This window comes from Listeria grandensis FSL F6-0971, assembly GCF_000525835.1.
GTDB lineage: Bacteria > Bacillota > Bacilli > Lactobacillales > Listeriaceae > Listeria_A > Listeria_A grandensis.
On the sequence record NZ_AODD01000014.1, the window covers coordinates 1 to 57671 of the forward strand.

The following is a 57671-nucleotide window of genomic DNA, read 5'->3' on the forward strand; positions in this document are numbered from 1 at the left end:
TCTACAGTTTACTCCAATTCCACAAATATGCTTCCAAAAAGAATTTATTTCGTATTCGCTTTCTGTAACACTAAAAATACGATCTATCGGCAAGCATGGTATTTTACTTCCCTTTTACGCATAATATTGCTAAAATGAAGACAGCCCGTTCTTTAGAAATGGTCGTTTTACATAGACACATTGGGGGTAAAGTGCTAGATATACGTGGAGGTGTGGAGAAGGTGGAAATAATTTTATACATTGCAGCTTTGATTGCTGCAATCGCGCTACTTGTTATTGCTGTTTATCTTGGGATGACGCTCAAATCGACATCTAAGACAATGGATGAGGTAGCTAAATCGCTTGAAGAAATGACTGGTGAGGTCAAGGGGATCACAGACCAAGCCGAGAAATTGATGGAAAAGACGAACAATCTTCTCGAAGATATCAATGGAAAAGTGGCGAAAGTGGATCCAGTATTTGATGCTGTTGGAGATATCGGCGTATCACTTCTTGGGCTCAGCCAATCGGTTCGCGAGCTAGCGACACTTGCGACCAACAAAGTACAGACGAACGAGAAAAAAATCGTGCAAGCAGTATCCTTTAGCAATTCGATTCTAGCTTTCCGTGATAAAATGAAGGCGAACAAAGCAGCCAAACAAGCAGCGAGTGAAGCAAACGAAGAAACAATCAACCTATAAAAACAAGTATGGAGGGAATATATATGTCTGAAAGAGATGGTATTAACGTAAAAGATTTTCTAATCGGTGGTTTAATCGGCGGTATCGTAGGTTCTGTAACAGCGCTACTTCTAGCTCCTAAATCAGGTAAGGAATTACGCGGTGACCTGAACGAACATGTAGACGTTCTAAAAGAAAAAGGTACACAATGGAAAGATGTTGCCTACGAAAAAGGAATCGAAATTGGCAATGTAGCCAAAGAAAAACGTGATTCTATTATGGATTCTACAGCAGGATTCGTCGATGTTGTGAAAGATAAGTCAGGTCAACTTTACGAAACAGTTTCTAAACAAACGAAGTCTGTGAAGGAAACTGCCGTTGCGGGTGTTGAAGCAACGAAACAAGCGGCGCAAAAAGCCAGTGAAACCTTCAAATCAGAAGCGAAAGACGCTGAGTCCGAGATTAAACATGCTGCTGATAAATCAAAAGAAGAAGTGAAAGATGCTTCGAAAACAGCGAAAGATAAGACAGAAAAAATTGTAGACGATGCGAAAAAAGAACTGAAAAAGTAAGAATGAATTATAAATAGCAAAGGGCTATAGATCATGTATTTCTGTACATGATTTATAGCTTTTTTGTGATTTTGGAATAAATAATTCATAAATGTCACAAAAAGTTCACAAAAACTGGTTTTTTATGAAACATTTAGAATTAAAAAGTATTTATTAATAATATTTAAGGTGGTAAACTGGATTTGTATGTGTTATCCAATAAATGCATACAAAAAAATTAAAAGGGGTTTTGAGATGAAAAAGTTAAAAATGGCGGTATTCCTAGTAATTTTATTAGCGATTACCTGTGTCAGCTTTTCCATGCAAGCAAATGCTGACGAAATCAAGACGATGAAGTTATACAAATTGGAGAATCCAACATGGCTTCATAATGCAGGAGTAAATAAAGGAATTGGGCATGACAAACAAGATTTAGGTATTATTTTGCCCGCCAATGTAGAGTTAGAAATTCGTCAGACGAATCCTAAATTTACAGGGAATCTAACAATGGAACTTTTAAATGATGATTCCCAAAAAGAAAAGAATGTTTCCATCACGTCCACATGGACAAAAGTAAGTCACACGTACACAACGGTTCCTATGATCGATACGACATTCGGTTCGGAGGCACCAATTATCGAGTTCAAATTAACGAATAACATGAAAGTCTTGCCTATCTACATGCAAGGTGATATCGAAGCTAACTTTTTTAAAGAATGGGATAATACAGATGCTGAATTCGCATTTGTCAAATCAAGATATTTTCAAATGCTAGTTCCAAAAAAAGATAAAGCCTATATGAAAAACATGAGAGACTTTAAATCGATAGATGCACTTTGCAATTATTACACAAGCATATTTGAAACGTATAATAAATTGGATGGGTTATCCTTTACACCAGAGAATCCTACTGATAAAAACATTCCCAACAAGTACTTCATAAAGGCAAATGCACATGGTGGAGGCGCGGCCTATTATGGCGGAAGTCACACAGCTCAAACTGGTGATACTCTAGCAGCGTTTTACCTATCTACAGGGTGGGGCGGTTTACATGAAATTGGGCATGGTTACCAAGGCGCCTTTATGTCAGATCCTTCCTTTGGTGTAGGCGAAGTATGGAACAATATCTACGCTGCAACTTTTGAAAGAAATTATTTCGGTGCAGATCTTGCTACAAAGGGAACACTGTATGGAAATGGTAGCAAAGAAGCGCGAGAAAAACTGTTAAATGATGAGTGGAAAGTAAAAGGAATACCAATGAACAGTTGGAATGGAGCAAGTAAAGAGAGAATCTTACTTACGTTCCAAGCAAAGGCTGGAGACAAAGCGTTCACAACCTTCAACCAAGAATATCGCAAAATTGCAAACGAACCAGGATTTGTACCAGCTAATCATTATTTGCTAGATTTAATTTCCAAATATTACGGACAAGCAAGTGGTTTTGACTTTACGCCAGTAATTGAATCAGCGAGCGGAGTGATGTCGAAAGAGCAAAAAGAAGAAAATCGTCTAAATGGTTATCAAGCAGTTGCGCCACTTGTAGACGTTGTACCAGCATCTAAGGTGAAAGAAATTCAAGCTAAATTAGGATTAGAGTCGTACCTGTCATTAGTTGATACGACACAATTGCGAGTTAGCGGCTTGTCTGGAACAGCGAAAATCCACCTAAATATTGATGATATCACACAATTAAAAGATCAGTATTTAACAATTAAAAACGGCAAAGAAGAAGTGAAAAAAGTATTGATAACTGATCAAGATGTAGCGCTTGGAACTTTACCAAATGGTATCTACACAATCGATGCTCCAACAGGAAATACCGTAAAATACTCACTTGATACGCATTACTTAAATGTAAAAGAAGCAACAAATGAATGCACTATCAATTACACACCGAAAAAGAAAGTTCTTTAGCAAGCCAGACAATCCGCTTTTTAGGAATTGCTGACTGGCAGTTTTCTTCGGCTAAAGTAGATTTAGAGAATGGTAAACTGTTTGTTAATACGAATTCTAATAAACCACATGATTATTTTGAGAGTAACGTTTATGCAAAATTAGAAGTATTAGACACCAATGGAACGATCGTTTATACGAAATCCATGACTGGGAAGAATACAGTTGTAGATAAAGCAGAGGTAGATATTAAAGAAGGCTACAAACTGCGTATTTATCATGCAGAGCCAGGGCGTTTGAAAGTAGATGATTCCAAAATTGTGGATACCAAAAACCAAACCAACGTATTTACAATCACAAGAACAGGATTAATCAATGATGCGCTTAAAAATAATCCTGATGACTTTCTTATAACGAAAATCAAGGAAGAAGCATCAAAAATCGAAGTCAATTCATTACTGAAAAATGCGGTGAATTCAGAAGTTCGAGATGATATCTGGGTTGCAATCCAACTACTATCCGAACCAGCTAAGACACAATTATTGGAGGAGTACGCAGATTTATTTCCAGAAATGGTAGCAATGGAAGAGCCGTACCTTAGCATATCAATCACAGCACCGTCTAAGCTAAGTTTGGCTAAAGATAGTTTTTCAGGGAAATATGGTGCAGATATTGTTGCTGTCAAACTTCTTGCGGAAGGAAGAATAGTACAAGTGGCTACTTTGAATCCAATCAATCATACGTATACGTTCAGTGACCTCATAAGCAAGCGAATTCGTTTTACGGATACAGTGAGCATCATTGGTTATGATGCAAGAGGTTCAGAAATGCATCAAGTAGAAATAGACATAACGAAGTAAGAATGTAAGAAGAGGATAGGACTTAAGTGGATATGAATATATCCCTAAATGTCCTATCCTTTTCATTGTATGTATAAGGTCGAAAGAAGAGCATAAGCGGAAACGGCTAATTGAAAGCGGAATACAATGTGTGAAAGCTTAATCAGGAATATAGACTAGACTCCCATTTGGGAAGAACTGAAACATCAGTGAACCTTATGTCTCGCTGTTTTTCAATTTTTACATAAATATTTTATAAATGTCACAAATTGTTCACAAAAATAGTGTATTTATGAAACTTTTTACCGAAAAAAGTATTTTTTAATAACATTTAAAGTGATAAACTGGGTTTGTATGCGCTATCCAATAAATGCATACAAAAAAAATTAAAAAGGGGTTTTGAGATGAAAAAGTTAAAAATGGCGGTATTCCTAGTAATTTTACTAGCGATTACCTGTGTCAGCTTTTCAATGCAAGCAAATGCTGACGAAATCAAGACGATGAAGTTATACAAGCTAGAGAATCCAACATGGCTGAATAATGCGGGATTGGGGAAAGGGATTGGACACGATAAACAAGATCTCGGAATTATTTTACCAGCCAATGTGGAGTTAGAGATTCGTCAAGTGAATCCAAAGTTTACAGAGAACCTAGGAATGGCACTCTTAAACGACGATTCAAGAACAGAAAAAAATGTTTCCATCACATCTTCTTGGACTAAAGTAAGCCATACGTTTACAACAGTTCCATTTATTTACACAACATTCGGGAGTGAAGCACCCATTATCGAATTTAAGCTAACGAATGCGATGAAAGCTTTGCCAAACTACATGCAAGGCGATGCTGAAGCAGACTTTTTTAAAGACTGGGATAGCACAGACGCGGAATTTGCTCTTATAAAATCAAGGTATTTCCAAATTTTGGTATCTGAAAAAGATAAGGCCTATATGAAAAAGATGCCTCATTTTAAAACGATTTCTGAGTTATGCGATTATTACACTCATGCATTTGAGAAGTATAATGAATTAGCTGGCTTATCATTCACACCAGAAAATCCTACAGATAAAAATATTCCTAACAAGTATTTCATGAAAGCTGATAAAAGTAGTGTTGGTAGTAACTATGCCTATTATGGAGGAAGTCATACAGCCGCTTCTGGTGACACTGTAGAGCCATTTTTATCAACTAGTTTGCTTGCTTTACATGAAATAGGTCACGGATATCAAGGCGCTTTTAATGATGGGTCGTTCACTACTAATGAAGTCTGGAATATGCTATACGCATGGACTTATAATAATAGTGTTTGGAAAAAGGATACATCAGAAGCAGGGATAGCTGCTGCTAAAAGTGCGCAGAAATTTAAGGATGACACAATGGATGAATGGTGGCATACTACGGATAAGAAACCAGTGAACGATTGGGGCGACTATCCTAAGCAAGAATATTTATTGTTATTCCTTGAAAAATCTGGGGATAAAGGCTTAACAACGTTTAACCAAGAATATCGTAAACTAGCTAATACAAAGGGTTTTGTAGCTAACGAGCATTATTTGCTGGATTTAGTTTCCAAATATTTTGGACAGGCTAGCGGCTTTGATTTCACACCAGTTATTCAGACATCAGGGGGAGTCATGTCAAAAGTACAGCAAGAAGAAAACCGTGCGAAGGGCTATACCGCAGTTGCACCGTTGGTAGAACTTGTGCCTGCATCTAAACTTGAGACTATTCAAAATCTTTTAGGCCTGAAATCGTATCTGAACTTTGTAGATACAGAACAATTAGCAAAAAGTGGTCTATCAGGAACAGCTACAATTCATCTAGATATTGATGATTTAGCACAAGTAAAAGGTCAATACTTAACGATCAAGAACGGGAAAAAGGAAGTTAAGAAAGTAGAAATAACAGGGAAAGATATTTCGCTTGGGACATTACCTAATGGCATATACACAATCGATGCGCCAACAGGTAAAACGGCGAAATATAGCTTAGATAATTACTATCTACGTGTAAAAGAGACGACAAATGAATGTACGATCAAATATACACCGAAAACTATGGGATCTATAGTAAATCAAACAATTCAGTTCTTAGGAATAGGGGATGGGCAGTTTTCTTCTGCTACGGTAAAGTTAGATCAAGGTAAGTTAGCTGTCACTACTAACTCTACTACACCTCATGATTATTTTGCAGATGTTGTTTATGCTAAATTAGAAGTGTTAGATACGAATGGTGCAGTTGTGTATACGAAATCAATGACTGGTAAGAATAATGTTGTTGATAAAGCTGAAATAGATATCAAAGCAGGATATAAATTACGGATCTATCATGCAGAACCAGGTCGTTTAAAAGTAAATGGCGCAAACATTGTTGATACATCAAAACAAATAAATACATTTATCATAACAAACAAGGGCTTGGTAAATGAGTCACTTAAAAATAATCCTGAAGAGAATCTCATTACAAAAATCAATGAAGAAGCAGCAAAAATCCAAGCTAATACGTCCATAGCGAATGCTGCAAATTCAGAGATGAAAGATGATGTATGGCTTGCAATCCAACAGTTATCCGAACCAACTAAGACACAATTATTGGAAAAGTATGCCGAGTTAATCCCAGAAATAGAAGTAGCAGAAGAGATGGAAGAGCCGTACCTTAGCATTTCAATCACAGCACCGTCTAAGCTAAGTTTGGCCAAAGATAGTTTTTCAGGGAAATATGGTGCAGATATTGTTGCTGTCAAACTTCTTGCGGAAGGAAGAATAGTACAAGTGGCTACTTTGAATCCAATCAATCATACGTATACATTCAGTGACCTCATAAGCAAGCGAATTCGTTTTACGGATACAGTGAGTATCATTGGCTACGATGCAAGAGGTTCAGAAATGCATCAGTTAGAACTAGAAATAACGCAATAAGAACGGGAAAACATGTAGTGGCCAAGCTGCTACATGTTTTTTGTGCTGTATAAAAATAAGCTTGCAATTAGGGGGGAGTAATGTTAGTATTATATTATTAGATTTAACGCTTAAAAGCGCTTAAGTGAGAAAGTGGCATGGTGACAAATTATTATTTTTCATCTATAATGAAAAGATATACATTACAAAGACATGCAGAGAAATTGGAGAGGTGGCAAAGAACATGGGAAACCCAAATTTAGAAGAGTTACGCGCACAAGTCGATAGCTTAAATATTGAGGTGCTAGAGGCAATTAACAAACGAGCAAACCTAGTACAAGAAATCGGCAAAATCAAAGGTATGCAAGGCGTAATTCGCTTTGACCCAGTCCGTGAGCGTCAAATGCTAAATGCGATTACAGATGCGAATAAAGGTCCTTTTGAAGATAGCACAATTGAGAAATTATTTAAAGAAATTTTTAAAGCTGGTTTAGAGTTGCAAGAAGACGACCACTCGAAGGCTTTACTTGTTTCACGCAAAAATAAGAAAGAGGATACAATCGTGAATGTGAATGGCGTTCCCATCGGAAATGGCGTTCCAACATTCGTATTTGGCCCTTGTTCCGTAGAATCCTATGAGCAAGTTGCGACAGTGGCAGGTGCTGTGCGTGATAAAGGGTTGAAACTACTGCGCGGTGGTGCGTTTAAACCGCGTACAAGCCCATACGATTTCCAAGGTCTTGGTCTGGAAGGTTTACAAATCCTAAAGCGTGTAGCAGATGAGTTCGGTCTTGGCGTTATTAGCGAAATTGTAACACCTCGCGACATTGAAGCGGCTTTAGATCATATCGATGTGATCCAAATCGGTGCGCGTAACATGCAAAACTTCGAACTTTTAAAAGCGGTCGGTCAAGTAGATAAGCCAATCCTATTAAAGCGTGGACTATCAGCAACAATTGAAGAGTTTGTTGGCGCTGCGGAATATATCATGGCGCAAGGGAACGATCAAATCATTCTTTGTGAACGTGGCATCCGCACGTACGAAAAAGCAACACGTAATACATTAGATATTTCTGCTGTACCAATTCTAAAACAAGAAACACATTTGCCAGTAATGGTTGACGTAACACATTCTACAGGTCGTAAAGATTTATTACTTCCATGTGCAAAAGCGGCGCTCGCAATTGGCGCAGATGGTGTGATGGCTGAGGTGCATCCAGATCCAGCAGTAGCGTTATCTGATTCCGCACAACAAATGGACTTGAAAGAGTTTGATGCTTTCTGGGAAGCGATTTTGAAATCAAAATTAGTTCCTGAAAATATCCAATAATCCTATTTAAAAAATGGCTAGGAAATCATTTCCTAGCCACTTTTTCATGTACATAAACTTAGAGATGACAGCGGCTATTAAAGTGGTTTAACACCTGATATCACGCGCTTTCATTTATCTTTAAACGTAGAAATTCAAATAAAACGCTTTCTTCTGAATTTTTAGTAATGTAAATAATAAGTGAAAACAATTGCATAACGAAAAAAACTATCGTATTATTAAGTGTAGGCAAGGTTGTTTCCGTTTACAATGGTTACATATGGCTAACCGTTAAAATAAATTAATTTTTGGAGAGTGAAATAAATGAATGTAACAATTTATGATGTGGCGCGTGAAGCGAATGTTTCAATGGCGACGGTTTCTCGTGTTGTCAATGGCAACCCGAATGTTAAGCCAATTACTAGAAAGAAAGTGTTAGATGTCATTAAACAGTTAGGATATCGTCCAAATGCAGTGGCTAGAGGGCTAGCGAGCAAGAAAACGACGACGGTTGGTGTGATGATTCCGGATATTTCGAATGTATTTTATGCGGAATTGGCGCGTGGGATTGAAGATATCGCGACGATGTACAAGTACAATATCATTTTGAGTAATTCAGATGAGAATGAAGATAAGGAACTACAAGTGTTGAACACTTTGCTTGGTAAACAAGTAGATGGAATTATTTACATGGGTGAACGTATTTCAGAGCAGTTGCAAGAAGAATTCGATCGTTCGCCGGCCCCAGTTGTTTTGGCAGGTTCGGTTGATGCGGCGAATAAAATTGCATCGGTGAACATTGATTATAAACAAGCAAGCTATGAGGCTGTATCTCGTTTCACGAAGAATGGTCGCAAGAAAATCGCGTTTATTAGTGGTTCATTAGATGAGCCTGTTAATAGTGAATTGAAATTAGGCGGGTACCGTGAGGCGCTAAAAGAGGCGAAGATTAAATTTAACGAAGATTACGTGTTGGAAGCCTCTTACAATTATGAATCAGGCGTGAAAGCTTGGGCGCAGCTAAATTCGCTTAAAGCAACACCGGATGCGATTTATATAGCAGATGACGAGCTTGCGATGGGTGTTCTAAATGCGGCGCTTGATGCTGGTGTGAAAGTGCCAGAAGAGCTTGAAATCGTCACGTCGAACAATACGAAATTAACATTGATGGCGCGTCCACAGTTGTCAACGGTTGTTCAGCCTCTGTACGATATTGGTGCGGTTGCTATGCGTTTATTAACGAAATTGATGGCTAATGAAGAAGTAGAAGAAAAAACAGTCATTTTACCACATAGCGAAAAAATGCGCGGAACAACGCGTTAAATTTTTTTAAAGCCGGGCGGGTCTAGGTTTAGATGTGCTCGGTTTTTTATGTGTGCCTTGACATTTTTTTGAGGCTATGTTAAAAATAGAGATACAACAACATATCGAAAAGCTATGAACGGACGAAGTAGTCGCTTATCCCTGTTTTAAAAAGAGAGCTGGTGGGAGCTGTGAACCAGTACAAATAAGTGTGATGAATTACATCCCGGAGCGTATTTGCATTTGCAAACGGTTTTTTTGCCGTTATCTTAATGAAGCGAGGAAGAAGTTTTTCCTAAGTTGGGTGGTACCACGTATATTTTGCGTCCCTTCGTCTATAGACGAAGGGGCTTTTTTAATTGAAAACGAGAAGGAGAGAATGATATGAATATTATTGATGAGCTAGAATGGCGCGGCGCGATTTATCAACAAACAGATGAGGTGGGACTTCGTGAACTGACGGAGAAGGAATCGATTTCGCTTTATTGTGGCATTGATCCGACGGGAGATTCGATGCATATTGGGCATTTGATTCCATTTATGATTTTACGCCGTTTTCAAAATAAAGGACATCGCCCAATTATTTTAGTTGGTGGCGCGACAGGATCTATTGGTGATCCGAGTGGTAAGAAGGAAGAACGCCAACTGCAGTCCATTGAGCAAGTAAATAAAAACGTGGAAAGTTTGCGCGGGCAATTGGAGACAATTTTTGATTTTGCTGGTGATAATGGCGCGATTATGGTGAATAACTATGATTGGACGAATGATCTGACGGTGCTTGATTTCTTGCGCGATTATGGGAAGAATTTCAATGTGAACACGATGCTGGCGAAGGATATTGTTGCGAATCGTTTGGAAGTCGGGATTTCGTTTACGGAGTTTGCGTACCAAATTTTGCAGGCGATGGATTACAATGAGCTATATGAGAAGCACAATTGTCGTTTGCAAATCGGTGGAAGCGACCAATGGGGCAATATTACGGCGGGGCTGGATCTGATTCGTAAAAAACAAGGAGAAGGCTCGAAAGCATTTGGTTTGACGATTCCGTTGTTGACGAAAGCGGACGGGACGAAATTTGGGAAAACAGAAGGCGGTGCAATCTGGTTAAATAAAGAGAAAACGACGCCGTATGAATTCTACCAGTTCTGGATTAACACGGATGATCGTGATGTTGTGAAATACTTGAAATACTTCACGTTTTTGGATCAAGGGGAGATCAATGACCTGGAGTCAGCGGTGAAATTAGAGCCACATCGCCGGGCTGCACAGCGTTCATTGGCTGCTGAAATGACGCGATTTATTCATGGTCAAGCAGCACTGGATCAAGCGATTAAAATTTCAGAAGCGCTTTTTAGTGGGGATGTCAAGGCACTTACAGCTGATGAGATTGAGCAAGGCTTTAAAGATGTACCAACATTTGTTGCAAGCGAGGAAGAGGCGCTGCTTGTGGATTGGCTTGTGGAACTCGGTATAGAGCCATCGAAACGCCAGTCGCGTGAAGATATTGGGAATGGCGCAATCTATATGAACGGGGAACGTGTACAAGATCTTGAAAAAATGGTGACAAGCGCAGATCGAGTGGAAGATCGCTTTACGATTGTTCGCCGTGGCAAGAAAAAGTATTTCTTGGTGCGCTATGAGTAAGTTGCGATTGGTGCCGATGAAGCAGGAGACTTTTCCAGTCTTTTCAGAGGCGCTCAGTGTGGATTATGCAAAAGATAAGGTTCAAGCCGGGATTTGGGATAAAGAAGATGCTTTGGACCAAGCGAGATTTGAGATGGTGCATCTTTTATCTAATGGAGTCATGACGAAAGATCATTTTTTATGGGATATTCTTGATAGGAAGGATGAAAAAATAGGAACGTTATGGGTCTTTGAGGAGAAGAATACGTATTTTATATATGATATTATGATTTTCGAAGCGTTCCAAAATCAAGGATATGGCAGTGAATTGTTGCGTGTGCTTGAAGAAAAAGCGCGTCAGGCTGGTATTTCAGAGATTGGCCTGCATGTTTTCGGGCATAATAAGCGAGCATTTCATGTATACGAAAAAATGGGGTTTGAAACGGTCGATATTAATATGAGAAAAGTTTTATAAGATAGGAAAGGGCTGCTACGGGAATTTCGTAGTAGTCTTTTCCTTTTGTTTCAAACAGTCCAAACAAAAAACACCGAATGCAACAAGTGCACTCGATGTTTTTAACGCGTATTAACGTGAATAGAATTCTACGATAAATGCTTCGTTGATTTCAGCATGAAGCTCTGAACGTTCTGGCAGGCGGTTTAATGTACCTGTCAATTTTTCAGCGTCGAAAGTTAGGTATTCAGGCACGAATGCCGCAACATCTAAGCTTTCAGCGATTGCTGATAATTTAAGAGATTTTTCGCGAACACTGATTACTTGACCAGCTGATACTTGGTAAGAAGGAATGTCTACGCGTTTTGAATCTACTAAAATGTGTCCGTGGTTTACTAATTGACGTGCTGCACGACGAGTGCGAGCAAGGCCTAAACGGTATACCACGTTGTCAAGGCGTTGTTCAAGTAAGATCATGAAGTTCTCACCGTGTTTACCTTGTAGTTTGCCAGCTTTTACGAACGTGTTTTTGAATTGACGTTCTGTTAAGCCGTACATGTGACGTAATTTTTGTTTCTCTGCTTGTTGTAAACCGTACTCAGAGATTTTCTTGCGTTGTGTCGGACCGTGTTGCCCTGGAGCGTACGGACGACGTTCTAATTCTTTACCTGTTCCTGAAAGTGATAACCCTAAACGACGGGAAATCTTCCAACTTGGACCTGTATAACGAGCCATGGATTGACTCCTCCTTTAAATTTGTTTTAGCATAAAACAAACAAGTGTGACCAACCAAATACGTGCAGTTTATCTTCATGTATCTTCGCCCTTGCAGCAGCAGGTTACAGGATACACCACGAAAAAATCGGGGATAAACAACGGTCATATTCATCATCACTCAAGCTGCATTTTACACGCTTTCTAGTATAGTATAGTTTCAGTGTTCTTGTCAATCTTTATTGTAGGGATGCTTTCAAAATAGTAACTACTTGTTCTAAATATTGTTGATCAACCGTGTCAAAGCGTGCTAAAGAGGGGCTATCGACATCGAGCACGCCTAAGAGTTTGCCATTATGAACGATTGGGATGACAATCTCGGAGTTTGAGGCAGCGTCACACGCGATATGTCCAGGGAAATCGTGAACGTTTTGAACGAGATAGGTTCTTTGTTCAGCAGCAGCAGAACCGCAGACGCCACGACCAAGAGGAATGCGAATGCAGGCAGGTAAACCCTGAAATGGTCCGAGAACAAGCTGATTACTCACTTCCTCATATAAATAAAAACCCACCCAGTTAATGTCGGTTAGTGCTTGATTTAGTAGAGCCGAGATATTGCTAATATTGGCAATGAAGTTTGGCTCCCCAGCGATCATGGCTTCAACCTGTTTGACGCATAATTGATAGTTTTCTGCTTTGGTTCCAGTGAATTTTGGAATTTCGATCATTTTTTTCACCACTTTTTCATTATTTTTGGTTTTAAATAAGGTAAATACAGAAGAATCGTGTTAGAATAGTTTATGTGTATAATGAGTTAGTATAGCACGGATTTTTCATTTTTACTTAATGATGTGATTAAAAAAAAATAGAGATAATGGAATAATTAGGAGGAAACGGCATGTTTGTTTGGTATTTGGTCGGCTTTGTAGTGATCGTGGTCGTGATTTTTGCAGCCGGGTACATAATGAAGAAAAAGCATTATCAGCGCATTAACGCGTTGGAGGAGCAAAAAATAGAATTGATGGAGCGTCCAGTGATCGACGAGCTTACGAAGGTGAAGAAGTTGAAGCTTACAGGACAAACGGAGGATCTATTTGAATCGTGGCGTGATTCGTGGGATGAGATTGCGACGAAATTATTTCCGAATTTAGAAGAATATATTTTAGGCGCGGAGCAACATACGGATCGGTATCAGTTCCGTCAAGCCACGCAGGTAGAAAATCAGGTGGAGCAGGTGATTCATGAAATCGATACGCAGATGAAGCAAATTTTGCGTGGATTGAAGGAATTAATTGCTAGTGAGGAACGCAATGCGCAAGATATCAGGTTGGCAAAAGATAAGTTTACGACGTTGCGACGCGATGTGCTTAGCAATGGTTATAAACTTGGTGATGCGCTACATGATGTCGAAGGCCAGCTTGATACGATTGCGGAGAACTTGAACCGCTTTGATATGCTGACCGATCAAGGGGATTACTTGGAAGCGCGTGAAACCGTCTTGAATGTACAGCACGATTTGGAGAAGTTGGCAGTACAATTGGAGAAGATTCCTGGGTTGTTGCGGGAAAGTGATATTATTTTGCCGGATGAAATGGGGAAATTGCAGGCTGGCTATGATGAAATGGTGCAGCAAGGCTATTATTTAGAGCAATTGCAGCTTGCGGCTGAGCTGGAACGGATGCGCGGTCGTGTCTCCGATTTGAAAGGGAAGATCGTTGCAGGAGAATTAGAAGCCGTCGAAAATGGTGTCGCGGAACTGCATACGGAGATTAACCTGTTTTATGATACACTGGAGCACGAGGTGGAGGCACGTCATTTTGTGAAGGAAAACCGCATTGTTGTGGAGGCGAAGTTAGAGAAGCAGATCGATGTTTCGGATGCGCTAGCGGAGCAAATCAAAGAAGTGAAGCAGACATATCACGTGTCTGAGGATGAGCTCGCAACTTATTTGAAAGTGGCGAGTCAGCTGGAAACGCAAAAAGAGCAGTTGGCAACCTTAACAGAACGCCTATCAGAGGTTAAAATTGCGTATTCAGCAGCGGAAGATACGTTGAAGGAAATGGATGCGATCGTGTCCAGTGTGGCATTGGAGCAAGATACATTTGCAGAAGAATTACGTTCGCTCAGAAAAGATGAGTTAGAGGCGCGTGAAGATGCGGATCGGATGCGTCGGGCCATTCTAAACTTAAGCCGTAGATTAGATCGTGAGCGCCTTCCTGGTAAGCCAGAGGAGTATACTGCGTTGTGTGACCATATGGAACAGTCGATTACGAAGCTGGAAGAAAAACTAGAAGAGAAGCCGCTGAACATGAAGGCTGTGAGTCATGAATGGCGTGTGGCACAGGAAGATTTAGATCATTTGACAGAGAAGGCGGATGAAATGATTGAGAATGCGCATTTAGTGGAACAAGTGATTCAGTATGCCAATCGCTACCGGTTGCAGACACCCGACCTTGCGATAGCACTGCGCAAAGCAGAAGATCATTTCTATGATGATTATCAATATAAGAAAGCACTAGAAATCGCGGTGACAGCTTTGGAAAAAGTGGAACCGAGCGCTTTCAAAAAGATTGAAAAGGCGTATGAAATGAAGATAAATGTGGATGAAGTCGAGGAATAGGGAGGTCGTCCCAAGCTCGTAAGAATCTTCGGTTTGCCTGAGTTACGTCGGGAAGCCGAAGATTTTTTATTATTTATTGGGCGAAGTTTGTTTTTATATGATAAAATGTTTAAATGAGATTAGATTCATGGGGGCTTTGGAATGATTTATTTGGATAATAGTGCGACGACAAAGCCGCTAGATGCTTGTATGGAGACGTATACGAAAGTAGCGACGAATTATTTTGCGAATCCGTCTTCGCTGCATCGGTATGGGGTGAAAGTGAACGAATTGCATGAACAAGCACGGACGCTCGTGGCAGGAATGCTTGGCGTACTGCCGGAAGAGGTTATTTTTACATCTGGTGGAACAGAAGGCAATAATATGGCGATTAAGGGCGTTGCGGGATTCTATTCTAATAGAGGAAAACATATTATTACGACGGCAATTGAGCATCCATCGGTTCAAAATACGATGGGTTATTTGGAAACACAAGGCTTTGAGGTGACTCGGCTTCCGGTGAATGCATCAGGGGTTATCTCTCTCGATGACTTGAAAAATGCATTACGGGAAGATACGATTTTAGTCTCAGTTATGCATGTAAACAACGAAGTAGGCTCGGTTCAACCCATTTCGGAAATTGCGGAAATCCTTGACGTGCGTCCGAAAACCTTTTTTCATGTGGATCATGTGCAAGGTTTGACGAAGGTAGCGCTTGATTTTACTGGCGTTGACTTGGTAACGATTTCTGGGCATAAAGTGCATGCTTTGAAGGGAACTGGGGTTTTAATTAAGAAGAAATCTGTTTCGTTAATGCCATTGCTTGATGGCGGTGGACAAGAGTTTGGGTTGCGTAGCGGGACGGAAAATACGGCGGGCGCGGTGGCTTTTGCGAAAGCGTTACGAATTGGATTGGAAGATCAAAAAGCACATGCTATCGATCTGTTGGTGATACGTAATTATTTGTTGGGGGCACTGGATGAGATGCCAGAAGTGTCCATTCATACAGATAAAAATCAGGCGGCGCCACATATTTGCTGTTTTTCAGTTGTTGGGCATCGAGGCGAAATTTTAGTGCATGCGCTCGCAGAATATGAGATTTATGTATCGACGACGAGTGCGTGTTCATCGCGCGCCAAGCTTGCTAGCAGTACATTAAAGGCAATGCATGTAACGGATGCAGAAGCTGTAGGTGCGGTTCGTGTGAGCTTGTCTTATCAGAATACGATGGCAGAGGCAGAGCGCTTTATAGAAGTAGTACAAGTGATAATTAAAAATTTGAATGAAGTGGTGAAATGATGAAATATGATCGTATAGTCGTTCGGTACGGCGAATTATCAACAAAAGGTCGAAATCGAAAACAATTTATAAAAAAAATTAGCGCATAATGTGAAGCGTGCTATTGGTGATTTTCCAGAGGTAAAGGTGTTCGGCGAGCGAGATCGGATGTATTTACTTCTCAATGGTGCGGATGATCAGGTGATTCTTGAGCGATTGCGTCCGATTTTCGGGATTCAGTCGTTTAGTCCAGCGGTTCGTGTGCCACAGGACTTGGAAGAGATGAAGCAAGCGGGGCTTTCTTTGGTGCGCGCTATGCATGAAGCAGGTGGAAGTTTCAAGGTGAATGCCAGACGTGCGGACCGGTCGTTTGAACTGGATACGAATGGGATTAATCATGAGCTTGGTGGCTACATTTTGCAGAATATAGATGATTTGCATGTCAATGTGAAAAAACCAGACGTGAAGTTACTTGTGGACGTTCGAAGTGAAGGCGTGTTCTTGTCGTGTCAGACAATTCAGGGTGCTGGTGGTCTGCCGGTGGGTTCTTCTGGTCGCGCAATGTTGATGCTTTCTGGCGGGATTGATAGCCCAGTTGCGGGTTATTTGGCGATGAAGCGAGGCGTGGAGATAGAGGCTGTGCATTTCCATAGCCCACCATATACGAGTGAACGCGCCCGTCAAAAAGCGGTAGATTTAGCTGGAAAACTGGCGAAGTATAGTGGACAGGTGAAGATGCATGTTGTGCCTTTTACTGCGATTCAAGAAATGATTAAAAAGCAGATTCCAGAGGGCTTCACCATGACCGTGACGCGTCGCATGATGTTGCGAGTTACAGATGAATTGCGCAAACGCCATGAGGGGCTAGCGATTGTGAATGGCGAGAGTTTAGGTCAGGTAGCAAGCCAGACGCTAGAGAGTATGCTCGCAATCAATGCGGTGACAGGGACACCGATTATCCGTCCAGTCGTTTCGATGGATAAAAATGAGATTATCGAGATTGCCCAAGCGATTGACACGTATGATATTTCTGTACAGCCGTTCGAGGATTGTTGCACGATTTTCACACCACCTTCTCCCAAAACGCGACCCAAGCTCGAAAAAGTAGAGCGTTATGAAAGCTTTATTGATTTTGAGGCGATGGTACAAGAAGCCGTGAATATGACGGAAACATTCTCCGTGGAAGTCGCTGATTTGAATAAAGTACAAGATGAGTTTTCAGACCTATTTTAAAAGGGAGACGATGCCGGTGATGGTGTCGTTTTTTTTATTTGGTTTAGAACAGTATTGTTGGTATGTAGCTTATCAGGAGCCTCTCTTACGTGAAAGTGTCACCTCTTTATTTTTCTGATAATTCAGATTGTAAAAGGGTAGTTCAAAAATGAAAATGGGTAAACAAGTGATGGCGTTATCACTCCTAGCTAGATTGACCAGCTCACCTGCTGAGAATTTACTATAACAATAGTAGCGACAGAAAAATAAACGACGATTTTAGGAACTGCTACACCTGATTCAACGGTCGCTGTACATGCATCTTACCAAGGGATAACTGCTACGGTAATGGCGATAGAAAATGAGCAATGGACAACCACACGGTTCTGCTACTATCTTTGTAAGATCTAATTTATGATCGTTTTGTCTCAAGCGGTCATTATGAGAAATTTAGAATTTGGATTTATCATCGTTATTTTTGTGAGTCGGATTAAATTGTAGATAAAGATATGTGCCAAGTCAATACTAGATGAATTCTTCTTACTTAATGTATGTGAAAAAAATTTGCATAAAAAATAGTGATAATATACAATAATATTGTATAAAACAGTTTTATAATTTATAAAAAACCATTTGACATTATAAATATACAAGTTTATAATAAGCTTTATCATAAAAAATAAGAAGGGTGGGAAAATAATGAAAGTTTCGATTATTGGAGCAACAGGTTATGGAGGACTCGAATTACTCCGATTGTTACATCAACATCCGCAAGTGGAGATCGCATCTTTGCATAGTTTCTCCGCCCAGACGGACGATATATCGCGATTTTATCCGCATTTACATACGGTGTATCATCACGAATTAGTCGAGATTGACGCGCTTAAAATTGCGGAGGAAAGTGAAGCTGTTTTTCTAGCAACGCCAAGTGGGGTCGCGAAGGAAGCTGCACAGCCGTTTATTGATGTTGGGATGAAGGTTATTGATCTGTCGGGGGATTTCCGATTGTCGAAGGAAAAATATGAGAAGTGGTACAACAAGGATGCGGCGCCGATTGCTTACTTGAATCAGGCGGAATATGGTTTAGCGGAATGGCGGGAGAATCTAGATACGACGTTTATTTCGAACCCAGGGTGTTATGCGACGGCGACATTGCTTGGTTTGGCGCCACTTGTGATGCATGGTTTGATCGAGCCGGGTTCGATTATTGTAGATGCGAAATCTGGTATATCTGGGGCGGGCAAGACGCCGGGCGCGAATACGCATTTTCCGGAGACGAATGAGAATATGACGCTGTATCGAATGAATCAGCATCAGCACATTCCGGAGATTATTAGGCAGTTGCGTGTGTGGGATGCAAGCATCGATGCGATTACATTTTCGACGTCGCTGATTCCGGTGACGCGAGGCATTTTTGCCACGATATATGTGAAGGCGAACGTGGAAACATCGACGGAGGCACTTTTGGCGTTGTACCGTGAGAGTTATGATGGGAAACCGTTTGTGCGAGTGCAAGAAAAAGATGTGTATCCGACGCTGAAGCAAGTGACAGCATCGAATTTCTGCGATATTGGACTTTGTTATAATGCGCGAACAAATATGATTACGATTGTGGTTGTGATTGATAATTTGGTCAAAGGGGCCGCGGGACAAGCGATTCAAAATTTGAATTTGATGGCTGGTTTTGATGAAACGGCGGGGCTTGATTTTATACCGGTTTATCCTTAAGGGGGAAGAAAGATGGAGAAGGTTTTGGAGAAAGAGGGCTGGATCACGATAGAAAATGGCACGATTGCGACACCGCTTGGTTTTTTTGCGGACGGTAAACATTGTGGTCTGAAGCGCAAAAAGAAGGATATTGGTGTGATTTTTTCGGAAGTTCCAGCTGCGGCTGCGGCGGTTTATACAATGAATCAAATGCAAGCTGCGCCGATTTTTGTAACGAAGGATAGCTTGGCGGTGGATCAAACGTTGCAGGCAATCGTTGTCAATAGCGGTGTTGCCAATGCGTGTACGGGGAAACAGGGCTTGGATGATGGCTTTGCAATGCGGGCAATCACGGCCAAACATTTAGGAATTGCGGAATCAAGTGTTGCGATTGCATCAACAGGCGTGATTGGTGACTACTTACCAATGGAAAAAGTGACAGCGGGGATCGAGTCGCTACAGGTGAATGTTGGTGGAAGCAGTGATTTCCATGAAGCAATTTTAACAACGGATACGGTGCAAAAAGAACTGACATTACAGAGTGAAATCGGCGGGAAAACGATTACCATTTCGGGTGTAGCGAAAGGTTCAGGGATGATTCATCCAAACATGGCGACGATGCTCTCGTTCATTACGACAGACGCGGCAGTTTCAGCTGAACTATTGCAAAAATTGCTAAAACAAAAAGTAGATCAAACCTTCAATCAAATAACGGTGGATGGAGATACATCGACAAACGATATGGTTGTTGTGATGGCGAATGGTTGTGCTGGAAATGCATCATTTTCTGAAGGTACGCCAGAATTTGCTGTATTTACCAAGATGTTCTATGCTGTTTGTCAACATTTAGCGAAAAGCATTGCACGTGATGGCGAGGGTGCGACAAAGCTAATCGAAGCGCAAGTCAAGGGCGCCACTTCAAAAGTAGACGCTAGGATGATCGCTAAACAGATTGTGTCATCAAGCCTCGTGAAAACTGCGATGTTCGGTGAGGATGCCAACTGGGGCCGGATTATTTGCGCCATTGGCTACAGCGGTGGCCGTTTTTCACCAGATAATATTACGATTAAAATCGGCGAGATTGCTATTTTAGAAAAAAGTGAGACAGCGGCGTACGATCCAGAAATACTTGCCGCCTATCTGCAAAAAGAAACTATTTTAATCGAGGTTAATTTGCATAGCGGGATAGAAGAAGGAACCGCTTGGGGATGCGATTTGAGCTATGATTACGTCAAAATAAATGCATGTTATCGGACGTGAAATAAAGGGGCGTGAATGGGATGAATGAAACTGTTGTTGTGAAAATAGGTGGCGTCGCGGGAAGTCACCTTGATGAAAGTTTTTTCAAGCAAATCAAAACGTGGCAAGCGAACGGGAAACAAGTGGTTCTTGTGCATGGAGGCGGTGCTCAGATCAGTAAAATGATGGAGGCGCTAGGCATCCCTGTGGAAACGAAGGACGGCTTGCGAGTTACAACGAAAGAAACGCTCGCTGTGACGAAGATGGTCTTAATCGGTCAAGTACAGCCAGAAATCGTAACTGCGCTAGAAAAAGAAGCAATTACGGCAGTAGGGTTGCATGCGGGGGATGCAGGTTTGATGCAGGCGAAACAATTGGCAGACGGGGAACTAGGTTTTGTCGGTGAGATCACACATGTTAAAACCAAGTTAATCAAAGGTCTGATAGAACAGCAAATTGTTCCAGTTATTGCACCGCTTGGCTTAACGACCACAGCAGAATGGTTGAATGTGAACGCTGATGTAGCAGCATGTGCAGTGGCTACTGCTCTCCAAGCAGAAACGCTCATTTTGCTAACGGATGTTGCCGGTGTGCTTGATGCGGGAGAGGTTATGGCGCATATCGATACGGCGGAATTAGAAGGTTTATTCGCGAAAGAAATTATCACAGGCGGAATGATTCCAAAACTCGAAAGCGCCAAACACGCAGTTTTACAAGGCGTTGGTCAAGTCGTCATTACCAACGAAATCACAGCACAAGGAACAATAATAAAGGATGGAGTGAAAATAGGATGAGTGATTTATTCCCAACATATGCAAAATTTCCAATCGAAATCGTAGAAGGCAAAGGTACGATTGTCAAAGATTCGAATGGCAAGGAATATCTGGATTTCACATCGGGCATTGCTGTTTGTAATTTAGGGCATTGTCATGAAACTGTATTAGCCGCTGCCCAGAAGCAACTCGGCCAAATTTGGCATACCTCTAATCTGTTTGAAAGCAGTATTCAAGAACAAGTCGCAACGAAATTAACGGCGGGTGAGGAGCGGGTCGTATTTTTCTGTAATAGTGGTGCTGAAGCTAACGAAGCTGCGCTAAAACTCGCTAAAAAACATACAGGATGCGATGAAATTATCACATTTAAACAGTCTTTTCATGGTCGAACCATCGCCACAATGACAGCAACTGGTCAAAGCAAAATTCACGATGGCTTCGGCGCACTCCTTCCAGGATTTACATACTTACCATACAATGATTTGGAAGCACTCGAAAAGACGATTTCTGCACAAACGGCAGCGGTCATGCTTGAAGTTATTCAAGGGGAAGGTGGCGTCCTGCTAGCTACGAAGGAATTTTTAATTGGAGCCTCCAATCTGTGTCAGAAGTACGGTGCTTTGTTGATTATCGATGAAGTACAAACTGGGATGGGGCGCACTGGCACGCGTTTCGCATTTGAACAGGTGGGAATCAAACCAGACATTTTCACACTGGCAAAAGGACTAGGAAATGGTTTGCCGGTGGGTGCAATGATTGGAAAAGCAGAACTTGCAGCAACATTTGGACCAGGAAGCCATGGCTCCACATTTGGTGGTAATAAAATCGCGATGGTAGCAGCAGACGCGGTCATTGATATCATTTTTGATGAAGCGTTTCTGGAAGATGTGACTGAAAAAGGTGCCTATTTCCAACAATTACTCACGGAAAAACTAGCGGCTAACGTTGTCGCGATTCGCGGAGCGGGCTTGATGCTTGGAATAGAGCTTGATATGGAGGCGAAGGACGTAGTGAGCGCGCTACAAGAACTAGGACTGCTCACATTAACAGCTGGACCGAATGTATTACGAATAGTACCGCCACTGACTGTCACGAAACAAGAACTCGAGCAGGCGGCGAATTGGATCGAATCAGTGCTTATAAAACAGGAAGTGGGGATGAAATAATGATAGAGTATGAAGAAACGACTAAAGGAAAAGATATGTTGAGTCTGCTGGAATGGAGCAATGAAGAAATCACAGAATTAGTACAGTTAGCGCTTGCGATTAAGACAAATCCAACGCATTATAGCCACGCGTTGAGCGGTCAAATTTTAGGCATGATTTTTGATAAGTCCTCTACGCGGACGAGGGTTTCCTTTGAAGCAGGTATTTTACAGTTAGGTGGGCAGGCGATCGTGATGTCTTCCAAAGAGCTACAAATCGGGCGGGGCGAGCCAATAAAGGATACGGCGCATGTCCTTAGCGAATATATTAACGCCGTGATGATTCGGACGTTTAGCCACGAAGGTGTAGAGGAACTTGCCGAACACGCATCGATTCCAATCATTAATGGGCTGACAGATCTGCACCACCCTTGCCAAGCGCTAGCTGATTTATTAACGATTTTTGAAGTGAAAAATACATTTGAAGGCGTAAAACTTGCGTATATCGGAGATGGAAATAATGTTTGCCATTCTCTACTATTAGCTGCTGCAATGGTTGGCTTAGATATTTCTTGCGCGATGCCAGAGGGTTATGAGCCAGATGGAAACGTTTTGAAGGAAGCACAACAAATCGCCTTAAAAACGGGCGCTAAAATCGACATGACAACGGATCCAGTACTTGCAGTGACCAATGCTGATTTTGTATATACAGATGTCTGGACAAGTATGGGGCAAGAGGAAGAAAATGCAAAACGTCTTGCTGATTTCAACGGTTACGCTGTGACAAGTGAACTCGTAGCACACGCAAAATCTGACTATCATTTCCTACATTGTCTACCAGCACACCGCGAAGAAGAAGTGGACGCGGCTGTTATTGACGGTAAACAATCTCTTGTGTACCAACAAGCTGGCAACAGACTGCACGCACAAAAAGCATTATTAGTAATGATTTTAGGATAAATATTGAAATCCAATACACGATTGAAGCGTGTGTTGGATTTTTTAATATTTGACAGTGCTTACATAGAACGTTAGAATGGTATTATATGGAGATTGTAAATAGGAAGCGAGGTAGATCAGATGAAGAATAGAGTGGTATCTTGCGCTGTTTGTGGAAAATCATTTACAGAAATTGAGGGACTATTCTTAAAAGACATGGATGAGGAGCTACAAGGTATCATTTTAAAGCAAAATTTCCATTTATCAGCGAGCTCATTTATATGTTTTCGTGATTTATTAGAATTTCGGCTCCATTTTATTAGTGATATTGCTCAGAATGACACACGAGAAAACGAAGCCATCAATAAAAAAATAATACAGAGCATTAAAGATGGTGAAACCTTATCAGAGGATGTGGATAATGCTTTCACGTCACATCTTTCTATAGGTCAAAAAATAGCAGATACTATTGCCAAATTTGGTGGGAGTTGGGGATTTATCCTTTGCTTTATGGGAATCTTAGCCTTATGGATTATCATGAATTCGATTGCGCTGTTCACGAAACCCTTTGATCCCTATCCATTCATCCTGCTTAATTTAGTATTGTCCTGTTTGGCTGCGATTCAAGCGCCGGTTATTATGATGAGCCAAAATCGTCAAGAAGCAAGAGACAGAGCCCAATCCGAAAGCGATTATAAAATTAACTTAAAGTCCGAAATTGAAATCCGTTTGCTTCATGAGAAGTTAGATCATGTTTTAAATGAACAATGGCAACATCTTATTGAAGTTCAACGCTTGCAAATCGATGCCCTCAATGAATTGCAAAAGCAGGTTGAAAATCTACATTTCAAAAAAATGAAATAATATTTTAATTTGGTAGATAACTGTCTACTAACTGCTGTTGAAATGTGAATAATTAGGAAGGGAGGATGGATTAAAATGGAGCGGATGACAGCGATTTTTAAACGCTTCCAAGTACACACAAATTATTCTACCATTTTGAATGAAATTGGAAGTATCAGACTCAAAGTACAAGATGACAAGATACCTAGATTTATTCATACGATAAATACGGAAACAGACTGTCGGGCAGTGCTTAGCCCATCGGCAGAATATGTAGAAATAACAAAGATATAAGACGATAATCTCGGGAACTGCTAAATATACTAGCAGTCTCGAGATTATTTTTTGTTAGGTGCATCTGCTATTATTTTAGAGGCAATGTATGCAATTTATATAAACTGATAATTATGTTGTTAACGTCAAATTAATGTAATAATTGAGTGCTATGATATTACTGTAGTTAGGAGTAGTTAATCCTTCTATAATAAATAGAAAGTAGGAGATTTTATGCATATGAAAAAAATTGTTGGGCTCTCCGTGACTGTAGTTTTTGGACTTTCTTCTATTATTGGTGTAAATTTGGTGAATACGGGGCATGTAGGTTTGGAAAATGGTTTAGGCGTAGTCCAAGCCAAAGCAGCGGGTATTAGTGGTGCTGTAAAAATAAATGGAGCTAGTTACAAATGGGGTGAAACATCTTGGGGAAAGAACAGAGGCATGACTTTTAACCCTGGAAACCACGTGTATCAATTTTCACCTAATCCTCATAATGATCCTTGGTATAATAAAAATCAAACAAAATTCTATAAATCAGCCGCGTCTCAAATCGAAAAACAAGGTAATGAAGGTAAGTGGACTCAGAATTCGTGACCAATCCAGGTAAAAGTTAACATTAACGGAATTGACTACACATTAGCACCTAGATGATTAAACTTCTTCTTTTTTTAGAGAAAGTGATTCCCGAAACGGCACATGTATGATAGGATTAGCAGTGAACGGAATTAGAATATTGGAGTGATGAAAAATGGAGATAAAAGTTAAATACGCAACAGATCAAGAGGCACGATTAAATAAGTTAGAACAAGGCGATTGGATTGATTTATATGCGAACGAAGAGGTTCACTTAGCGTCAGGCGAATATAAACTAATCGATTTAGGGCTCGCAATGGAATTACCTAAAGGATACGAAGCGCATGTTGTACCTCGTTCCAGTACATATAAACATTTTGGAATTATCCAGTCCAATAGCATGGGTGTTATCGACGAGAGCTATTGCGGCGAGAATGACTTCTGGAAGTTTCCAGCTATCGCGATGCGTGATACGGTGATTGAAAAAGGAGACAGGATTTGTCAATTTAGAATTATGGAGAAAATGCCAGAAGTAACGATTACCGAAGTAAGTAGTCTTGGCAATGCTGATCGCGGTGGGTTTGGTTCGACGGGTACAAAATAATATATCTAGGTTGCAGACCAAAATGTATGGCACTGTCTACCTTTAGTATATACTCAAAAAGGAGCCCGTAATGGACTCCTTTTTGAGTATGGAATTTTACAAGAAATTTCGTTTTACCTTATCCCAGAACGAATTATTATGCAATTTAATAATATTGACGAACCGATCGCCAACTTCAAGCTTGATTTCATCGACATGTTGAATGCTAAGCGCCTCAGAATCCATCCCCATGATTGGGAAATCATTCACGCCATTTGCGCGCATATCCAAACGCAATTTACGTTTCGGGCTCAAAATGAACGAAGAACCGAGCGTCCGGAAGCGGTTATTATTAATCGAAGCAAGCTCACTCACTTGCATCGACGGTAACAATGGATCGACAATCGAACCGTTAATGGATTTATTATACGCGGTACTTCCTGTTGGGGTTGAAATAACCATACCATCGCCACGGAAAGTTTCAAACAGGCTATCATTAATATACACATCAATTTGTAGGGTACGGATAATCGATGAGCGGATGTTGAACTCATTTAGTACATAAAAGGCCTTGGAATTGTTGACAGTACCGTAAATGGTTGGGTAACGGCGAACAAGCCAGCGATCTTCTGCCGCGGCCTTAATAATTTCATCGATTTGGTGTACGTGAAAATCACAATATTGTCCAAGTTGTTCGGTTAACGCGATTCCCGCATATAAACAATCGGAACGGAAACCAGTTTCACGCACGGATTTAAGGAACGCGCCGTCTCCGCCAATACTAATAATCGCTGTTGCTACTTCAAAATCATCGGTTACTTCAAAACCGTATTCTTTCGTAACTTTTTTTAGTTCATCGGCGTGCTTTTGTAGCTCTTCTGTTTTACGATAGGAAAAGTAAAAAATTGTTTCAGCCATACTAAAACCTCCAGTGTTCTTAGTTAATTCAATCTACAACCCATTATAACACGAATGCTCACTACTAATCTTGTAAAAAATAAGAATTTTTCAGGTTTCACTGTAAAAAGCGCCAGTTTTCCGTTATGATAGTCCTATAGCTATTAAAAAGGGGGAAAAAGTGTGAATGCAAAAAGATGGATTGCGATTGGCATTGTCGCAGCATTATTAGTTGTGAGTGGAATTACGAAAATTACGAGTACGCTCTTGGCCAGTGATGATGAATATGAAACGTCTTGGCTTGATTCGCTAACGGCGACGGATACAGGCGTGACAGAAATGGTGCTAGAGGATGGCAAAGCTGATAAACGGATTGCGGTGCTAAACATTGATGGTGCGATTCAAGATACAGGCTCAAGTGGTTCGCTTCTCGGTGGCAGTGAAGGCTACAGTCACACAGACTTTATGGATCAGCTCGAATGGATTCGGGAGGATGATACGGTTGCTGGTGTTATGCTAAACGTGAACTCCCCAGGCGGTGGCGTTGTAGAATCGGCGCAAATTCGCGATAAAATTTTACAGATCAAAAAAGAGAAGAAGTTGCCGGTTTATGTTTCGTTCGGTAGCATGGCGGCATCAGGCGGTTACTATGTCTCTGCGCCAGCCGATAAAATCTTTGCAAGCCCAGAAACGCTGACAGGCTCGATCGGGGTCATCATGCAGGGCTATGATTTTAGCGAATTAATGAAGAAAATGGGTATTTCGGATAATACGATTAAAAGTGGAGAATTCAAAGATATAATGAGCTCCACGCGCCCAATGACAGCAGAAGAAAAAGCGATCATGCAGTCGATGATTGACGATTCCTATGCGCAGTTCGTGAAAGTCGTGGCCGAGGGGCGTCATATGACGGAAGCCCAAGTTCGCAAAATTGCAGACGGCCGGATTTATGATGGTCGCCAAGCGAAGGCGAATGGCTTGATTGACGCATTTGGATACGAAGAAAATGCATTGGATGCCTTGAAAAAAGAGCAAGATTTGAAAGGTGCACAAGTATTTGAGTACGATTCTAGCAGTATTGGTCTGGCTTCTATCTTCTCTTCATCGGTAAGTCAAATTGTCGGGCAAAAAAGCGAGGCCCATCAAGCGGTTCAGTTAATGAATATGATGGAAGCACCACGTCTTATGTACTTGTATGGAAAATAAAGGAGGGATTCAAATGGAACAGGAAACGTTGCACCAAACCGAGCGTCCCGTGTTTAAATATGAGCCTCCAAAAGAGGAACAAGGCGGTTTTCCAACACAATATTACGCAGGGTTTTGGATTCGTTTTATGGCTTATTTAGTCGATTTACTCGTGACGACGGCGATTTCGGGAATACTGATCAGTCCGGTGTTTCGATTAGCAGATTGGAACATGGACGGTTCTTTTTTCGCAATGTATGGTGCACTCGTAATGCTTACTTTTTTGGCCTATTTCATCGTAATGACGAAGTTTTGGAGTCAAACACTTGGCAAAATGATTTTCGGGATTCGTGTCGTGTCGCTGAAAAAAGAGGCGTTGACATGGGGGACCGTACTATTTCGTGAAGGAGCGCTGCGATTTGTGACATCGGTCGTGTGGGGACTCTATGTAGTCTGTGCTTTTACACCGAAAAAACAAGGGATAGCAGATCTTTTAGAAAACACCGCAGTTGTCCACGAAGGATATTTAAAACTGGATAAAGAGTGGCATTAAATTTTTAAAAATGGAACGTATGGGTATTAGCCTATAGGTTCCTTTTCGTATACAGGCAAAAAAATAGTACATCGCAATGGACTTCGGTAGAATAGGGGATGTAGATAGAAATCAAAGGAGGCAATTCAAAATGGCAGAAGTTACATTTAAGGGAACCCCGATGACATTGATTGGGAAAGAAGTAAAAGTTGGTGACACAGCGCCTGATTTCACGGTTTTAAATCAAGGTTTAGAACCAGTAACACTAGGCGATTACGATGGTAAAGTAAAAATAATCAGTGTGGTCCCATCTATTGATACAGGCGTGTGCTCGCAACAAACACGTAAGTTCAATGAGGACGCGTCTGGTTTAGACAATACAGCAATACTTACAATCTCTGTAGATTTACCGTTTGCACAAAAGAAATGGTGTGCCGCAGAAGGTCTTCCAAACGTAATCACACTTTCTGATCACCGCGACCTATCATTTGGCGAAGCGTACGGCGTCGTTATGAAAGAACTGCGTTTGCTAGCCCGTTCTGTTTTCGTGATAGATAGTAACAACAAGGTCGTTCACGCGGAATATGTTGGTGAAGGAACAAATCATCCGGACTACGAGGCCGCTATTACAAAGGCAAAAGCAGCTAAATAAGTATCCAAAGCTAGTAAATCAGATATTGATTTGCTAGTTTTTTCTGTTATAGTGACATCAAATATTTGACTATAACAAGAAGTAACATCCGCTATTTTTGAATCGAAATAAAGCGCTTGCTCAGAAAAATACAACTATAACTTTGCGGAAGTATAAAATGCTATCTTCTTGACTAGAAATGCTGTATAATATTTAATTGGTGTTAGAAATGAAGGAATTCGAGGTGTTCACTTTTGACAAATGCAACAGTTGAGGAATTATTCCGTGTTCTCGATGATACAGCTATTATTATTCAAAATGAGCTCGAGATGAGTTATTTGGAAGCTGTTTATGAGACAGGAGAGAATTTATTTCAGAAAGAGGTACTTCAAAAGGATGAACTTTCTGCTGAGGCCGCCAAAAATCTGGAAGAGCGGTATAGTTCAGTTCAGTTGGACGAGTTTGCAAAAGAAGATATCCGTAAGAGTTATCAACTTGCACTCTTAAAAGGTATGAAGCACGGCATTCAAGTCAATCATCAAATGACGCCGGACTCGATTGGGTTCATTATTGGTTACTTGGTAGATAAGGCTTTTGCTGATAAATCGGCCATTCGTTTGCTTGATCCTGCGTGTGGAACGGGGAACTTAATTGCGACGATCGTCAATCAATTGGAAAGCAAATTAGAGCTCGATGCGACAGGCGTTGACATCGATGATTTGCTGATTTCGCTTGCATACGTTGGAGCTGACTTGGAGCGTTTGCCGATCAATTTATTACATCAAGATGGTTTGGGCAACTTGCTGGTTGATCCGGTTGATGTTGTAGTGAGTGATTTGCCAATAGGTTACTATCCAGATGATGCGCGCGCCGCCGATTTTGAGCTGAGTCGCGATGACGGTCATTCTTTTGCGCACTTTTTATTTATAGAACAAGGGATGCGGTACACAAAAGCGGGCGGATATTTATTCTTCTTAGTGCCAAGTGCGATGTTTGGAACGGCTGATTTTGCGAAAGTAGATCGTTTTATAAAAAAACATGGCCACATTCAAGGTATCATTCAATTGCCAGAGACACTTTTTGCATCCGAGGGAGCTCGGAAAAGTATTCTTGTTCTGCAAAAAGCGGCAGATAATGTAGCGCCACCAAAGGAAGTATTGCTTGCGAATTTGCCAAGTTTGACCGATCCAAGAGCGACGGCAAACGTATTGGCGAAGATTGAAAACTGGTTTAACGAAAACAAGTAGTTGAAGGGAATGGGTTAAATAAACATGGAAAAAACAATTGCAATTAATGCTGGGAGTTCATCACTAAAATTTCAATTATATGATATGCCATCAGAAACGGTAATTACGGCGGGAATCGTGGAGCGTATCGGCTTGAAGGATTCGATTTTCACAATCTTGGTAGGCGACGAAAAAATCAAAGAAGTAACAGACATTCCAGATCACGAAGTTGCGGTTCAAATGTTGCTAGATAAATTGATTTCACATAACATTATTAAATCTTATGATGAAATTACAGGCGTTGGACATCGAGTTGTTCACGGCGGTGAAAAATTCACAGAATCAGTACGTATCAATGATCAAGTTATTGCAGATATCGAGGCACTTTCTGAACTTGCGCCATTGCACAACCCGGCGAATGTGACTGGTATCCGCGCATTCCGTAAAGTTTTGCCAGACATCGTGTCAGTGGCTGTTTTTGATACAGCATTCCATCAAACAATGCCGCAATCAAGCTACCTGTACAGCTTACCGTACAATTATTATAAAGATTATGGCATTCGTAAATACGGTTTCCACGGTACAAGTCATAAATATGTATCTGAACGCGCGTCTGATTTACTTGGGCGCCCGGTAGAAGAATTGCGTTTAATTACATGTCACTTAGGAAACGGTGCGAGTATTGCTGCTATTGAAGGCGGTAAATCAATGGATACGTCCATGGGCTTCACACCACTTGCTGGTGTTTCTATGGGAACTCGTTCTGGTAACATCGATCCCGCGCTCGTACCATTTATTATGGAGAAAACAGGGAAATCTGCAGAGCAAGTACTTGACGTATTGAACAAAGAATCTGGTATGCTTGGCGTATCTGGCATTTCAAGTGATCTTCGTGATCTAGAAAGCGAAGCCGCAAAAGGAAATGATCGTGCAGAACTCGCACTTGATGTTTTTGTTGATGGTATTCATAAATATATCGGTTCATATGCCGCTCGTATGAACGGTGTCGATGCGATTATCTTCACAGCTGGTATCGGTGAAAACAGTTCTTATATTCGTGAGCGTGTACTTCGTGGTCTTGAATTCATGGGCGTTTATTGGGACCCAGCCCTAAACCAAGTTCGTGGTGTAGAGGCTTTCCTAAATTACCCGCATTCTCCTGTAAAAGTTATCATCATTCCGACAAATGAAGAATTGATGATTGCACGTGATGTAGAGGTTATAAGAAACGAAGGATAGTAACAGTACGCAAAAAAGTAGGTACTCCGCTCAAATGGGGTACCTACTTTTCTTTGTTTATGAAACTAATCTTTGTAAACAGGGTCTTCATTTCTTACGACAAGGACGTCGCAAGGTGAGTGGCGGATAATGTACTCCGAAACACTACCGATAAGTAAACGTTCTACTGCGTTTAGGCCAGTGGCACCACACATGATAAGATCGGCTTTAAAGGCTTTGGCAGCTTCTTTTGTGATCGCTGTTTTTGGTGAACCGTATTCAATATACGTTTCTACATTCGTTACGCCTTGTTTTAAGGCATCGTCTTTGTATCCATTTAGCAATTCATCGGCATATTCGGTTGCTTTGTCAGCCATCGATGTGTCGTAGTTAGCAACTGATGAGAAGGCACGTGTATCAATAACATGGACAAGTCCAAGTGAACCCTCATTTCTTTTAGCAACTTGAATTGCTTTTTGGAATGCGCTTTCTGCTTCTTTAGATCCGTCTACTGCAACCAAAACTCTACTGTATTGTTGTAACATACAAAATCCCTCCTGCCCAGTGTGCCGACAAATACGCATCTTCATCGTTAAAGTCTGTGCGCCGGTGCTCATGTACACAAGTGCACTCCGCTCCAGTGCTCGACTTTGCCTAAAGCTAAGCCTTTGTTGACACGTTGGAGTTCGGCGGGACTTTCACGAGAGGATAGTTTTTGCGACACTTTGGAAAATCTTTTTATACTGTTATTGTACCCTTTTTTCATGAAAACAACCATTAAAAGCATTGCAAATTTTTTTTAACCCGTATATTTTTACAATTTGGGTAATATGTGTTATTCTAATTATGTAAGCGTATACTTATGGGTAATAATACGTAGTGAAGGGGAGATTTATGTGTTAATTGGAGTTCCGAAAGAGATTAAGAACAATGAAAATCGTGTCGCAATGACGCCAGCAAGTGTTTTATCTTATGTACAGGCAGGTCATACAGTACTGGTCGAAACAAATGCAGGTGTTGGCTCAGCTTTTCACGATGAGGATTATATTACGGCAGGAGCGACGATCGTGGATACGGCGGCAGAAGCGTGGGCGGCGGACATGGTTGTGAAGGTGAAAGAACCGATCGCTTCTGAGTATGCATATTTCCGTGAAGGATTATTGTTATTCACGTATCTGCATTTGGCAAACGAGCCAGAGCTTGCCAGAGCGTTGACAGAGAGCAAAGTGGACAGTGTTGCCTATGAGACGGTGGAATTGGATGATCGGACGTTACCATTACTTAGTCCGATGAGTGAGGTTGCGGGTCGTATGGCAGCGCAGATTGGGACGCAATTTTTGCAAAGAAATAATGGTGGTCGCGGTATTCTACTTAGCGGTGTGCCAGGCGTGGAACGTGGCGAAGTGGTGATTATTGGTGGCGGTATGGCAGGAACCAATGCGGCGAAAGTGGCGATTGGACTTGGTGCAAACGTGACGATTTTGGATTTGAACTTGCATCGATTACGCGAATTAGATGATATTTTTGGCAATCAAATTACGACATTGATGAGTAATGCATTCAATATTGAAACCGCTGTGAAGAAGGCGGATCTAGTCGTGGGAGCGGTGTTGATTCCGGGTGCGCGTGCTCCAAAACTTGTGAGAGAGTCGCTTGTGAAGGAGATGAAACCGGGTGCAGTTATCGTGGACATTGCGATTGACCAAGGTGGTATTTTTGAAACGACGGATCGTGTGACGACGCATGATGATCCGACTTACGAAAAACATGGCGTTGTGCATTATGCTGTGGCGAATATGCCGGGTGCTGTGCCACGTACATCAACAATTGCGCTGACGAATGCGACCTTGCAATTCGGGTTAACACTGGCGAATAAAGGGCTTGCTGATGCAGTGCTTGGGAATTTATCGCTGTATAAAGGTGTGAATACGATTGGCGGTTATGTGACGTATAAAGCCGTTGCGGATGATTTGGGGTATGAATATAAAGCCGTGGAAGAAGCACTGGCTTAAGCGGATATAAGAAAAACGAGCAGCAATCTCTTGTTGAGGTTACTGCTCGTTTTTTGGTGTATGCACAAAGTTATTGTCAGCGTCCATGAGTAGGAGGTTCCGATTGTAAAATTGGCTGTCGCTTTTTAGAATGAGGGCGTTGGATTTGGAGTCATAGTCTATTTTTAGTTGTTCTTCTAGGAAAATAGCCGTCCAACGTGCGATTAAAATGGGGCCGAGGTTGGATGAGAACTGGGTGTCTTCGGGGGTTGTCTGGGTGGCTAATTTTAATGTGAAAATTCCACTATTTTCGCAGCCACAACCCTCTGTTAAATAGTAGAGATAGAGTTTACCGGGAAGGTTTTGGCGGAGTGCATTAACACGGGTAATGGCTTCTGGTGTGAACGTTAGGTTCATTTTGGTGTCACCTCGCTTTTATTTAATTGTACGGCGATTATTTGGGGTTGGGAAGTTTATTGCTCAAGGTGGAGACGTTTTTATATTGTAGAGGGATGAATACAAAGAGAAGTAGTTCGGACGGTGGCTGAACTACTTCTTTGGTTTATTTCACATACGTTAATTCTTTCGGAAACTCGGTTAGAATTTCATAACCGTCTTTTGTCACAACGATATCGTCTTCAATTCGCACGCCCGCAACGCCTGGGACGTATATACCGGGTTCGATGGTGAAGACCATGTTTTCTTGGAGTGCCATTTCGTTTGTCTCCGTGATCGATGGGAACTCATGGACGCTTGCGCCTAAACCGTGGCCGAGTCGATGTGGAAAGTAGTCGCCGTAACCTGCGTCTTTGATGATGTTTCGAGCTGTAAGGTCAACTTCTTTTGCGGGAACGCCAGCTTTTACTTTTTCGATGGCTGCTAGTTGGGCTTTTAGCGCGGTGTTGTAGATTTTTTCTTGTTCTGCGCTGATTTCGCCGTATGCAACAGTGCGCGTGATGTCAGAGCAGTAGCCTTTGTGGACAACGCCTAGGTCAAAGAGGACAAGGTCGCCTTTTTTGATCTTAGTGTCGCCGGGTGTACCGTGTGGCAGAGCGCCGTTCGTGCCGGTTAGAACCATCGTTGAAAAGGACATCGCGGTCACGCCTTTTTTCTTCATTTCGTATTCGATTTTCGCCACGATTTCGGCCTCGGTTTTGCCTTCTGCAATTTCGTCAACGCCTACTTGGACGGCGTAATCAGCGAGGAGCGCGGCTTCTTTTAGGATAGCAAGTTCCTCTGATGTTTTGATGAGGCGAATCATCTGGATTTTTTCTTCAATGGAGATGAATGTCGCGTCGGTTAAGTATTTGGATAGAATTTCGAAGCGATCGACGCTCATATGGGATTTCTCGATGGCAAATTTTTTCACAGTTGGTATGCGTTTTGTGATTTCAGTTACGATGATTTCCCAAGGGTTTTCGATGTCGCTATAACCGTAGGCATCGTGTTTCCAGTCGCTGTTTTTCACGTCTTCTACTTCGAGACCTGGTGTGAATAGGAATGGTTCGGTTTTGGCAAATACGGCCAAGCCTAGCACGCGTTCATGTGGATCGCTATGATAGCCAGTGAAATAGGCGATGTTTTCGGGGTCGGTGATGAATGCAACCTCAGCTCCTTGCTCTTTTAGCCAATTTTGCAGAATATCGATATTTTTTTCCATCAGTCATCCTTCTTTCCTTGTTTCGTCCACTTTATCATAACACGAAAGCGCGCAGAAATTAAATGTTTACCACGGGATAATGCCGTTACGACTCATAAAAATACCAGTAGGGCCGTTCTTATCAAGGGTTGCCATTTGCACGATGGCATCGGTTCCTTCTTGTACGGTTTGATGGCCTTGACCAGTTAAGCCGGTTTTTGTTGGACCCGGGTCCACCGCATTGATTCGGATGTTTGGTATTCCTTTTGCGTATTGTAAAGTGAGCATGGAAACGGCGGCTTTGGATGAACTGTATGCGAGTGGGTTAAACTTGGATTCTATTTGCTCTGGGTTAAGTACTTGGCCAAAGGATCCTAAGCCGCTGCTGACATTGACGATAACGGGTTGTGCAGATTTTTGTAAAAGTGGTAAGAATTGATGTGTGACGCGTACAGTTCCAAAAACGTTGACTTGATATACTTGTTCCATCATGCTGGCTGTAATCTCTTGTGGTGAAGCGAAATTTCCGGAAATGCCGGCATTGTTGATAAGGACATCTAGGAGACCTTCTTGTTTCTCGATTTCTGCCGCAGCCTGCGCGACGGATTCTTCATTCGTAACGTCGATGACCACAAAATGAACACCTAGTTTGGTGGCTGATTCTTCGCCACGAGCTGCGTCACGTGAACCAATGTATACCTTGTGCCCCAATTGTTTCAAGCGCCGCGCTGTTTCAAATCCTAGTCCTGCATTTCCACCTGTAATGAGAGTAACTGTCATTGTAGATTCCTCCTTGATTACTTATTTCCTTTGCTAAGTTGCATGTTCTCGATTTTCTTTGTTTGTAAAAACCAATATTGGTGGTAATCTCCTTTTAGTGCGCTAAATTCGACGGGTGTTTTTCCTGATTTTAAAATATGTTGCTCTAAAAAGGCTTTAAGAATCCATGGGTCTTCCATCGATTTCTGCTTCAGATGGAGGATACGATCAATTTTTTCTGTGCTAGTTTGGAAATTGCTTGCGATTTGTTCGGTGGTTAATTCAGAGAGTATGAGGTTTTGTTGAAATTGGTTGATGGTATCTGTTACTTGTTGGTGAGTTAATGACATAATGCATTCCTCCTACATAGTTGTTTTTAATACAGTTGTAATTAAAACTGTTTCGTTAAAAATAATTATAGGTTATCTCTAAACAGTTGTCAATATAATTGTTTTAGATTAAACTATTTGGTAGGGTTATGAGGAGGAGAGTCATTTGATTTCAGGTGAAAATGAGCTGTCAGAAAAAATGTATACGTTAAGTTTGCTGCAACAAGATTATATTTTGAAACGATTAAAAGGGGTTCATTTGAATGTTTTACAAGCGAAAAGTTTGAATTATGTCGCTGTGAATTCGGGGACGATTCAGAAAGAGCTGGCGAATTATTTAGGAAAACAGAATGCGACGATAACAAATATTTTGAAGGAATTGGAGAAGAAGCGGCTTATTTATCGTGAAATTCCTAGAGATAATGAGCGTCAGAAGAAAATTTTCCTTACAACAGAAGGTCATGAATTGGTAGATTATGTACAACAAGTGTTCCGTGATTTGAATCAGGAGATGGAGCGAGTGCTTTCGGTGCAGGAAAGAGGGCATTTGCTAGCTGGATTAGAGAAATTGATTGAGAATTTTGATTAGCTCGTGTGCGAGGTTTTCTGTGCTGTACGGGAGCCGTTTTTTTGAAGTTCTTTGAGCAGTCAGTGCAAACATTAAATACTTGGTAATCGTTTTATGGTATAGTTTATGTATTAAATACTAATGAGTAGTACAGAAGGGAAGTCAAAATATGAAAATTTCATTTCATGGTCAATCTTGTATTAAAGTGGTAACGGAGGATGTAACGATTCTTGTGGATCCGTTTATTTCGGGGAATCCGCAATGCGATTTGGTGATGGAGGATGAGAAGCCGGATTATATTATTGTCACGCACGGGCATGATGATCATGTTGGGGATACGGTTGCTATCGCGCAACAAACAGGCGCAACGGTGATTGCGAATGTGGAATTGGCAACGTTTTTAAGTATGGAAGGTGTGGAGAATTTGGCGCCGCTACATATTGGTGGAAAGCGCGTTTTTGATTTTGGAACGGTGAAGTTAACGCAGGCATTTCATGGTTCTTCCACTGTAAAGGATGGCAAAATTATTAATTTGGGCTTGCCGACAGGATTTGTATTGTCGATCGATGGAAAGAATATTTATCATGCAGGCGATACGGGATTATTCTCAGATATGAAATTGATTGGGCAGTTAAGCGAGCTTGATGTGGCGTTTTTACCGATTGGAGACAATTTTACGATGGGGCCGGAGGATGCAGCGGTTGCCGCGGAATTTTTGCAGGCGAAAGTGGTTGTACCAATGCATTATAATACATTTCCGCTCATTGCACAGGACCCGCATGCATTTGTTGCGAGCTTGAACACGGAGTTGCGCGGGAAGGTGCTTGATATTGGCGCATCGATGACAATTTAAAGGGAATGGGTGAGTGGCTTGGCGACAAAGCATGAGCAGATTTTGAAATATATTGAGGAGCTTGCGGTTGGCGAGAAAATTTCGGTTCGTAAAATCGCAAAAAACTTGCAAGTGAGTGAGGGAACGGCTTACCGGGCGATTAAGGACGCGGAAATTGTCGGGTTTGTGAGCACGATTAAGCGGGTTGGAACGATTCGGATTGAGCGGAAGCAAAAGGATAGTATTGAGAAACTGACGTATGCGGAGATTGTGAATATGATCGATGGACAAGTGCTTGGTGGTCGCGCTGGACTTCATAAATCGTTGAATAAGTTTGTGATTGGGGCGATGACGGTCGAGGCGATGGAGCGCTATACGGATGCCGGGAACTTGGTGATTGTTGGAAACCGGGTAGGTGCGCAGGAGCTGGCGCTAGAACGCGGTGCCGCGGTACTGATTACAGGTGGTTTTGATACGGTGGACTCCGTGAAGAAATTGGCGGACGAGAAGGAATTGCCGATTTTATCGACGACGTATGATACGTTTACGGTGGCGACGATGATTAACCGGGCGATTTTTGACCAGTTGATTAAGAAGGAAGTCGTGTTTGTGGAAGATATTTTGACGCCGATTGAGCATACGGCTTATTTGAGTACATCGGATCGGGTCGAGGATTGGTATAAGAAGGAAACCTCGACGGGACACAGCCGTTTTCCTGTGGTGAACAAGGCGATGCGGCTGCTTGGAATGATCACGAGCAAAGATGTGATTGATAAAAACTTATCGATCTCGATTGAGCGTGTGATGACAAAAAGTCCGCTGACAGTTGGGCCAAAAATGAGTGTTGCTTCGGTATCGCATATGATGATTTGGGAAGGTATCGAGGTTATTCCAGTCGTGAAGGATGATTTGACACTGATTGGGATTGTGAGTCGGCAGGATATTTTGAAGTCGTTGCAGATGATTCAGCGTCAACCACAGATTGGAGAAACGATCGATGATACGATTACGAATCAGCTGATTGAGAAGGCGACGGATGATGCGCCGGAGCTTGATTTTCAGTTTACGGTGACGCCACAGATGACGAATAGTATTGGAACGCTTTCTTACGGTGTATTTACGCAAATCGTGTGCGATGTCGTGCAGCAAAAACTGTTTTCTTTGAAAAAACGCAATGTGGCGATTGAAAATATTTCGATTTACTTTTTAAAACCGATACAGATGGATGCGACAATCGTGATTAAACCGCGGATTCTTGAGATGGGACGCAAAGCGGGAAAAATTGATGTGGAGCTTTATTTGGAAGGTATTTTAGTTGGGAAGTCCATTGTGGCTTGTCAAATGATGGAACGTTAAGGATTGGTGGAGACGTAGATGAAAAGAGCCATTTTAGATGTTATCAAAAAATATGAGACGATTATTATACATCGTCATGTAAGGCCAGATCCAGATGCCTATGGTTCACAGATGGGTTTAGCAGCTATTTTGAAGGGAAATTTCCCAGAGAAGCAGGTGCTGTGCGCAGGGACTGGTGAGCCATCGCTTGATTTTTTAGGTAAGGTTGATGCGATCGCGGATGATGTGTACAAAGAGGCGCTTGTCATCGTTTGTGATACAGCAAATACGGAGCGGATTGATGATGCGCGGTACGCTTTCGGTAAGGAGCTTGTGAAAATCGACCATCATCCGAATGAGGATGCGTATGGCGATTATATCTGGGTAGACACGAATGCTTCCTCTTGTAGTGAGATGATAGTCGCGTTTGTGGAGGAATTCCCGAAAGAATTGGCGTTGAATGAGGCAGCAGCGAGATTATTTTATGCAGGGATTGTTGGTGATACGGGACGCTTTTTGTTCCCGAATACGACGCCGACAACATTGCGTTATGCGGCTGATTTAGTTACGTTTCCCTTTGACCGGACGGAAATATTCACAAAAATGTATGAAACGCCGATGAATGCGGTGAAATTGTCGGGGTACATTTTGCAACATTTCCAGATGTCAAAAAATGGTGCTGCTTACATGTATATCAATCAGGAGATGTTGCAAAAATTCGATGTAACACCTCGTGATGCCTCCCAGTTAGTGAATCGAATCGATAGTGTGATTGGGATTAAGGCGTGGATTTTATTTGTTGAAGATGGCGAAACGATTCGGGCTCGGTTGCGTTCGAAGGGACCGGTTATAAACGGCCTAGCGAAAGAATATCGCGGGGGTGGGCATCCATTGGCATCAGGCGCAACACTTGAATCCGAATCCGAAATTCCAGAAATGGTCGCTAAATTAGAAGTATTATGTAAATAATAAAAGGAGCAGTAAACCATTTTTTGGTATACTGCTTCTTCTTTATGCATGTATACCGATGTGAATTCGAATCGAGTCATCCGGAGAATTGGTGATACTAGCGCTGAAAAAAGCAATACATCTTATGTTTCATCCATCCGTATACTGCCGACTGTTGCCGATTTTTTCAGAAGAAATCAATGAGAACCAAGAGAAGGCGCTTACATTTAGTGTGGAAGCTTGCTATGTGCAGCCTTTGTATCTTTTTTATAGTGAAACAACACAATTTATCTACAGTAAACCGAAATCACTTTTGGTATAATTAGGTGAGGTGATTTAGATGGTAGAGATTAAAGAAATGGGAATTCAAAAATACAGAATTAGACAGTTGAATGCTTACTTATTGGATATTTTTGAGCGAACTGGAAAAATTTACGTTGACGTAATGAGGTACGGCATTGTATCTGATATGGGAGTGTAGAATTTCTGATATTTTTAGTTCTTATCAATCCATTATTCATTTAATTCAGAATAATAATGATTTACAATTTAAAGAAGTCGACCTGCTATTTGATTGTTGGGAAAAGGTTTGTTTGGGCCTTTTAGATGTACATCATTGTGAAAATATAGAGAATCTTCGCTGTGAGTATCAATCGTTTTCGGATCAATTTGAAGTGGTTAACGCTAAACTGTGCTCGATGTCAAAACTATAAAAACTAGTTTTTATATGAAAAAGGCGAATAAGTGAAGAATGGAACTGTGTTTTCGAGGCCTACGCGGACTTTGAAAAAGCAGTTCCATTTTTTAGCTTGTTTTTTTGAGGACGTCAGATGGGGGGAAGCCATAGTATTTTTTGAAAAGTTTGCTGAAATAAAAGGCATCATTGTACCCGACGAGTTTGGCGGCTTCTTTTACGGTAACGTCTTGTGATGCGAGTAAGTCATGGGCGCGTGATAAGCGAATTTTGATCAGGTAATTGATTGGAGAGTCGCCGGTTTCTTCTTTGAAAATTTTGGAGATGTAGGTCGGACTGATGTACATCGTCTGAGAGAGGCTGGATAGGGTTACGTCTTCCGTGTGATGTTTCTCCATATAATGAATGATTTCATTGACGAGTGTTTGTTTTTCTTGGGCTTCGGTCGAGAGTTTGAAGCCGTTATTTTCGAGTTGTTCTGGATCGGCGTCACGCAAAATATAAATGATTAAGTGCATTACGAGCGCTTTTAGCATGAGGTCATAGCCAGGTTTTTCATGGTATTTTTCGGCGAGTAGTTGCGTACAAGTTTCCATGAATTGGGTTTTGTTTTCGCCTAGGCGGATGACCGATGTCTTGAATGGGAACGTGTCGCGCGGGTAACCTTCGAGTGAGAAATGGCGGAAACCAATGTGAATTTGCGTGTTTTCAGCACCTTCTTTGGAAAATTCGAAATGATCGATGCCCGGATTGAAAAGAAGAACATCACCTGCTTGAAGATGGTAAATTTTATTGTCGATATTGTAGTCGACAGTTCCAGAATAGATGATGCTCATTTCAATAAAATCGTGATGATGCCGTGTCCCGGTACGCACTTCGTTCATGTAGCAATCGGCAACGTATAGGATTTGCGGGTTGAAGGTAGTTGTGTTGATTTTTAGCATTTTTGTTCCTCCCTTGGTTTGTTGCATGAAATGAATGCGCTTACTAAAATAGTGTAAGTCTATTTCTGTTTAGTTGGATACTTGGCGTTTCTTATTTGTGATTCTTGAAAAGCGTCGTTTACTTTTCATTCATTATACAACATTCTCCATCCTTTTTCCTAACATAGACCATTCTTTTTTGCAGGGAGGGGAGTAAAATAGGGTGGATGAATAGTTGAAATGGGGTGGTTTTGTGGCTAGTTTGAAATGGATTTGGCACTATACGAAAGGGAAAAGAGGCTTTGTTTGGCTCTCAGTGGTTTTCATTGTCATTGCGTCGTTGCTTAGCCTAGTCTATCCGCTTGTCGGTGGGAAGGTTGTTGATGATGTGATTCAACAGGGGAAAATGAGCTGGTTGTTGCCGCTCCTTGGCATTATGATTGGGACGACGCTGTTGCGGACAATTCTGCGCTATACGTATCAGATTATGTTTGAACGTGTGGGACAAAATGCGCTTTTTCAAATTCGGGAGGACTTATATAAAAAATTGCAGTCTCTCGATTTTGCTTTTTTTAATAATACGCGGGTCGGGGATATTATGGCGCGCATGACAGGGGATACGGACGCCATTCGGCATTTTGTGTCGTGGGTTGTTTATAATATTTTGGAAAATGCGTTTTTGTTCTTATTTGCGATTATTGTGATGGCTTCGCTTGATTGGAAATTGACGCTGACACTTGTTTTGGTGACGCCGTTTATTGCGATTTTGACGATGCGGATGTCTGCGAAGGCACAGCCGATTTTTTATGAGATTCGGGAAAGCTTTTCACGGCTTAATTCGATGGTGGAAGAGAATATTAGCGGGAACCGTGTGGTGAAGGCGTTTGCGCGTGAGGAGTATGAAATCGAGAAGTTTAATGCGCACAATGAAGATTTTAAAAAGCGTAACATGGATTCGGCGGCGGTTTCGAAGCGGTATTTGCCAGTACTTGATTCGCTTGCAGGGACGCTTGTCATTATTACACTCATTTTTGGTGGCTTTCTAGTGATGAAAAATCAGATGACGCTCGGTGATTTGGTCGCGTTTAATGGGTTCTTGTGGATGCTGAATGGGCCGATGCGGATGAGTGGTTGGTTGATCAATGATGCGCAACGCTTCGTAGCTTCTTCGTTTAAAATTCGAGATATGCTGGAAACGGAGACGAAAATTCCGATTCATTCAGAAAAAGCCGCGCCAGAATTAAAGGGATTCGTGGAATTTCAGAATGTGTCGTTTCATTTTGAGGATGATCCAGATACGGACGTGTTGACGAATATTTCGCTCACGGCGGCCCCTGGTCAGACGATAGCTATTTTGGGTGAAACGGGGGCAGGGAAGTCGACGTTGGTGAATTTGATTTGTCGCTTTTATGATCCGACGGCAGGTATTATTTTGATTGACGGAATGGATGCAAGAAAATGGCATGTACGGGAGCTTCGGGATCATATTGCGACAGTGATGCAGGACATTTTCTTGTTCTCAGATACGATTGAGGGGAATATTGCTTTTGGTGCACCGGATGCAACGATGGAGGATGTGCAACGGATGGCGCGAATTGCGGATGCAGATCATTTTATTGAGCGGATGCCAGAGAGTTATGACACGATTGTCGGTGAGCGCGGTGTTGGCTTGTCGGGTGGCCAGAAACAGCGTATTTCACTTGCCCGAGCGTTGTTGAAAGATCCGTCGATTCTGATTTTGGACGATACAACATCGGCTGTGGATATGGAAACAGAAGTGAAAATTCAAGGGGAACTTGGTAAGATTACGCAAGACAAGACGACGTTCATTATCGCGCACCGGATTTCGTCGGTGAAGGACGCGGATGAGATTTTAATTTTAGATCATGGAAAAATCGTAGAGCGGGGAACACATAGCTCGCTACTTGCGGAAAAAGGCTATTATTACGATATTTATCAGAAACAATTAGGGTTGGAGGTGGATGACAATGGCGCGCAATAAGTTTAATGTGGATGAGGAACTGGAATCAGAATTTAATATCGCGCATTTGAAACGCATTATGGTATTCGTGAAGCCTTATCGAAAAGCGATTTATGTGACGCTCTTTGTCATCTTATTGGCGAACGTGGCGACGATGCTTGGCCCCTATTTAACTAAAGTAGTCATTGACAACGCGATTCCGAACAAAAATATGACGCTACTTGCTTGGATTGGTGTTGTGTTTGTGCTGTCTGTCATCGTGACAGGCATCTGTATGTGGTATCGGATTGGCTCGATCACGCGGATTGGTCAAGATATTTTAAAAGATATGCGAGCATCCATATTTGAACATTTGCAAAAACTTCCATTCGCATATTTCGACAGTCGGCCGCATGGGAAAATTTTGATTCGGGTTGTTAATTACATCAACATGTTAAGTGATCTGCTTTCGAATGGCTTGATTAATCTGATTTCCGATGTTTTAAGCGTTGCTGTAACGCTGGCCTTTATGTTCGCAATCGATGTTAAAATGACGCTTTATAGCTTGATTCTGATTCCAGTGCTGTTCGTGATGGTGATGTTCATTAAAAATGCCCAACGTCGTGCGTATCAACAACTGAGTAATAAGCAGTCCAATTTGAATGCGTATATCCACGAAAGCATCGCAGGCATTAAAGTGACGCAATCTTTCTCTCGTGAAAAGGAAAACCATGAAATTTTTACAGAAGTAAGCGATGCGTATCGCGATTCCTGGATGAAAGCCGTCAAAATTCAATTCTTGCTATGGCCAGGCGTGCAAAATATTGCAGTCATCACGACGTGCCTGATTTATTTCCTAGGTATAAAAGGATTCGGCGTCGAAGTCTCAACAGGGACGCTTGTTGCTTTTGTGGGTTATGTCGGGAACTTTTGGAATCCAGTTATTAATATTGGGAATTTCTACAATTCTTTGATTACAGCAACAGCTTACTTGGAGCGTATTTTTGAAACGATGGATGTAGAACCGGACATTAAAGACTTGCCAAATGCGCGCTCAATGCCACTTATTAAAGGAAATGTGTGTTTTGATGATGTTCGTTTTCGCTATGAAGAAGGCAAAGATATCTTAAAAGGCATTTCGTTCGATGTAAAAGCTGGTGAAAGCATTGCGCTTGTTGGACCAACTGGTGCGGGGAAGACAACGGTGATCAATTTACTGAGTCGTTTTTACGATATTAATGGCGGCGAGATTTCGATCGATGGGGAGAATATTGCGGAAGTGACATTGCGATCCTTACGTGAGCAGATGGGCGTGATGCTACAGGATACCTTCATTTTCTCAGGAACCATTTTAGAGAATATTCGTTATGGGAAACTTACTGCAACGGAAGAAGAAGTCATAGCAGCGGCTAAAATTGTTCGGGCACATGATTTCATAACGGAACTAAAAGGAGGCTATCATGCAGAGGTAAAGGAGCGCGGAAGCACGCTTTCTGCTGGGCAAAGACAGCTCATTTCTTTTGCTCGAGCACTACTTGCCGATCCAAAAATTCTCATTCTAGATGAGGCGACATCGAGTATCGATACGCAAACCGAGATGCTTTTACAAGAAGGGCTAGAAAAATTGCTAGAAGGGCGGACCTCGTTCATTATCGCGCATCGGCTTTCCACGATTAAAAACAGTTCTCGGATTTTTTATATTGATAACGGCAGGGTGCAAGAAGCAGGTAGCCATGCGGAATTGATGGCGAAGAAAGGCTATTACTACCAGTTATATCAATCCCAATTCGACATGTTGCAAGCACTGTAGAAATAAATGCGAACGTATGGTTTCTTTTTATGCGCACAACCGATATAATAGAGAGGAGAGTATCTAGGAGAGGAGTGAAGGATAATGGAATTTGTTCATTTACAAGTAGCGAGCGCGTACGATTTGTTGTCTAGTACGGCTGCTATTGATGGGATTATTGAGAAGGCACAACAATTTCATTATCCAGCTGTTGCGATTACCGACCATAACGTGATGTATGGTGTCATCGAATTTTATCAAAAATGTCGTGTTGCAGGAATCAAGCCATTGATTGGCATGACGATCTCGGTGGAAGGTGTAACCCAGCCGCTTGAGACTTACGAGTTGCTCCTACTCGCTAAAACAACGCAGGGCTACCGCAATCTACTAAAAATTTCAAGCGCTATCGAAACACGAGACGAGCAGAAACTGCCCCTAAAATGGCTGGAGTCTTACCAGGAAGGTTTGCTGCTGTTCTCGCCTGGAGAAGCAGGAGAAATTGAACAACTGATTCGCCAAGGTTTACAGGAAGATGCCCGTTTTGTTGTTGCTAAATGGCGCGAAATCGCAGGTGAAAATAACTTTTACATGACTTTGCAAAAAGAGAACCCAGCTTACGAAGCGATTCGTGAGTTTTGTGAAGTAGCTCAGATTCCGGCTGTTGCGACTAAAAATGTTCATTATCTAGAACCAAAAGGGGTTCGTAGCGCAGAAATATTACGTGCGATCCGAGATAATGAAACGGTGTCGTGGCATCATTTACCGTTGTCTGGAGGCGCGTATTTCGCTGGACCTGAAGAAATGGAAAGCTTATTTACAACCCCATTTGAAAAAGAAGCACTCGCATTAACTAGCAAAATTGCAGAGATGTGTGAAGTAGATATTGCGATGGATCAACATTTACTGCCGAAATTCCCGCTAGCACAAGGTTTTGAAGCTGGTCCAGTTTTGAAAGATTTATGCTATGAAGCTTTGAAAAAAAGGGTGGATAGTCCGGATGCAACGTATTGGCAGCGCCTGGATTATGAATTGAAAGTGATTCAAGATATGGGCTTTTCTGATTATTTTCTGATCGTATGGGACGTTATGAAATATTCACGGGAAAATGGTATTTTGACCGGCCCAGGTCGTGGATCTGCCGCAGGATCTCTTGTTTCTTTCGTATTACAAATTACGGATGTTGATCCTATTCGATATCAGCTACTGTTTGAGCGATTCCTTAATCCCGAGCGAATTAGCATGCCTGATATTGACTTAGATTTTCCAGATAATCGTCGCGATGAGGTCATTTCTTACGTCGTCGCTAAATATGGGACGCAACACGTCGCGCAAATCGGCACGTTTGGAACGCTCGCTGCGAAGGCTGCGATAAGAGATACTGCGCGAACTTTTGGCTTAAATTCAGTGCAATTGTCCGATTGGTCGAAGCTCATTTCGCGAGAACTGGGCATGACGTTGACAAAAGCACACGAACAATCCACAGCACTGCAACGTCACATCAGCAGTTCCGAGCAGAACCAACTCATCTGGGAAATTGCTACCGAAATTGAAGGCTTACCGCGCCATATTTCCACGCATGCCGCGGGAGTAGTAATAAGCGATGAACCACTCGTTGACCAAATCGCCTTACAAAGAGGGAGTGGGGACGCGCTCCTAACACAGTTTGCAATGGGCGAACTCGAACAAATAGGACTTCTAAAAATGGATTTTCTCGGACTTCGCAATTTAACCTTACTTGATCGCACCTTGAAAAATGTCAATTACATTCGTGAAACACTGTTAACTTTACAAGACATACCATTAGACGACCCCAAAACGCTACAAATTTTTCAAAAAGGGGATACGACAGGGATTTTTCAGTTTGAGTCAGATGGTATCAGGCGCGTGTTAAAGCATTTACAGCCGACTTCGTTTGAGGATATTGTTGCGACGAATGCACTTTACCGACCGGGTCCAATGGAACAGATCGATACATTTATTGCCCGCAAACATGGCAAGCAAGAAATTGTCTACCCACATCCTGATTTAGAGCCAATTTTAGGTGTTACTTACGGTATTATCGTCTATCAAGAACAAATTATCCAAGTCGCCTCACAAATGGCTGGATTTTCATTAGGCGAGGCTGATTTATTGCGCCGTGCCGTCAGTAAAAAAAAGGCAGATGTCTTAGAGCAAGAACGGATTCACTTTGTTTCCGGTGCAGTCAACAAGGGCTATACGCAAGCGAGCGCTGATCAAGTCTACGATCTCATCGTCCGCTTTGCCAATTATGGTTTCAATAGGAGCCATGCTGTCGCTTATTCCAAAATCGCCTTCCAACTAGCATATCTAAAAGCGAATTATCCAGCCGCTTTCATGGCTTCACTCTTGAGTGCTGTCATCGGAAACGACGATAAAATTAGCCAGTACATCGCCGAAGCAAAAAATTACGGCATTCAAATGCAAGGCCCATCGATCAATCGCAGTTACTACCATTTTCAAGTCGAAAATGACGCGATTCGCTTTAGTCTGCGTGTTATTCGGAAGGTGCCAAGTAAATTCGTACTAGCAATTGTAAACGAACGAAAAGGCGCGCCGTTCAAGGATTTCTTTGATTTTTGCGAACGAATGCCTCAAAAACAATTGACGAAGCAAGTCCTAGAAGCGCTTATTTATGCAGGATGCTTTGATGAATTTGGTAAGGATCGTGCAACGTATATCGCCTCGATGGACGCGGCACTTCAATACGTTAGCTTGTTAGGCGACGATGAAAAGGGCATCAACCTGTTCACAACGGATGATGAGCTGTTCCACAAAATGAAGCCAAAATACCGCGAAGCAAGTCCACTCGCGCTAGATATCAAGCTCGAAAAAGAAAAAGAATATGTCGGACAATATGTTTCGGCCCACCCTGTCACTTTTTATCAAGATAAATTAAAGTTGCTCGAAATCACTGCCTTATCACAAGTGAAGTCAGGAAAAATTTACAAAGTGGCAGCGTACATTCACGATATCAAAACAATTCGCACCAAAAAAGGCGAAGCGATGTGTTTTCTCACCATTAGTGATGATAGCCGCGAAATGAGTGCTGTCATGTTCCCTGAAACGTACCGGAAATACACAGACTTAGCCGAAAAAGGACTTATCGTACTGTTCCAAGCAAAAGTAGACCAACGAAACGGTGACTTGCAACTCGTTATCAACCAAGCAGAGAACGTCAAAGATATCGAGGTGCCAAAAAGGGCCTTTTTACGAATCAAAGAAGCGAGCCAATTAGAAGCGCTAAAAGCTATTTTACTCGCCAATCACGGAGATATCCACGTGATATTGCATGACGAAGTGACGAAGCAAACCACCCAGTTGCAACCTAAATTCAGCATTAACGGCAGTCCAGAAACTGCAAAAGCAATCACGGAACTTCTAGGGGAAGGAAATTTCATCGTTCGTTAGCCTTTTAAAAAATAAAAAAAATATGGTATAGTAGTGTGACGTAATGTAAGGTCAAAATAAAAAAGACAAAAGGGTTAAAAAATGCTAATATGGACAGTGGACGATAAAGTTTGATAAATAAACTACCGGTAACAAAGCGCGAGAAAGAGCCATTCATATGTCTTAGAAGCGTTGGTAGAAAAGAGATTGTGTGTTAAGGGGGTTCATCCTTTGTTAGGAGATTTGTTTACGAAACCGAAAAAAAGGAAATATGCAACAATTCCTTCAGATGGCTCTAAGCCTGATGTTCCAGAAGGTATTATGACGAAATGTCCTTCATGTAAGAAAATAATGTACTCGAAAGAACTACAAAAAAACTTGAAGGTTTGTAGCTATTGTGGCTATCACCACTCGCTTGGGGCGCAAGAAAGAGTAGCGTATTTAGTAGACGCAGACTCGTTCCAAGAATTAGATGGCAATTTAACAACGGCAAATCCACTTGGGTTTGAAGACTATATGGATCGGATTGTAAAAGACAAAAAGAAAACGGATCTAAATGAGGCTATTTTAACTGGGACAGCGACGATTGCGACGTTACCATTTGTTGTGGCTGTCATGGATTCCAGATTCCGGATGGCAAGTATGGGTTCTGTTGTCGGCGAGAAAATATTACGCGCTGTCGAAAAAGCGGATGAATTAGGCGTTCCTTTTGTTATTTTCACAGCATCAGGTGGTGCTCGTATGCAAGAAGGAATGGTATCACTCATGCAAATGGCGAAAACGTCCGCTGCCTTTAAACGATTCAGTAATCATGGTGGTCTAGCGATTTCGATCATGACGCATCCTACAACAGGAGGCGTGTCAGCAAGTTTCGCGTCACTGGGCGATTATAATTTTGCAGAACCGGGAGCGATGATTGGTTTTGCCGGGCGTCGTGTGATTGAGCAAACGGTTCGCGAAGACTTACCAGAGGACTTCCAAACAGCGGAGTTCTTATTAAAGCACGGCCAGCTTGATGAAGTCGTTTCCCGCCTTGATATGCGCGAAACACTGCGTTTCCTTCTAGATATTCACACAAAAAAGGAGGATTCGGCAAATGGCAAATGAACTAGAATTTGAAAAACCAATTTTGGAATTGCAAACAAAAATTGCTGATCTCAAAGAATATAACGAGAAATCCGACGTTGATTTGTCGAAGGAAATCGTGAAATTGGAAATTCGTCTTGGCAAGTTAGAGGATGCGATTTATGGAAACATGTCCGCATGGGATAAATTCCAAGTGGCGCGCCATCCAGAACGCCCAACGACACTAGACTATATTCCATTTGTATTCGATCAGTTTATGGAACTACACGGCGATCGCTATTTTGGTGACGATGCAGCTATTGTTGGCGGAGTAGCAACATTCAATGGTACACCAGTCACCGTTATTGGTCATCAACGTGGGAAAGATACGAAAGATAATTTGCATCGTAATTTCGGGATGCCGCATCCAGAAGGCTTCCGTAAAGCATTACGTTTAATGAAACAAGCCAATAAGTTCGGACGTCCTATTATTTGCTTCATTGATACAAAAGGTGCCTATCCAGGTCGTGCCGCAGAAGAACGTGGACAAAGCGAAGCGATTGCGCGTAACCTTTACGAGATGAGCGACATGACTGTGCCGATTATCTCGATTGTTATCGGGGAAGGTGGAAGTGGTGGAGCCTTAGCGCTCGGTGTTGGGAACGAAATCTACATGCTTGAAAACGCCGTATTTTCCGTCATTTCACCAGAAGGCGCGGCAGCAATCCTTTGGAAAGATGCCAGCCTTGCGAAACAAGCAGCCGAATCGATGAAAATCACGGCAACTGATCTATTCGATCTAGGTATTACAGATGGGATTATCCCAGAAATACGTGGTGGAGCTCATCGCAATGTCGAGGAGCAGGCCGCACTCATTTCTGCCGTTATTCGTAAGAGTTTGAATGCCTTATCCGTGTTAGAAGGCGAGAAATTAGCCGATCAACGGTATGAGAAGTTTAAAAAAATTGGTGTTTACGAAGAACTATAATCAAGAAAAAGCCGGTTGCTACAACTGGTTTTTTCTTGGTTCATTCTGTTGACCTAGAAGTTTTGCGGTTTGAAAAAAAATAAACCATCATGTTTGGTCTACGCTAGCGAAGGGTAATAAACCAATACCAATTCCTACTCGAAAGCAATTGGTATGCACCATTTCGGTTCCGAATTAATGAAAAGTTTCACAAAACATGAAAAAAGGACTAGATTCCTGCTTTCATTTTTGAGAAAAGTGATGTAGAATGTAACCATGTGATGAAAAATAATATTCATTGTTTGAGGTGGGATTTTGATGAAACGTATTGCAGTTTTAACAAGTGGTGGAGATGCACCAGGAATGAACGCTGCGGCTCGTGCCGTTGTGCGTAAAGGTATTTATGAAGGACTAGAAGTTTACGGTATCGATTACGGATTTCTTGGTCTAGTAAACGGAGATATCCATAAACTTGATTTAGGCTCTGTTGGAGATTTATTGCACCGTGGAGGAACTTTCCTTTACTCGGCGCGTTATCCTGAATTCGCGACAGAAGAAGGTCAATTAAAAGGTATCGAGCAATTGAAGAAATTTGGTATTGAAGGCCTTGTTGTTATTGGTGGCGACGGTTCTTATCATGGAGCTGAAGCGCTAACGAAACGCGGCTTCCCAACAGTTGGTATCCCTGGAACAATCGATAACGATATTTCAGGAACTGATTTTACAATTGGTTTTGACACAGCTTTAAATACAGTGCTTGACGCGCTCGACAAAATTCGCGACACGGCAACAAGTCATGAACGTACTTTTATTATCGAAGTTATGGGTCGTGATGCTGGTGATATCGCACTATGGTCAGGTCTTGCTGGAGGGGCAGAAGCTATCATCGTTCCAGAGCATAATTTTGTAATGGAAGACGTAGTGGAACGCCTAAATAAAGGTCTTGCTCGCGGTAAAAAACATAGTATTATCGTCGTAGCAGAAGGTGTTATTTCTGGTAATGAATTCGCGAATCAATTAGCTGAATTTGGAGACTACCATGCTCGTGTAACAGTTCTAGGACATGTTCAACGTGGCGGTAGCCCAACTGCTTTTGACCGCGTATTGGCAAGTCGTCTAGGCGCGCGTGCTGTCGATTTATTAATGGAGAACCGTGGCGGTCTTGCTGTCGGTATCCAAAATAATAAGATCGTCGAAAATGATATCACGGAAGTTTTGAAACAAAAACACGTGATTGATAAAGAAATGTTTGATTTAGCAACAATACTATCCATTTAATACAACGGTAGAGGTTTCTAGTTTTGCATAACTTAGAAGCCTCTTCCTACGGATTAAAATGAAAATAGGCATGAAAACGTGTTACATAAAACCGTGCCTTAAAAAATAATGAAAAGTTTGGTCAACATGCACATAAATTCACAAAACCATTGTACGCTAGTGAAGTTACTGGTAAAATGGGGCGGATGAGTTTATAATAAGTAATGAATGAATAGGTATTCTTAGGAGGAGTATAAAAGATGAAAAAAACTAAAATTGTTTGTACGATTGGACCTGCAAGTGAAACGGTAGAAACATTAGTGCAATTAATCGAATCAGGTATGAACGTATGTCGTCTTAATTTTTCACATGGTGATTATGAAGAGCACGGCGCGCGTATCAAAAATATTCGTGAAGCTGTCAAAATTACGGGAACAGAAGTAGCGATTTTACTTGATACAAAAGGCCCTGAAATCCGTACAAACGATATGGAAAACGGGAAATTAGAATTTGCAAAAGGGGACACTGTTCGCGTAGCAATGGAAGAAGTCCTTGGAACAAAAGAAAAATTCTCCGTAACATACACAGAACTATTTGATGACGTAGAAATCGGTTCAACGATTCTTTTAGATGACGGCCTAATTGGTCTTGAAGTAATCGAGAAAGACGCTGCCAACCGTGAACTAATAACAAATGTTCAAAACCCAGGCGTACTTAAAAATAAAAAAAGGCGTGAACGTGCCAAACGTATCGATCAACCTACCTGGTATCACAGAAAAAGATGCGAACGATATCCGTTTCGGTCTAGAGCAAGGAATCGACTTTATCGCGGCATCATTCGTGCGTCGCGCAACAGACGTTCTTGAAATCACAAAAATCTTGGAAGAAAACAATGCAACACACGTTCAAATTATTCCTAAAATCGAGAACCAAGAGGGCGTTGACAATATCGACGAAATCTTGCAAGTATCTCAAGGTTTAATGGTTGCTCGTGGTGATCTCGGCGTTGAAATTCCAGCTGAAGAAGTTCCGATTGTTCAAAAACAATTGATCAGAAAATGTAATAAACTTGCAAAACCAGTTATTACAGCAACTCAAATGTTAGATTCTATGCAACGCAACCCACGCCCAACTCGCGCAGAAGCAAGTGATGTAGCCAATGCCATTTTTGATGGTACAGATGCGATCATGCTTTCTGGTGAAACAGCAGCTGGGGATTATCCAGTAGAATCCGTACAAATGATGACTAAAATTGCGCTACGTGCGGAAGAAGCATTAGTAGCTCAAGATAAATTCGCGCTTAAAGCACATCAAAACTCTGATATGACAGAAGCGATCGGGCAAGCGGTTGGTCACACAGCGCGCAACTTGAACGTACACACGATTGTTGCCACAACGCAAAGTGGACACACAGCACGCATGATCTCGAAATACCGTCCGAAATCACATATTTTAGCAGTGACTTTCAACGAGCGCGTATGTCGCGGACTTTCTCTAGTATGGGGCGTATACCCACGTCTAGCAGCACCGATTGCTAATACAGATGACATGTTCGACCTTGCAGTAAAAGAATCACTAGCGTCAGGACTTGCGAAACAAGGCGATCTAATCATCATCACAGCCGGTGTTCCAGTTACAGAATCTGGTACAACGAACTTAATGAAAATCCAATTAATCGGTGATAAAGCTGTATCAGGTCACGGAATTGGTTCCACTTCTGTTATCGGACAAGCCGTAGTAGCGAAGTCTAATAAAGAAGCGTTAGAAAAAGCAGTAGAAGGTGGCATTCTGGTCGTGAAAACAACAGACAAAGAAATGTTACCAGCATTCGAGAAGAGTGCAGCAGTAGTTGTAGAAGAAGGCGGCCTAACTAGCCACGCAGCCGTTGTTGGAATCACACTAGGAATTCCAGTAATCGTAGGCGCAACAAACGCAACAGACCTTGTAAAAGACGGGGAAACAATCACAGTCGATGCACGCCAAGGGAATGTGTATAATGGAAAAACAGCGACGCATTAATTGAAAAGCTGAAACAGCCCGTTAGCCCCGAAAAAACTTGGAGCGGCCGCAATGAAAACCCGAACTTGGTTTTTGTGGAGGGCGTGAAAGTTTCGAGGGGCTGGCTGTTGAAGCTAGATCCGGAGGCGCTGAGCACGCGCCCCAATACAAATTCCACACCACAGAATAAGATTCACCATACCTCTTTGAAAACCTAGTGGCAAACTTCTCTGCGCCTTTATTTGCCTGACAGTTATTCACTGCTTGGCGTTAGTGCTACTGATGATTATATGCTCACTACCTACTCTTTTGCATACCTAGGCTCTAATCAAGCAAGAGATGCCTCAGCAAAGAACCAGATCAACTTCCTTCACCGGATTGATCTGGTTTTTAAATTCTCCCAAATTACGTTATAATGAAAGAAGTCACAAATGAAGGAGGTCCCACAAAATGAAAAAACTAATCTATTATTGGGGCGCGTACGGTTTCATCGAATTGCTTACCTATATCCTACTATTCCAATGGGTCGGTTTTTGGCCATTGATTCTCATCCAGATTGCTTCGACAGCATTCGGGGTTTTCATCGTCAAACGATTATGGCGAGGCATTACCCAAAATATGCGGAAAGGAAAGGTCATGACTCCCTATTTACTCGACACAATTTGTCTGTTTTTAGCGGGGCTTTTACTTGTTATTCCAGGAGTTCTCACATCAATAGGCGGACTTCTCTTGTTCCTGCCATTCGTGCGATCATGGATTAAACCGCGCATCAATCGTTGGATAGAGCGGCGAATGAGTCAAGGTCACTTCACCTATTTTGATATGAGGTAGCAAGTCATTGGCTTTTCTTATCTATTTCTAGATATACGATAAGTATCGCTTTACATTGTAGGGTGCGGGTATGCTATAATACAATTAATCTGACATTTTCTCAGAAGGAAAGGTTTGTTCTTCTTGTTTACAGAAAGTATGCTTTTTTTACTACTATTTCTCGGGCTCGGTTTACTAGCGAAGAATAACTCGCTGATCATTGCTGTTGCTATTGTTATTTTACTGAAGTTGTTTCATGTGGATAGCAAGGTGATGGAGATGATTCAATCGAGGGGGATTAATTGGGGTGTGACGGTGATCACAGTCGCTATCCTAATTCCAATTGCGACGGGTCAAATTGGCTTTAAAGATTTGATTGATTCCTTTAAATCGGCAGCTGGTTGGATCGGGCTTTTCGCAGGGATTGCTGTTTCTATTTTGGCGAAAAAAGGTGTTGGCTATATGGCGGTGGACCCACAAGTGACGGTTTCACTGGTTTTTGGTACGATTTTAGCAGTCGTGCTATTTCGTGGTGTTGCAGCTGGACCGGTGATTGCGGCTGGCATTGCGTACGTACTTATGCAAGGTGTCGCTCTATTCAAATAACTTGTGAAGCGAAAACTTTACATAGCTGATAGTGCTAAATTTTATACTGTTAGGGGGAAAAATAATGACGGTTTCAAAAGGCTTAGAAAATGTATATGTGGCGGAGACGTCGATTAGTTCTATTTTAGATGACATGCTGACATATGTTGGTTATGGTATTGATGATCTGATGGAGAGTAACGCAACATTTGAAGAGGTCATTTATTTGCTTTGGCATTTACGTTTGCCGAACGCGGAGGATTTAGCTAAATTCACAAGTGAAATACGTGAAAATATGGCAGTTTCGGAGACAATTATTACGAGTCTGCGTTTGCAACATCACCAAAAATTGCATCCGATGAGTGTGTTGCGGACAACCGTTTCGATGCTTGGTGTTTTTGATACGGAAGCGGAAATGGATGATGGGGAAGCGGTTTATCGTAAGGGGATTCGTCTGCAAGCGAAGATGCCGACGATTGTGGCGGCGTTCTCACGGATTCGCCGAGGTCTTGATCCGATTCCACCACGCGATGATTTGAGTATGGCGGCGAACTTTTTGTATATGCTGACCGGAGAAGAAGCTGGTTACTTGGCGGTCGAGGCCATGAACAAAGCGCTTGTCCTACATGCGGATCATGAATTTAATGCTTCTACGTTTACGGCTCGCGTTTGTGTTGCGACGCTTTCAGATGTCTATTCAGGCGTTACAGCAGCAATCGGTGCACTAAAAGGACCGCTACATGGTGGCGCGAATGAGCGTGTGATTGACATGATTGAAGAGATTAAAGAAAAAGGTCACGCCCGCGAATACATTCAAAATAAAATTGACAATAAAGAGAAAATCATGGGCTTCGGTCATCGTGTCTACCAAGGTGGCGATCCGCGTGCGATGCATCTGAAAGAGATGGCACGTAAATTGACGGAGAAAAAGGGTGAGCCGGAGTATTATGCTATTTCTGCTGAGGTGGAAGAGGCTGTTTGGGAGTTCAAACATTTAAAGCCGAATGTCGATTTTTACTCGGCGTCTGTTTACCACGCACTTGATATCGATCATGACTTATTCACGCTTGTTTTTGCGATGAGTCGTGTTTCTGGTTGGTTGGCGCATATCTTTGAACAATACCGTGATAACCGCTTGATTCGTCCGCGTGCAATATACGTTGGACCGGATTCAAGAGAATATATTCCTGTCACAGAACGGGACTAAAAATTGCGAGGAGGAAATTAATTTGACACAAGGTGAAAAAATTCAAGTAGTAAACGGTGCCCTACAAACACCAAATAATCCAGTTATTCCATTTATCGAAGGAGACGGTACGGGACCTGATATTTGGCGTGCGGCTCAGCGCGTATTGGATGCTGCCGTTGAAAAAGCTTATAATGGTGAGAAAAAAATCGCTTGGAAAGAAGTTCTAGCTGGTGAAAAAGCGTTTAACCAAACAGGGGAATGGTTGCCAAAAGCGACTTTAGATACGATAGATGAGTTTCTTATTGCGATTAAAGGTCCACTTACAACGCCGATTGGTGGCGGGATTCGCTCGTTAAATGTGGCACTACGCCAAGAACTGGATTTATACGTATGTTTGCGTCCCGTTCGTTATTTTACCGGAGTACCTTCTCCAGTGAAGCGTCCAGAGGATACGGATATGGTTATTTTCCGTGAAAATACGGAGGATATTTATGCGGGCATCGAGTTTAAAGAAGGTAGCGATGAAGCGAAAAAATTGATTGCCTTTCTAAAAGATGAATTTGGTGTGAATAAAATTCGTTTCCCTGAAACTTCCGGAATCGGCGTGAAACCTGTTTCTAAAGAAGGCACGGAACGCTTGGTGCGCGCGGCAATGGAATATGCAATCAAGGAAGGCCGTAAAACATTGACGCTAGTCCATAAAGGAAATATCATGAAGTTCACGGAAGGCGCTTTTAAAACATGGGGTTACAACCTGGCAGAGCGCGAATTTGGCGATAAAGTCTTCACGTGGGCGGAATATGATCGGATCGTTGAAACAGATGGTGTGGATGCCGCAAATGCGAAACAAGATGCAGCGCTTGCGGCAGGCAAAATCTTAGTGAAAGATTCGATCGCTGACATTTTCTTACAACAAATCCTAACTCGTCCTGCTGAATTTGATGTAGTAGCAACGATGAACTTGAATGGAGATTACATTTCTGACGCGCTTGCGGCTCAAGTTGGTGGTATCGGTATTGCACCAGGTGCGAACATCAATTACCAAACAGGGCATGCCATTTTTGAAGCGACACATGGTACGGCTCCAAAATATGCCAATCTTGATAAAGTGAACCCTTCGTCGGTTATTCTATCAGGAACGTTATTACTCGAGCACATTGGCTGGAGTGAAGCCGCGGAATTAATCATTAAATCAATGGAGAAAACGATTGCTGACAAGACGGTAACCTATGACTTCGCACGTTTGATGGATGGCGCGACAGAAGTGAAATGCTCTGCGTTTGCCGATGCGTTGATTCGCAATTTCTAATGCTGCATGAAACCGTGTTTTAAAAGGGAAGGAAGAACGTGATCCTGCGCTTTTAAAACCGGTTTTTTTGTGCGTTTACAATACGGGCACATTCGGTTTTTCTATGGTAAAATGGACATAATGAGCGCTAAATTTTGAGGAGGAATCCCTGTGAATAAAATGGTACTAATTGATGGAAATAGTATTGCGAATCGCGCTTTTTACGCGTTACCACTTTTGAGTA

Annotated in this window: 50 protein-coding genes, 3 pseudogenes and 1 other annotated feature (1 of these 54 running past the window's edge); of the genes and pseudogenes, 44 read left to right on the top strand and 9 right to left on the bottom strand. The window is 41.9% G+C overall.

Translation table 11 applies throughout. The features are described 5' to 3' along the window. The first annotated feature begins 221 nt into the window (after positions 1 to 221). From PGRAN_RS09230 to PGRAN_RS09265, 9 genes are all read left to right on the top strand, one after another. Complete coding sequence (locus PGRAN_RS09230) at positions 222 to 680, top strand: DUF948 domain-containing protein (RefSeq protein ID WP_036066673.1); 459 nt, start codon at positions 222 to 224, stop codon at positions 678 to 680. 23 nt (positions 681 to 703) lie between these two features. Continuing rightward, the gene (locus PGRAN_RS09235) at positions 704 to 1231 is read left to right on the top strand and encodes a YtxH domain-containing protein (RefSeq protein WP_036066675.1); all 528 of its coding nucleotides are present in this window, start codon (positions 704 to 706) and stop codon (positions 1229 to 1231) included. 234 nt (positions 1232 to 1465) lie between these two features. Beyond that, on the top strand, positions 1466 to 3124 hold the full coding sequence (locus tag PGRAN_RS09240) for a M60 family metallopeptidase (protein ID WP_051998555.1): 1659 nt from the start codon (positions 1466 to 1468) through the stop codon (positions 3122 to 3124). Next, the gene (locus tag PGRAN_RS15740; RefSeq protein WP_051998556.1) at positions 3085 to 3963 is read left to right on the top strand and encodes a putative mucin/carbohydrate-binding domain-containing protein; all 879 of its coding nucleotides are present in this window, start codon (positions 3085 to 3087) and stop codon (positions 3961 to 3963) included. Before PGRAN_RS09240 ends, PGRAN_RS15740 begins: the two co-directional genes overlap by 40 nt. Positions 3964 to 4346: 383 nt before the next feature. Next, on the top strand, positions 4347 to 6857 hold the full coding sequence (locus PGRAN_RS09245; RefSeq protein WP_051998557.1) for a putative mucin/carbohydrate-binding domain-containing protein: 2511 nt from the start codon (positions 4347 to 4349) through the stop codon (positions 6855 to 6857). 223 nt (positions 6858 to 7080) lie between these two features. Then, the gene (locus tag PGRAN_RS09250) at positions 7081 to 8166 is read left to right on the top strand and encodes a bifunctional 3-deoxy-7-phosphoheptulonate synthase/chorismate mutase (RefSeq protein WP_036066676.1); all 1086 of its coding nucleotides are present in this window, start codon (positions 7081 to 7083) and stop codon (positions 8164 to 8166) included. 303 nt (positions 8167 to 8469) lie between these two features. Continuing rightward, positions 8470 to 9468, top strand: a complete 999-nt coding sequence (gene ccpA, locus PGRAN_RS09255; RefSeq protein ID WP_036066677.1) for a catabolite control protein A — start codon at positions 8470 to 8472, stop codon at positions 9466 to 9468. A gap of 105 nt (positions 9469 to 9573) precedes the next feature. After that, positions 9574 to 9781: a binding site (T-box leader), on the top strand. A 50-nt stretch (positions 9782 to 9831) separates the two neighbouring features. Continuing rightward, the gene (gene tyrS, locus PGRAN_RS09260) at positions 9832 to 11091 is read left to right on the top strand and encodes a tyrosine--tRNA ligase (protein ID WP_036066678.1); all 1260 of its coding nucleotides are present in this window, start codon (positions 9832 to 9834) and stop codon (positions 11089 to 11091) included. After that, a complete protein-coding gene (locus PGRAN_RS09265) occupies positions 11084 to 11545 on the top strand; it encodes a GNAT family N-acetyltransferase (RefSeq protein ID WP_051998558.1) in 462 nt (153 codons plus the stop codon). The genes tyrS and PGRAN_RS09265 overlap by 8 nt, the downstream gene beginning before the upstream one ends. 111 nt (positions 11546 to 11656) lie before the next feature. On the opposite strand, the gene rpsD is transcribed toward PGRAN_RS09265, so the two are convergent. Both rpsD and PGRAN_RS09275 read right to left on the bottom strand, forming a co-directional pair. Next, positions 11657 to 12259 (bottom strand): 30S ribosomal protein S4, encoded by a 603-nt coding sequence (gene rpsD / locus PGRAN_RS09270; protein WP_036066680.1) that lies wholly within the window; start codon positions 12257 to 12259, stop codon positions 11657 to 11659. Positions 12260 to 12477: 218 nt separating this feature from the next. After that, positions 12478 to 12966, bottom strand: a complete 489-nt coding sequence (locus PGRAN_RS09275; RefSeq protein WP_036066681.1) for a GAF domain-containing protein — start codon at positions 12964 to 12966, stop codon at positions 12478 to 12480. A gap of 170 nt (positions 12967 to 13136) precedes the next feature. Between PGRAN_RS09275 and PGRAN_RS09280 the strand changes: the two genes are divergently transcribed. From PGRAN_RS09280 to PGRAN_RS09335, 12 genes and pseudogenes are all read left to right on the top strand, one after another. Continuing rightward, complete coding sequence (locus PGRAN_RS09280) at positions 13137 to 14858, top strand: septation ring formation regulator EzrA (protein ID WP_036066682.1); 1722 nt, start codon at positions 13137 to 13139, stop codon at positions 14856 to 14858. Positions 14859 to 14999: 141 nt separating this feature from the next. Beyond that, positions 15000 to 16136: a cysteine desulfurase family protein gene (locus PGRAN_RS09285; protein ID WP_036066684.1), complete on the top strand. Its 1137-nt coding sequence runs from the start codon at positions 15000 to 15002 to the stop codon at positions 16134 to 16136. Continuing rightward, positions 16136 to 17348 (top strand): annotated as a pseudogene (gene thiI / locus PGRAN_RS09290) (tRNA uracil 4-sulfurtransferase ThiI). The gene PGRAN_RS09285 and the pseudogene thiI overlap by 1 nt, the downstream one beginning before the upstream one ends. A gap of 678 nt (positions 17349 to 18026) precedes the next feature. Beyond that, on the top strand, positions 18027 to 19055 hold the full coding sequence (gene argC / locus PGRAN_RS09295; RefSeq protein ID WP_036066686.1) for an N-acetyl-gamma-glutamyl-phosphate reductase: 1029 nt from the start codon (positions 18027 to 18029) through the stop codon (positions 19053 to 19055). Between the two features lie 12 nt (positions 19056 to 19067). Continuing rightward, on the top strand, positions 19068 to 20294 hold the full coding sequence (gene argJ / locus PGRAN_RS09300) for a bifunctional ornithine acetyltransferase/N-acetylglutamate synthase (protein WP_051998559.1): 1227 nt from the start codon (positions 19068 to 19070) through the stop codon (positions 20292 to 20294). Positions 20295 to 20314: 20 nt separating this feature from the next. Then, positions 20315 to 21067, top strand: a complete 753-nt coding sequence (argB, locus tag PGRAN_RS09305; RefSeq protein WP_036066688.1) for an acetylglutamate kinase — start codon at positions 20315 to 20317, stop codon at positions 21065 to 21067. Further along, complete coding sequence (locus PGRAN_RS09310; protein ID WP_036066689.1) at positions 21064 to 22212, top strand: acetylornithine transaminase; 1149 nt, start codon at positions 21064 to 21066, stop codon at positions 22210 to 22212. The genes argB and PGRAN_RS09310 overlap by 4 nt, the downstream gene beginning before the upstream one ends. Next, on the top strand, positions 22212 to 23150 hold the full coding sequence (gene argF / locus PGRAN_RS09315) for an ornithine carbamoyltransferase (protein WP_036066691.1): 939 nt from the start codon (positions 22212 to 22214) through the stop codon (positions 23148 to 23150). The genes PGRAN_RS09310 and argF overlap by 1 nt, the downstream gene beginning before the upstream one ends. Before the next feature lie 120 nt (positions 23151 to 23270). Further along, entirely contained in the window at positions 23271 to 23993 is a 723-nt protein-coding gene (locus PGRAN_RS09320) for a DUF1003 domain-containing protein (RefSeq protein WP_036066693.1), read from the top strand. A 75-nt stretch (positions 23994 to 24068) separates the two neighbouring features. Beyond that, on the top strand, positions 24069 to 24266 hold the full coding sequence (locus PGRAN_RS09325; protein WP_036066695.1) for a hypothetical protein: 198 nt from the start codon (positions 24069 to 24071) through the stop codon (positions 24264 to 24266). Positions 24267 to 24485: 219 nt separating this feature from the next. Beyond that, complete coding sequence (locus PGRAN_RS09330; RefSeq protein WP_051998560.1) at positions 24486 to 24842, top strand: hypothetical protein; 357 nt, start codon at positions 24486 to 24488, stop codon at positions 24840 to 24842. Positions 24843 to 24996: 154 nt separating this feature from the next. Further along, entirely contained in the window at positions 24997 to 25425 is a 429-nt protein-coding gene (locus tag PGRAN_RS09335) for a dUTP diphosphatase (RefSeq protein WP_036066696.1), read from the top strand. 96 nt (positions 25426 to 25521) lie between these two features. On the opposite strand, the gene PGRAN_RS09340 is transcribed toward PGRAN_RS09335, so the two are convergent. Then, complete coding sequence (locus tag PGRAN_RS09340) at positions 25522 to 26322, bottom strand: NAD kinase (protein ID WP_036066698.1); 801 nt, start codon at positions 26320 to 26322, stop codon at positions 25522 to 25524. 162 nt (positions 26323 to 26484) lie between these two features. Between PGRAN_RS09340 and sppA the strand changes: the two genes are divergently transcribed. The 5 genes from sppA (at position 26485) to PGRAN_RS09365 (ending at position 31114) form a co-directional block, all read left to right on the top strand. Next, positions 26485 to 27507 (top strand): signal peptide peptidase SppA, encoded by a 1023-nt coding sequence (gene sppA / locus PGRAN_RS09345; RefSeq protein ID WP_036066700.1) that lies wholly within the window; start codon positions 26485 to 26487, stop codon positions 27505 to 27507. A gap of 13 nt (positions 27508 to 27520) precedes the next feature. Further along, on the top strand, positions 27521 to 28039 hold the full coding sequence (locus PGRAN_RS09350; protein ID WP_036066701.1) for an RDD family protein: 519 nt from the start codon (positions 27521 to 27523) through the stop codon (positions 28037 to 28039). 130 nt (positions 28040 to 28169) lie between these two features. Beyond that, positions 28170 to 28670 (top strand): thiol peroxidase, encoded by a 501-nt coding sequence (gene tpx / locus PGRAN_RS09355; protein WP_036066702.1) that lies wholly within the window; start codon positions 28170 to 28172, stop codon positions 28668 to 28670. A gap of 233 nt (positions 28671 to 28903) precedes the next feature. Further along, the gene (locus tag PGRAN_RS09360) at positions 28904 to 29896 is read left to right on the top strand and encodes a class I SAM-dependent methyltransferase (protein ID WP_036066703.1); all 993 of its coding nucleotides are present in this window, start codon (positions 28904 to 28906) and stop codon (positions 29894 to 29896) included. 24 nt (positions 29897 to 29920) lie between these two features. After that, complete coding sequence (locus PGRAN_RS09365; protein WP_036066704.1) at positions 29921 to 31114, top strand: acetate kinase; 1194 nt, start codon at positions 29921 to 29923, stop codon at positions 31112 to 31114. A 65-nt stretch (positions 31115 to 31179) separates the two neighbouring features. Here the strand turns inward: PGRAN_RS09365 and PGRAN_RS09370 are convergent, their stop codons facing one another. Beyond that, positions 31180 to 31638: a universal stress protein gene (locus tag PGRAN_RS09370; RefSeq protein ID WP_036066705.1), complete on the bottom strand. Its 459-nt coding sequence runs from the start codon at positions 31636 to 31638 to the stop codon at positions 31180 to 31182. 351 nt (positions 31639 to 31989) lie between these two features. Between PGRAN_RS09370 and ald the strand changes: the two genes are divergently transcribed. After that, positions 31990 to 33105 (top strand): alanine dehydrogenase, encoded by a 1116-nt coding sequence (ald, locus tag PGRAN_RS09375; protein WP_036066706.1) that lies wholly within the window; start codon positions 31990 to 31992, stop codon positions 33103 to 33105. Positions 33106 to 33144: 39 nt separating this feature from the next. On the opposite strand, the gene PGRAN_RS09380 is transcribed toward ald, so the two are convergent. From PGRAN_RS09380 to PGRAN_RS09395, 4 genes are all read right to left on the bottom strand, one after another. Next, positions 33145 to 33501 (bottom strand): iron-sulfur cluster biosynthesis family protein, encoded by a 357-nt coding sequence (locus PGRAN_RS09380; protein WP_036066707.1) that lies wholly within the window; start codon positions 33499 to 33501, stop codon positions 33145 to 33147. A 145-nt stretch (positions 33502 to 33646) separates the two neighbouring features. Next, complete coding sequence (locus PGRAN_RS09385) at positions 33647 to 34744, bottom strand: M24 family metallopeptidase (protein ID WP_036066709.1); 1098 nt, start codon at positions 34742 to 34744, stop codon at positions 33647 to 33649. Positions 34745 to 34810: 66 nt separating this feature from the next. After that, positions 34811 to 35503 carry an SDR family NAD(P)-dependent oxidoreductase gene (locus PGRAN_RS09390; protein WP_036066710.1) on the bottom strand — a complete coding sequence of 231 codons (693 nt, stop codon included), beginning with the start codon at positions 35501 to 35503 and terminating at the stop codon, positions 34811 to 34813. Positions 35504 to 35520: 17 nt separating this feature from the next. Next, a complete protein-coding gene (locus PGRAN_RS09395; protein WP_036066711.1) occupies positions 35521 to 35832 on the bottom strand; it encodes a DUF2316 family protein in 312 nt (103 codons plus the stop codon). A 145-nt stretch (positions 35833 to 35977) separates the two neighbouring features. Here PGRAN_RS09395 and PGRAN_RS09400 point away from each other — a divergent pair, with 145 nt between their 5' ends. The 5 genes from PGRAN_RS09400 to PGRAN_RS16810 all read left to right on the top strand — a co-directional run bounded on the left by PGRAN_RS09400 (position 35978) and on the right by PGRAN_RS16810 (position 39975). Continuing rightward, a complete protein-coding gene (locus PGRAN_RS09400) occupies positions 35978 to 36400 on the top strand; it encodes a MarR family winged helix-turn-helix transcriptional regulator (RefSeq protein ID WP_036066712.1) in 423 nt (140 codons plus the stop codon). Between the two features lie 148 nt (positions 36401 to 36548). After that, on the top strand, positions 36549 to 37232 hold the full coding sequence (locus tag PGRAN_RS09405; RefSeq protein WP_036066715.1) for a metal-dependent hydrolase: 684 nt from the start codon (positions 36549 to 36551) through the stop codon (positions 37230 to 37232). Positions 37233 to 37250: 18 nt separating this feature from the next. Then, positions 37251 to 38567 (top strand): CBS-HotDog domain-containing transcription factor YtoI, encoded by a 1317-nt coding sequence (gene ytoI / locus PGRAN_RS09410; protein WP_036066813.1) that lies wholly within the window; start codon positions 37251 to 37253, stop codon positions 38565 to 38567. Positions 38568 to 38585: 18 nt separating this feature from the next. Beyond that, positions 38586 to 39515, top strand: coding sequence for a DHH family phosphoesterase (locus tag PGRAN_RS09415; protein WP_036066717.1), 930 nt, complete (start codon positions 38586 to 38588; stop codon positions 39513 to 39515). 319 nt (positions 39516 to 39834) lie between these two features. After that, on the top strand, positions 39835 to 39975 hold the full coding sequence (locus PGRAN_RS16810; protein WP_159101132.1) for a hypothetical protein: 141 nt from the start codon (positions 39835 to 39837) through the stop codon (positions 39973 to 39975). A gap of 323 nt (positions 39976 to 40298) precedes the next feature. On the opposite strand, the gene PGRAN_RS09420 is transcribed toward PGRAN_RS16810, so the two are convergent. Continuing rightward, entirely contained in the window at positions 40299 to 41132 is an 834-nt protein-coding gene (locus PGRAN_RS09420) for a helix-turn-helix domain-containing protein (RefSeq protein WP_036066719.1), read from the bottom strand. A gap of 232 nt (positions 41133 to 41364) precedes the next feature. On the opposite strand from PGRAN_RS09420, the gene PGRAN_RS09425 reads away from it, so the two are divergent. The 12 genes and pseudogenes from PGRAN_RS09425 to polA form a co-directional block, all read left to right on the top strand. Then, positions 41365 to 43113, top strand: coding sequence for an ABC transporter ATP-binding protein (locus tag PGRAN_RS09425; protein ID WP_036066814.1), 1749 nt, complete (start codon positions 41365 to 41367; stop codon positions 43111 to 43113). Then, the gene (locus PGRAN_RS09430) at positions 43100 to 44881 is read left to right on the top strand and encodes an ABC transporter ATP-binding protein (RefSeq protein WP_036066721.1); all 1782 of its coding nucleotides are present in this window, start codon (positions 43100 to 43102) and stop codon (positions 44879 to 44881) included. The genes PGRAN_RS09425 and PGRAN_RS09430 overlap by 14 nt, the downstream gene beginning before the upstream one ends. An 84-nt stretch (positions 44882 to 44965) precedes the next feature. After that, positions 44966 to 48289: a DNA polymerase III subunit alpha gene (gene dnaE / locus PGRAN_RS09435; protein WP_036066723.1), complete on the top strand. Its 3324-nt coding sequence runs from the start codon at positions 44966 to 44968 to the stop codon at positions 48287 to 48289. A gap of 210 nt (positions 48290 to 48499) precedes the next feature. Further along, positions 48500 to 49375, top strand: coding sequence for an acetyl-CoA carboxylase, carboxyltransferase subunit beta (gene accD, locus PGRAN_RS09440; RefSeq protein WP_036066726.1), 876 nt, complete (start codon positions 48500 to 48502; stop codon positions 49373 to 49375). Further along, positions 49365 to 50321 (top strand): acetyl-CoA carboxylase carboxyltransferase subunit alpha, encoded by a 957-nt coding sequence (locus PGRAN_RS09445; RefSeq protein WP_036066728.1) that lies wholly within the window; start codon positions 49365 to 49367, stop codon positions 50319 to 50321. Before accD ends, PGRAN_RS09445 begins: the two co-directional genes overlap by 11 nt. Before the next feature lie 297 nt (positions 50322 to 50618). Next, a complete protein-coding gene (gene pfkA / locus PGRAN_RS09450; RefSeq protein WP_036066729.1) occupies positions 50619 to 51578 on the top strand; it encodes a 6-phosphofructokinase in 960 nt (319 codons plus the stop codon). A gap of 239 nt (positions 51579 to 51817) precedes the next feature. After that, positions 51818 to 53576 (top strand): annotated as a pseudogene (gene pyk, locus PGRAN_RS09455) (pyruvate kinase). A 429-nt stretch (positions 53577 to 54005) separates the two neighbouring features. Continuing rightward, a complete protein-coding gene (locus PGRAN_RS09460) occupies positions 54006 to 54386 on the top strand; it encodes an FxsA family protein (RefSeq protein ID WP_036066730.1) in 381 nt (126 codons plus the stop codon). 123 nt (positions 54387 to 54509) lie between these two features. Continuing rightward, positions 54510 to 54971 carry a DUF441 domain-containing protein gene (locus PGRAN_RS09465; RefSeq protein ID WP_036066815.1) on the top strand — a complete coding sequence of 154 codons (462 nt, stop codon included), beginning with the start codon at positions 54510 to 54512 and terminating at the stop codon, positions 54969 to 54971. Between the two features lie 64 nt (positions 54972 to 55035). Beyond that, the gene (gene citZ, locus PGRAN_RS09470) at positions 55036 to 56157 is read left to right on the top strand and encodes a citrate synthase (protein WP_036066731.1); all 1122 of its coding nucleotides are present in this window, start codon (positions 55036 to 55038) and stop codon (positions 56155 to 56157) included. Between the two features lie 22 nt (positions 56158 to 56179). Next, complete coding sequence (icd, locus tag PGRAN_RS09475) at positions 56180 to 57448, top strand: NADP-dependent isocitrate dehydrogenase (protein ID WP_036066733.1); 1269 nt, start codon at positions 56180 to 56182, stop codon at positions 57446 to 57448. Positions 57449 to 57598: 150 nt separating this feature from the next. Continuing rightward, positions 57599 to 57671, top strand: a pseudogene (gene polA, locus PGRAN_RS09480) (DNA polymerase I) (it continues 2556 nt past the right edge of the window).

Coding starts and splice junctions, on each gene's coding strand:
- PGRAN_RS09235 (WP_036066675.1), top strand. CDS start 704: ATGTCTGAAAGAGATGGTATTAACGTAAAAGATTTTCTAATCGGTGGT.
- PGRAN_RS09240 (WP_051998555.1), top strand. CDS start 1,466: ATGAAAAAGTTAAAAATGGCGGTATTCCTAGTAATTTTATTAGCGATT.
- PGRAN_RS15740 (WP_051998556.1), top strand. CDS start 3,085: ATGCACTATCAATTACACACCGAAAAAGAAAGTTCTTTAGCAAGCCAG.
- PGRAN_RS09245 (WP_051998557.1), top strand. CDS start 4,347: ATGAAAAAGTTAAAAATGGCGGTATTCCTAGTAATTTTACTAGCGATT.
- PGRAN_RS09250 (WP_036066676.1), top strand. CDS start 7,081: ATGGGAAACCCAAATTTAGAAGAGTTACGCGCACAAGTCGATAGCTTA.
- ccpA (WP_036066677.1), top strand. CDS start 8,470: ATGAATGTAACAATTTATGATGTGGCGCGTGAAGCGAATGTTTCAATG.
- tyrS (WP_036066678.1), top strand. CDS start 9,832: ATGAATATTATTGATGAGCTAGAATGGCGCGGCGCGATTTATCAACAA.
- PGRAN_RS09265 (WP_051998558.1), top strand. CDS start 11,084: ATGAGTAAGTTGCGATTGGTGCCGATGAAGCAGGAGACTTTTCCAGTC.
- rpsD (WP_036066680.1), bottom strand. CDS start 12,259: ATGGCTCGTTATACAGGTCCAAGTTGGAAGATTTCCCGTCGTTTAGGG.
- PGRAN_RS09275 (WP_036066681.1), bottom strand. CDS start 12,966: ATGATCGAAATTCCAAAATTCACTGGAACCAAAGCAGAAAACTATCAA.
- PGRAN_RS09280 (WP_036066682.1), top strand. CDS start 13,137: ATGTTTGTTTGGTATTTGGTCGGCTTTGTAGTGATCGTGGTCGTGATT.
- PGRAN_RS09285 (WP_036066684.1), top strand. CDS start 15,000: ATGATTTATTTGGATAATAGTGCGACGACAAAGCCGCTAGATGCTTGT.
- argC (WP_036066686.1), top strand. CDS start 18,027: ATGAAAGTTTCGATTATTGGAGCAACAGGTTATGGAGGACTCGAATTA.
- argJ (WP_051998559.1), top strand. CDS start 19,068: ATGGAGAAGGTTTTGGAGAAAGAGGGCTGGATCACGATAGAAAATGGC.
- argB (WP_036066688.1), top strand. CDS start 20,315: ATGAATGAAACTGTTGTTGTGAAAATAGGTGGCGTCGCGGGAAGTCAC.
- PGRAN_RS09310 (WP_036066689.1), top strand. CDS start 21,064: ATGAGTGATTTATTCCCAACATATGCAAAATTTCCAATCGAAATCGTA.
- argF (WP_036066691.1), top strand. CDS start 22,212: ATGATAGAGTATGAAGAAACGACTAAAGGAAAAGATATGTTGAGTCTG.
- PGRAN_RS09320 (WP_036066693.1), top strand. CDS start 23,271: ATGAAGAATAGAGTGGTATCTTGCGCTGTTTGTGGAAAATCATTTACA.
- PGRAN_RS09325 (WP_036066695.1), top strand. CDS start 24,069: ATGGAGCGGATGACAGCGATTTTTAAACGCTTCCAAGTACACACAAAT.
- PGRAN_RS09330 (WP_051998560.1), top strand. CDS start 24,486: ATGAAAAAAATTGTTGGGCTCTCCGTGACTGTAGTTTTTGGACTTTCT.
- PGRAN_RS09335 (WP_036066696.1), top strand. CDS start 24,997: ATGGAGATAAAAGTTAAATACGCAACAGATCAAGAGGCACGATTAAAT.
- PGRAN_RS09340 (WP_036066698.1), bottom strand. CDS start 26,322: ATGGCTGAAACAATTTTTTACTTTTCCTATCGTAAAACAGAAGAGCTA.
- PGRAN_RS09350 (WP_036066701.1), top strand. CDS start 27,521: ATGGAACAGGAAACGTTGCACCAAACCGAGCGTCCCGTGTTTAAATAT.
- tpx (WP_036066702.1), top strand. CDS start 28,170: ATGGCAGAAGTTACATTTAAGGGAACCCCGATGACATTGATTGGGAAA.
- PGRAN_RS09365 (WP_036066704.1), top strand. CDS start 29,921: ATGGAAAAAACAATTGCAATTAATGCTGGGAGTTCATCACTAAAATTT.
- PGRAN_RS09370 (WP_036066705.1), bottom strand. CDS start 31,638: ATGTTACAACAATACAGTAGAGTTTTGGTTGCAGTAGACGGATCTAAA.
- PGRAN_RS09380 (WP_036066707.1), bottom strand. CDS start 33,501: ATGAACCTAACGTTCACACCAGAAGCCATTACCCGTGTTAATGCACTC.
- PGRAN_RS09385 (WP_036066709.1), bottom strand. CDS start 34,744: ATGGAAAAAAATATCGATATTCTGCAAAATTGGCTAAAAGAGCAAGGA.
- PGRAN_RS09390 (WP_036066710.1), bottom strand. CDS start 35,503: ATGACAGTTACTCTCATTACAGGTGGAAATGCAGGACTAGGATTTGAA.
- PGRAN_RS09395 (WP_036066711.1), bottom strand. CDS start 35,832: ATGTCATTAACTCACCAACAAGTAACAGATACCATCAACCAATTTCAA.
- PGRAN_RS09405 (WP_036066715.1), top strand. CDS start 36,549: ATGAAAATTTCATTTCATGGTCAATCTTGTATTAAAGTGGTAACGGAG.
- PGRAN_RS09415 (WP_036066717.1), top strand. CDS start 38,586: ATGAAAAGAGCCATTTTAGATGTTATCAAAAAATATGAGACGATTATT.
- PGRAN_RS16810 (WP_159101132.1), top strand. CDS start 39,835: ATGGTAGAGATTAAAGAAATGGGAATTCAAAAATACAGAATTAGACAG.
- PGRAN_RS09420 (WP_036066719.1), bottom strand. CDS start 41,132: ATGCTAAAAATCAACACAACTACCTTCAACCCGCAAATCCTATACGTT.
- PGRAN_RS09430 (WP_036066721.1), top strand. CDS start 43,100: ATGGCGCGCAATAAGTTTAATGTGGATGAGGAACTGGAATCAGAATTT.
- dnaE (WP_036066723.1), top strand. CDS start 44,966: ATGGAATTTGTTCATTTACAAGTAGCGAGCGCGTACGATTTGTTGTCT.
- PGRAN_RS09445 (WP_036066728.1), top strand. CDS start 49,365: ATGGCAAATGAACTAGAATTTGAAAAACCAATTTTGGAATTGCAAACA.
- pfkA (WP_036066729.1), top strand. CDS start 50,619: ATGAAACGTATTGCAGTTTTAACAAGTGGTGGAGATGCACCAGGAATG.
- PGRAN_RS09460 (WP_036066730.1), top strand. CDS start 54,006: ATGAAAAAACTAATCTATTATTGGGGCGCGTACGGTTTCATCGAATTG.
- citZ (WP_036066731.1), top strand. CDS start 55,036: ATGACGGTTTCAAAAGGCTTAGAAAATGTATATGTGGCGGAGACGTCG.